The following is a 56,295-nucleotide window of genomic DNA, read 5'->3' as shown; positions in this document are numbered from 1 at the left end:
GTAGGCCTCGGCCAGCCCCTGCCCGCCGACGTGGTCGAACACCGCGGCCACCCCACCCGGCGCCAACGCCCGCACCCGCGCCGGCACGTCCTCGGTCCGGTAGTCGATCGGCTCGGCACCCAGCGCGCGCAGCGTCTCGTGCTTGCCGGCCGACGCCGTGCCGAGCACCCGCGCACCCGCCAGCACCGCCAACCGCACCAGCAGCGTGCCGACGCCGCCGGCCGCCCCGTGCACCAGCACCGTCTGCCCGGCGCGCACCTTGGCCGTCTGGTGCAGCATCTGCCACGCGGTCACCCCGTTCATCACGACCGAGGCCGCCACGTCCGAGTCCAGCTCCGCGGGCACCGGCACCACCGTCGCCGCCCGCACGACCACGTGCGTGCGCCAGGCACCGGTCCTGGTCAGCGCGGCCACTCGCTCGCCGACCCGGACCCCCGCCACCCCGTCGCCCACCTCGGTGACCGTGCCGACCAGGTCATAGCCCGGCACGAACGGGAACTTCGGCTGCATCGGGTACCGCGCCCGCAGCATCTGCACCTCGGCGAAGCTCACGCCGCTGGCCGCGACGCGCACCCGCACCTCGCCCCGCCCCGGCAGCGGCGCGTCGCCCTCGGTCACCCGCAGCATGTCCGGGCCGCCCTTGCCGGTCAGCACGATCTCCATGTCGAACACTCCCTCATTCGCGTTGTTAGAAGCTCTAACTCCAATTAGAGGGTGTTACGATCCAGTTGTCAAGGAGGCACCATGGACCGCAGGCAGCAGTACCGCGAGCAGACTCGCGAAGAGGCCAAGCGCATCGCGCTTGACCAACTGGCCGAACACGGCATCGCCGGCATCTCGGTGAACGCGATCGGTAGACGCATGGGCGTCACCGGCCCGGCGCTCTACCGCTACTTCGCCAACCGCGACGCGCTGCTCACCGAGCTGATCTCCGACGGCTACCGCGACTTCGCCGACGCCCTGGAGGACGCCGCGGCCAACCAGACCCCGACCCCGGCCGACCGCCTGCGCGCCACCGCGGCGGCCATGCGCGCCTGGGCCATCGCCGCCCCCCACCGCTACCTGCTGCTGTTCGGCACCCCGGTCCCCGGCTACCAGGCCCCCGCCCACACCCTGGACACGGCCAACCGCGCGATGACCGCCCTGCTGTCCACCGCCGCCCCCGACCACGCGCCGACCGGTCCCCAGCCGCTCTACCAGCAGGTCGCCGCCTGGGGCGACCAACTGGGCCACGGCGGGTACACCCCCCGCCAGCAGCACTGGGGCATCACCGTCTGGACCCGGCTGCACGGCCTGCTCAGCCTCGAGGTCGCCGGCCAGTTCACGCTGATGAACGTCGATCCCGCGCTGCTGTTCGACGCGGAGGTGGCCGCGCTCGTCGCCTGGTTGGACTAGCGAATCGTGACAGGATGGACGCCACAGGCCGGTCATCGGTCACAAGCCGTCCGGCGACCCGAGAACCCAGGGAGGCGAGCCACATCATGGACGCCGTTTCGTCCGTCCCCGCACCGGTCAACGAGCCGGTCCGCTCCTACGCGCCCGGCAGCCAGGAGCGCGCGTCGCTGCAACGGCGGATAGCCGAGCTCGAGGGCGAGCGGCACGAGCTGACCATGACCATCGGCGGCGAACAGCGGATGGCCGGCGGCGACCCGATCGCGGTCGTCCAGCCACACGACCACCGCCACGTGCTCGGCGACAGCGCGCAGGCCACCGCCAAGGACGTGACCGACGCGGTCGCCGCGGCCAAGCAGGCCGCCCCCGCCTGGCGCGACCTGCCCTTCGACGAGCGCGCCGCGGTCATCCTGCGCGCGGCCGACCTGCTGGCCGGCCCGTGGCGGGACACCCTCAACGCCGCCACCGTGCTCGGCCAGTCCAAGTCCGTGCAGCAGGCGGAGATCGACAGCGCCTGCGAGCTGATCGACTTCTGGCGGTTCAACGTCGACTACGCCAAGCGCATCCTCGCCGAGCAGCCGAACTCGAGCCCCGGCATCTGGAACCGGTTCGACCACCGGCCGCTGGACGGGTTCGTCACCGCGATCACCCCGTTCAACTTCACCGCCATCGCCGGCAACCTGCCGACCGCGCCCGCGCTGATGGGCAACACGGTCGTGTGGAAGCCATCGCCCACCCAGCAGTTGGCCGCACACCACACCATGCGCCTGCTGGAGGCCGCCGGCCTGCCGCCCGGCGTGATCAACCTGGTCACCGGCGACGGCACCGCGGTCGGCGAGGTCGCGCTCGCCGACCAGGACTTCGCCGGCCTGCACTTCACCGGCTCCACCAGGACCTTCCGCCACCTGTGGCGCACCATGGCCGAGCACCTGGACACCTACCGCGCCTACCCGAGGATCGTCGGCGAGACCGGCGGCAAGGACTTCGTCGTCGCCCACCGCTCCGCCGACCAGGACGCGGTCGCCGCCGGGCTGGTGCGCGGCGCGTTCGAGTACCAGGGCCAGAAGTGCTCGGCGGCCTCCCGCGCCTACGTCTCCCGCTCGCTGTGGGAGTCCGGCCTGCGGGAGCGGCTCGTCGACACCGCCGCCGCACTGTCCTTCGGCGACGTCACCGACCTGGCGCACTTCGGCGGCGCGGTGATCGACGAGCGCGCGTTCACCAAGCACAAGGGCGTGCTGGAGATGGCCGCGGCCACGCCGACCCTCGAGGTGCTCACCGGCGGCACCTGCGACGACTCGGTCGGCTACTTCGTCGCGCCGACCGTCGTGCTCGGCACCGACCCGACCCAGGAGATCTTCACCACCGAGTGGTTCGGTCCGATCCTCGCGGTGCACGTGTTCGACGACGCCGACTACGCCAAGATCCTCGAACTGGTGGACAGCTCGACCCCCTACGCGCTGACCGGCGCGGTGTTCGCCACCGACCGCTCGGCGATCGAGGAGGCCCACCGGTCACTGCGCTTCGCGGCCGGCAACTTCTACGTCAACGACAAGCCGACCGGCGCGGTGGTCGGCCAGCAGCCCTTCGGCGGCAGCCGCGGCTCCGGCACCAACGACAAGGCGGGCTCCATCTACAACCTGCAGCGCTGGGTCAGCCCGCGCTCGATCAAGGAGACCTTCGTGCCGCCGACCGGGATCGCCTACCCACACATGGGCTGACCGCGCGGTGCAACCCGCACCACCTCAACCGGAGTTGACAACTACGCGGCGGCGACAACGCGCCGCCGCGTAACTCTGGGAGAGCGCATGAGCCACCATCGAGCCCGCTTACGCGTCGCGGGCTTGACCGTCGCGGCGGTCGCGAGCACCGTCGTGTTCGCCGCCGCCCCCGCAACAGCGGAACCGGCAGCGACATCGACACCGACACCGGGACCGACACCGGACACCGTCACGCTCGTCACCGGTGACGTGGTCACCCTCGGCGGGCCGCGCGGGGTGCACTTCACCCCGGCACCCGGCCGGGAGCACATCGGGTTCCGCAGCCACACCGACGTGCACGGCGACGTGCACGTCATCCCCGACGACGCGGTCACCTCGGTGTCCGCCGGCCGCCTCGATCCCCGGCTGTTCGACATCAGCGAACTGGTGCGCACCGGCTACGGCGACGCCGACCGCGCCGACCTGCCGCTGATCGTCGACTACCCGGGCGCCACCCCGAAAGCCGCGGGCGCCAGGACGGTCCGCGAACTGGCCAGCATGGGCGCCACCGCGCTGCGCGCCGAGAAGGACACCCGGTTCTGGGCTGGTGCCGGCGCCACGGCGACCAGGATCTGGCTGGACGGCCCGGTCACGGCATCACTGGAACACAGCGTTCCGCAGATCGGCGCGCCGGCCGCGTGGGCGGCCGGGCTGACCGGATCCGGGGCCACGGTCGCGGTGCTCGACACCGGCATCGACGTCACCCACCCCGACCTGTCCGACGCGGTCGTCGCCGCTCAGGACTTCACCGGCAGCCAGACCGGCACCGACGACCACTACGGCCACGGCACCCACGTCGCGTCGATCGTCACCGGCGCCGGCGAGCGCAACCGGGGGGTCGCGCCGGACACGAAGCTGTTGAACGGCAAGGTGCTCAGCGACTTCGGCGAAGGCTACGAGTCGGGGGTCATCGCGGGCATGGAGTGGGCCGCGAGCAACGACGCCGACGTGGTCAACCTGAGCCTTGGCGGCGGACCGACCGACGGCACCGACCCGATGTCGGCCGCGGTGAACCGGCTGACCGCCGACACCGGCACGCTGTTCGTCGTGGCCGCCGGCAACCAGGGCCCGGATCCCGAGTCCATCGACACCCCCGGTGCTGCCGACGCCGCGCTCACCGTCGGCGCGGTCGACCGCGACGAGCGGCTCGCCGACTTCTCCAGCCGGGGCCCGCGCTGGCAGAACGGCGCGATCAAGCCGGACATCACCGCACCGGGTGTGGGCATCGTCGCCGCGGCGGCGGCCAACGGCAAGATCGGCCGTCCGGTGGACGGCTACGTCGCGCTGGACGGCACCTCGATGGCCACCCCGCACGTCGCCGGCGCCGCCGCGATCCTCGCCGCCGCGCACCCGGACTGGTCGGCCGAGCGACTGAAGTCGACGCTGATGGCGACCGCGGCACCCAACCCCGCGCTGTCGGTGTTCGAACAGGGCGCCGGCCGGGTCGACGTCGCCGCGGCGGTCACCAACACCGTGTCCGCCACGCCGGCCAACCTGTTCGTCGGCCTGATCGCCTGGCCGCACGATGACGACCAGCCGATCGCGAAGCCGGTGACCTACACCAACACCGGCACCGAACCGGTCACCTTCGACCTGACCACCGACCTGCGTGGCCCGGACGGCGAACCGGCACCGGCCGGCATGTTCACCCTGTCCGCCACCGAGATCACCGTGCCGGCCGGCGGTTCGGCGCAGGTCACCCTGACCACCGACACCAGCGTCGACAGCGCGGAGGGCATCTACCGTGGCGCGGTGCTGGCCACCGCGGGCGAGACCACCCTGCGCACCCTGGTGGCGGTGAACCGGGAGGCCGAGGCCTACGAGGTGAAACTCAGCTTCGTCGACCACGACGGCGCGCCCGCGACCAGCTACGGCATGCGGATGGTCGACCTCAACGCGCCCGAGGAGTACACGCACTACGACCCGTCCGGCTCGTTCGTCCTGCGGCTGCCCCGGGGTGAGTACTTCCTCGACGCCACCGTGGAAAGCCCGTACGACGAATGGTCGTGGCGACGGACCGACTTCGTCGAGCCGAAGATCGTCGTGGACGGGCCGGCGGAGTACGTGCTGGACGCTCGGGACGGGGTCTCGCCGCACTTCGTGGTGGACGAGCCCAACGCCAGGCCCACCTCGGCGTACCTGCACTACACCGCCGACACGGCCTGGGGGCAGACCAGGTTCCACGGCATCGTCTCCAAGTACCACAGCTACGGCATTCGGCCGTCGCGAACCTCCGCGCCGGGCGCGTTCGAGTACAACTTCGACGCCTACCTCGCCGAGCCGGAGGACTCCGGCGAGTGGCTCGGGTTCCACGAGAGCCCGTACCAGTACAGCCTGCGCGAGACCGTCGACGGCGTGGTGCCGGCCGACCAGGAGTTCCGGGTCACCAACGACGAACTGGCCACGGTCAACGCCACCCACGCCCAGGCCACCCCGGGCATGGCGGGCGTGCGCGACAGCTTCGTCACGATGTCGCTGCCGTTCACGATGACCGACTACTACACACCGGACACCAACTGGTTCCCGTCGTTCTACGAGGGGGAGCCGGGCAACATCCTCACCCTGAGCGGGATGATCGCCGAGACGATCGAACCGGTGTCCTACCCGCGGGGCAGCACGACCCGGACGCGGTGGAACGTCGGGGTGTTCGCGCCGGCCATGCCGCGCAAGGGACAGGACCCCACCCGACCAAGCGGTGTCCTCTGGGAGGAGTACCTCGCCCGGCAGGGCGATGAACTGTCCGTGCGACTGCCCCTGCGTGGTGACCAGAACCTCGGCCGCGACAGCGGTCAGTACCCGGGGGAGGGCACCACCGAACTGCTCCGCGACGGCGAGGTGATCGCCAGGACCGAGTACGCCGGCGAGCTGTACGCCGAGCTGCCACCGGAGACGGCCACCTACACCCTGCGGGTCAGCACACCCCAGCCCGGTCGACTGTCCACTGAGGTCACCGCGGAGTGGACGTTCGTGTCCGGACACACCGAACCCGACCGCCCGACACTGATCCCGGCCATGGCGGTGCGGTTCGCACCGGACCTCGACGACCACAACGCGGCCCCGGCCGGGCGGTTCGCCTTCCCGGTCACCGTGCAGCGCAACGGCGCCGAGTCGCCTGGCCAGGTCGGCACGCCGACCGTCGAGGTGTCCTATGACGACGGTGCCACCTGGGCGCCGGCCAGGGTGAACCGGACACGCGGCGGATGGCGCGTCGAGGTGAACCACCCACGCGACGCCGAGTTCGTGTCGCTGCGCTCCTCGGTCGCCGACCGCGACGGCAACCTCGCCAGGCAGACGATCATCCACGCCTACGCACTGCGGAAGTAGGCCAACACACGACGATGCCCCCGCCGATCGGCGGGGGCATCGTCATGTCGTCCGGGTTATCGGGTCAGCCGCCCGGCATCTCGGCGATCTGGTCGGGCGAGGGCACGGTGATCTCCACCGGCTCACCCCAGTTCGTGTAGTCGGTCTGGAAAGTGGCCTCGACGGACTGCCCGGAAGCCGGGTCGGACATCGCCATGTCCATCGTCATGCGCACCGGCAGCTGGTCCTCGTTGAGCCACAGCTCGACCGGGAACTCCTTGACCTCCATCAACTCGAGCGCCTTCTTGGCATCCGGGTTGTCCTGGTTGGCGGCCATCTTCTCGACGTCGACGAGGATCGAGTAGTGCGTTGTCTGCTCGCCGTTGAGCTCGACCTGCTCCTCGGCGGTGATCTCGCCGGCGTCCTTCATCTGCTCCAGCGACGCACGCGGGTCGGCGTTCTTGCGCATCTCGTCGAACGTGCTGCCCAGCGCCTTGGACATGGCGTCGTCGCCGTTCGGGTCGATCTTGAGCCAGGACTTGCCCGGCTCGAGCTCCTGGGGCATCTGGATGTACATGATGCCCTCGGCGAACACCATGCTGATCGAGCCCTGACCGGGCAGCGCCATGTCCATCGTCATCGCGATGTCGTCGCCGGAGAACTCGACGTCGCCCTCGGCGGTGATCTCCTCGCCGGCCGCGTTCGCGTCCAGCGTCATGTGCGCGGAGGTCTTCTCGGTCTTCTCACCGATCTGCTGGGTCAACGCGGCGAGGTTGGTCGCCGCCTCCCCGCTGCCTCCGCCGCCGGAGTTGTTGCCGTCGCCTGCCGAGCCGCTGCCGGCCACGTCGGTGGTGCCGCACGCCCCCAGCGTCACGGCCAACGCCATGGCGGACAGCGCCGCTGTCAGCTTGCGCATCCCTGAATCACCCCTAAGTATTTTGTTTTCACCAGGAACGAGCCTAACCTCCGGTGGCTCGTCACATCGACTAATCGCCGTATTCGTCCAGTCGGGCGCGTGAGGCTAGCAGGCGGCGCAACGACATCAGCCGCCCAGGCGATGCCTGCCCCGCCACGGTGACCACGTCGAGCATGCACTCCGGATCCTCCGGTGGCCCAAGGTGTCCGCAGTTGGGCGGGCACTCCTCGGCCGGCTCGACGAACTCGTCGAACGCGGACACGATGTCGTCGGGTTCGATGTGTGCCAGGCCGAAGGACCGGATACCCGGGGTGTCCACCACCCAGCCACCCGCCGGCAACGCGAGCGCCACCGCGGTGGTCGAGGTGTGCCGGCCCTTGCCGACCGCGCTCACCGCCGACACCGCGCGGTCCGCGTCCGGCACCAACTTGTTGACCAAAGTGGACTTGCCGACGCCGGAATGGCCGACCAGCGCGGAAACCTGGTTCGCCAACCGGTCGCGCACCTCGTCTGGCGCCTGGTCGCTGCGGGTCACCAGCACGGGCAGCGCGAGCTCGGCGTAGGCCGAGGTGATCTCCTCCGGCGACGCGAGGTCGGACTTGGTCAGGCACAGCACCGGTTTCAGCCCACCGGCGAAGGCCGCGACCAGACACCGGTCGATGAAACCCGTGCGGGGCGGGGGATCGGCCAGCGCGCACACGATCAGCAGTTGCTGGGCGTTGGCCACCACGACCCGTTCGTAGGGGTCGTTGTCGTCGGCGGTGCGGCGCAGCACGCTGGACCGGTCGGCCACCCGGACCACCCTGGCCAGCGTGTCCGGCCGGCCCGTGGTGTCGCCGACCAGATCGACCAGGTCACCGACGACGATCGGGGTGCGACCGAGCTCCCGCGCCCGCATCGCCACCACCTGCTGGTCGGGCCTGCCGTCCAACGCACAGGTCCAGCGGCCGCGGTCGACCCCGACGACCATCGCCGCGCGCGCGTCGGCGTGCTCGGGTCGCAGCTTGCTGCGCGGGCGGGTGCCCTTGCCGGGACGCACCCGGACATCCGACTCGTCCAGTCGCTCCCAGTCCGAGCGCCGCCCTCGGCGGCTCACGTCGAGCCGCCCGTCCCGTCCTCGAGCATCCGTGTCCACATCACCGGGAAGTCGGGCAGGGTCTTGGCCGTGGTCGCGATGTCGTCGACCTCGACGCCGGGCACCAGCAGCCCGACGATCGCGCCCGCGGTGGCCATCCGGTGGTCCTCGTAGGCCCGCCAGCGGCCGCCGTGCAGGGTGGCCGGCCGGATCTCCAGGCCGTCGGGGGTCTCGGTGGCGGCGCCGCCGAGACCGGTGATCTCGGCGACCAGCGCGGCCAGCCGGTCGGTCTCGTGTCCGCGCAGGTGCCCGATGCCCCGCAGCACCGACGGGCCGTCGGCCAGCGCGGCCATGGCGGCCACCGTCGGGGTCAGCTCGCCGACGTCGCGCAGGTCGATGTCCAGCCCGGTGAGCCGGTCGGGGCCGGTGACCGTGAGCCCGCGGGCGTCCCGGGTGACCGTGGCGCCCATCCGCTCGGCGATGTCGCCGATGGCGTCACCCGGCTGGGTGGTCTTCGCCGGCCAGCCGGTGACGGTGACCGTGCCGCCGGTGACCGCGGCCGCGGCCAGGAACGGGGTCGCGTTGGACAGGTCCGGCTCCACCACCCACTCGCGCGCGCCGATCGGGCCGGGCGCCACCCGCCAGGTGTTCGGCTCGCGGTCGTCGACCTCGACGCCCGCCTCGCGCAGCATCGCCACGGTCATGTCGATGTGCGGCATCGAGGGCACCGGCTTGCCGTCGTGGTGCAGGGTCAGGCCGTGGTCGTAGCGGGCGCCGGCGAGCAGCAGCCCGGAGACGAACTGGGAGGAGGCCGACGCGTCGATCGTCACCTGGCCGCCGGGCAGGCTTCCCTTGCCGCGCAGGGTGAACGGCAGCTCGTCGCCGTCGATGGTCGCGCCGAGCCCGCGCAGCGCGCCGAGCACCGTGCCCATGGGTCGCTGCCGGGCGCGCGGGTCGCCGTCGAAGCGGACCTCGCCGTCGGCCAGCACGGCGGCGGGCGGCACGAACCGCATCACGGTGCCCGCCAGGCCGCAGTCCACCTCCGCCGGTCCGGACAGTCCCCAGTGCGGGGCCACCCGCACGGTCGTGCCGTCGACGGTCACGGTCAGCCCGAGTGCCCGCAGCGCGCCGATCATCAGGTCGCTGTCGCGGCTGCGCAGCGCGCCGGTCAGCGTGCCGCCGCCGTCGCTGAGCGCGGCGAGCACCAGCGCCCGGTTGGTGATGGACTTGGAGCCGGGCACGGCCACGGTGGCGTGGACGGGTCCGGTCGCGGTCGGTGCGGGCCAGGGCTGGTTCATGGGCCCGATCCTCTCGCATCGCGACCCTCTCGGTGCAGACTGTCGGTAGGACGTGTCACGATCGGTTGACCGGCGATCCATGGAGGTGTGGCGAGACATGTGCGGGAGGTACGCGGCGGCGAAGGACCCGGCCAGGCTCGCCGCCGAGTTCGACGCGCTGGACGCGACCGACGGCGACGCGCCGCCGGCCGACCACAACGTCGCGCCGACCAAGAACGTGGTCGCCGTCGTACAACGCCACCCCAGGAACGACCACGGCGAGCCCGACCCGACCACCACGGTGCGCAGCCTGCGGGTGATGCGGTGGGGCCTGGTCCCACCCTGGGCCAAGGACCTCTCGATCGGCGCGCGGATGATCAACGCCCGGTCCGAGACCGCGGCCACCAGCCGCGCGTTCAAGCCGTCGCTGGCCAAGCGCCGCTGCCTGCTGCCGGCCGACGGCTGGTACGAGTGGCGCCGGGAAGGTGCCAGGAAGCAGCCCTTCTTCATGACCAGGCCGGACGGCCAGAGTCTGGCCATGGCCGGCCTGTGGACCACCTGGCGCGACCCGGCGGACAAGGACGGTCCGCCGCTGGTCACCGCGGCCGTGCTGACCACCGAGGCACTCGGCCGGCTGGCCGAGGTCCACGACCGGATGCCGCTGCTGATGACCGCCGACCACTGGGCGGCCTGGCTCGACCCGGACGCCGCCGAGCCCGGCGACCTGCTCACCGCGCCACCACTGGACCTGATCGAGTCCCTTGAGCTCCGCCCGGTCTCCACCAGGGTCAACAGCGTCCGCAACAACGGCGAGGACCTCGTCACCCGCACCGAACCCACCGTCAACCTCGACGAACCAACCCTCTTCGACTAGGTAGTAAAGCAAACTCAGGGGTTTCGCCACCGCACCTCAGGGGAACGTGACGCAACCCAGCCACCAGTACGTGGCCAACAGAGTCGTTTGTCCCCAACGCGACCAACACTATGAATTCCGGGGTGGCGGAACTGACTCAGATGGAGATCGAGACGCCGCACGGGCCCGCGAGGGCCGAGCTGCACTGTGCCGCCGAAGGGCGGGCCGGGCTGCTGCTCGGCCACGGCGCCGGTGGCGGTGTCGGCGCACCCGACCTGGTGGCCGCCACCCGCGGCGCGCAGGCCGCCGGCGTGCACGTCGCGCTGGTCGAGCAGCCCTACCGGGTGGCCGGCCGGCGGGCCCCCGCCCCGGCCAACCAGCTCGACACCGCCTGGCTGGCGGTCGCCGAGGCGTTGACCACGGAGTGGTTCCACGACCTGCCCCTGGTCTTCGGCGGCCGGTCCTCCGGCGCCAGGGTGGCCTGCCGCACCGCGGCCGGCGGGCAGGCGGTCGCCGTCCTCTGTCTGGCGTTCCCCGTCCACCCACCCGGCAAACCGGACAAAACCCGGATGCCGGAGCTGGCCGGGCTCACGGTGCCCACCCTGGTCGTCCAGGGCGAGTCCGACCCGTTCGGCATGCCCGATCGCGGCCCCCACCGGGAGATCGTGGTCTTCCCCGGCGACCACTCGCTGCGCCGCGACGCCGCCGGCATCAGCCGCACGGTCCAGGAGTGGCTCGGCCGCATCCTGCGCCCACTCGACTGAGGGAATGCGTGCCGACCGGCCGTCGTTTGCACTGGTGTGCCTTCTGACGTGCTCAGCAAACAGCGCCGCGTATCCTCGAGGGTGTCCTATGCGGTTCCGATGATGGGACGGTTCCAACTGGAAGGGAGCACGGTGCCACGCACCGATACCCACCCGGACGCCGGTGTCGACGCGGTCGAGTCCGAACAGCAGCGAGCCGAGCGGTTCGAACGCGACGCGATGCCGCTGCTGGACCAGCTCTACGCCGCCGCACTGCGGATGACGCGTAACCCGGCCGACGCCGAGGACCTGGTCCAGGAGACCTACCTCAAGGCCTATGCCGCGTTCGCGTCCTTCTCCAAGGGCACGAACCTCAAGGCCTGGCTGTACCGGATTCTCACCAACACCTACATCAACGGCTACCGGAAGAAGCAGCGCCAGCCGCTGCAGTCACCGACCGAGGAGATCACCGACTGGCAGTTGGCCCAGGCGGAGAGTCACACCTCGAGCGGGCTGCGCTCGGCCGAGATCGAGGCGATGGACCGGCTGCCGGACAACGACGTCAAGGAAGCACTGCACCAGCTGCCGGAGGACTTCCGGCTCGCCGTGTATCTCGCGGATGTCGAGGGGTTCGCATACAAGGAGATCGCGGACATAATGCACACGCCGATCGGCACGGTGATGTCCCGACTTCACCGCGGCCGCAGGCAACTGCGTGATTTGCTGGCGGGGGTCGCGCGGGACCGTGGGTTCCTGCGTTCGTCCGAGCAAGAGGTGACCGGATCATGAGCTGCGGCGAACCACATGACACGGACTGCTCCGAGGTGCTCGAGGAGGTCTGGCTGTTCCTCGACCACGAGTGCGATCAGGGCCGCCGGGCGCTGCTGGAGCAGCATCTCGACGAGTGCAGCCCGTGCCTGGAACAGTTCGGCATCGAGGAGCACCTGAAAGTCCTGCTGCGGAGCAAGTGCGGCGGCGAACACGCCCCGGACACGCTCAAGCAGCGGCTGCGGGACAAGATCAGACAGACCGTGGTCGAGCAGACCGGGGTGTCTGCCCGCGACCGCGCAGAATCACCGTGACCTGCGGAAACATTATGGAAATGCGGGCATGGGATGATCGGTCGATGACGGTCGTCCCGGTGGTCTGCTAAGTGTCCACGCTCTCCGACCTGCTCGCCGAGCACACCAAGCTGTCCGGCAGCGAGGTCGACCACCTGCAGATGGTGGTCGCGGAGTGGCAGCTGCTCTCCGACCTGTCCTTCGCCGACCTGCTCATGTGGGTGCCCATCGGCGAGGCGCCGACCCCCGCGCAGACCGAGGTCGAGTACCTGTGTGTCGCCCAGGCCCGCGCCACCACCGCGCCGACCGCGCATCCGGAGGACGTGGTCGGCAGCGTGCAGCCGGTCGCCGACCACCCGCAGTTGCGTCGCGCGATGACCGAGCGGCGGATCTGCCGCGAGGAGGATCCGCGCTGGTACCACGGGGTGCCGGTGCGCCGGGAGGTCATCCCGGTCACCTTCGACGACCGGGTGGTCGCCCTGCTGTCCCGGGAGACCGACCTCGCGGTGCCCCGGGTGCCCAGCTCGCTGGAGATCGCCTACCTCGGCATCGCCGCCGACCTGTGCCAGATGGTCGTCGACGGCACCTTCCCGACCTCCGAACCGGCCGCCGACGTGCACACCAGCCCCCGCGTCGGCGACGGGCTGATCCGGCTCGACCCGTCCGGCGCCGTGGTCTTCGCCTCCCCGAACGCCCAGTCCGCCTATCACCGGATGGGGCATCCAGCGGAGTTGGTCGGCGTCCGGCTCGCGCCGCTGACCAGGGGGTTGATCGCCGATCCGTTCGACGCGACGGAGATCGCCCAGCGCGTCCTGGCCGCGCTGGACGGCCAGCCGAGCATGCGCGCGGAGGCCGAGTCCCACCGCGGCGCCGGCGTGCTGTTCCGGGCGTTGCCGCTGCGGCCCAACGGCAAGGCGGCCGGGGCGTTGGTGCTGGTCCGGGACGTGACCGAGGTCCGTCGCCGGGACCGGGCGCTGATGTCGAAGGACGCGACGATCCGGGAGATCCACCACCGGGTCAAGAACAACCTGCAGACCGTGGCCGCGCTGCTGCGCCTGCAGTCGCGCCGGACCGCGAGCCCGGAGGCGCGGGCGGCGCTGGCCGAGTCCGTGCGCCGGGTCGCGGCCATCGCCATGGTGCACGAGGCGCTGTCCACCTCGGTGGACGAGAAGGTCGACCTGAACTCGTTGGTGGACAAGGTGATCCCGGTGGTCGGCGATGTCGCCGTCGCGGAGAACCACGTCCGGGTGCGGCGCACCGGCCAGTTCGGCGTGGTGGCCGCCGAGGTGGCCACGCCACTGGTCATGGTGCTGACCGAGCTGGTGCAGAACGCCATCGAGCACGCCTACCCGTCCGGGGTCACCGGCGATGTCGAGGTCTCGGCCGAACGCACGGCGCGCTGGCTGGACGTCGTTGTCGCCGACGACGGGCGTGGCCTGCCGAAGGGCTTCTCGCTGGAACGGTCCAACGGTCTCGGCCTGCAGATCGTGCGCACTCTGGTCGAGTCGGAACTACGTGGCTCGTTGTCGATGCGCAGAAGGCCCCGGGGCGGCACCGAAGCGGTGTTGCGAGTGCCGTTGTCGCACCGCAGGTAATGCTGTCGCACCGCCGGTAATGCGTTCCCGAGAAACACGTAGGCCCGGTTCCTGATAATCAGGAACCGGGCCTTACGACATCTTGAAAGAAATCAGGCGATGAGAATCAGGCGTTGCTGCCAGTCCGCGTACGAGCATTGCGCCGCTTGAGTGCGCGCCGCTCGTCCTCACTCATTCCGCCCCACACGCCTGCATCCTGGCCGCTTTGCAGCGCCCAGGTCAGGCAGTTGGACGCGACGGTGCAACGGTGGCAAACGGCTTTCGCCTGGGCAACCTGCAGTATGGCCGGACCGCTTGTTCCCACGGGGAAGAACAGCTCAGGGTCCTCGTCACGGCAGGCCGCGCGGTGGCGCCAGTCCATTTCTACGTGCTCCTCGCTTTGGGCGCGTTCGGAAGCGCCTCAGTCGTCATCCGGTCTCTTGGGGTGCTTGTGAATGCTTTCACGAACCAGCCGAATGTCAAGGGTTCTTCATCGGCCAGTGCCTGAACTCACCCGAAAGATCCACGTCAGAGGCCTAACGGAGTGAATCGTAACGATTAGGTCACGACTGCATCTCGCCCCTAAAGTCTCTCCCCGGCCGCATCCCGGTACCGGAACGGACTACCCGACAACGGCGAGAGCATGCCGCACGGCGGCAACTTTTACGCAGGTCCGCTCACCGATGAGGTCTCCGTCGCACTGCACGAGGACCGGGTCGGCACTGGTGATCGTCAGCTCGGGCACATCATCTCGGCGGAACAACTTCGGCCCGTGCTGTTCACCCTTCCGACTGACCGCCTGTCGGACGTGCCTGAACACGGTCGGTAGTCGAAGAGAGTGCAACGCGAACACCCCGAGGTCGGTGTCCAGGCCGCAACGGCGGTTGAGGTGGATCGGCCGGGCGCCAAGGTAGGTCCACGGGTCGGTGTTGGACACGAACACCAGCCGCAGCCCGGTCACCGGCTCCTCGCCCGGGATCGTCACGGTCAGTTGCGGTTTGCCGTGCGACGGGCGCAGGTACTGGGTCACCGCGACCCTGGTGTACAGCGCCGGGCTCGCCTTCTTGCCCCGCTTGCGGTCGACCTCGGCGACCACGTCCGCGTCCAGGCCGACGCCGGCCGAGAAGGTGAACCAGCGCGCCGGGGCGCCGGTGTCGCCCGCGGTCATCCGGCCGAGCCCCACCTGTCGCGACCGCCGGTCGGCCAGCGCGTGCAGCAGCTGGTGGGTCGCTTCGACCGGGTCGCGCGGCAGCCCGAGCGAGCGGGCGAAGACGTTGGCCGAGCCGCCGGGCACGATGCCCAGCATCGGCACCCGGGGACCGACGCCGTCCGCCAGCAGGCCGTTGACCACCTCGTTCACCGTGCCGTCCCCGCCGTGCGCGACGACCAGGTCCACGCCGTCGGTCGCGGCCTGCGCGGCCGCGGCCAGCGCGTGCCCCCGGTAGTCGGTCTCCAGGATCTCGAGCTTGGTGAGCTGGCTGGCCAGCGCGTGCGCCAGCACGTCCCGCCCGGCCGCCGTGGTCGCGGTCGCCTTCGGGTTAACCACCAGCACAGCACGCATGACGGCAGGGTAGGCGAGTGCCGGGCGACTGAGCGCTACCATCCAGGCGAACCTCACACTCCGGATTGCCCCGGACGAATCACGAAGGACGAAGCGTGCGCATCGCAGCCGACGCCCCGGTCACTGTCCGTGGTGCCGGAGTCATCGTCGGGCTACAGGGACTCGTCGGCATTGGGTTCGCGGTGGCGCTGCTGATCCGGGCGATGGGCGGCGCGTCGACCGAGGGCAACAACATCTACGGCCAGGTCGGCTACTTCGCGGTGATCGGCGCGGCGGTGGTGGCCGTCGGGGTCGCGCTGGTGCTCGGCAACCACTGGGCACGCAGCCCGGCCATGGTCATCGAGCTGCTGCTGCTCGGCGTCGCCTGGTACGCGTTTGGTCCGTCCGGGCGACCCGAGATCGGGTTACCCGTCGGGGTGTTGTGCGTGGTCGTGCTGTACCTGCTGTTCTCCGCCCGCTCCCGGGAATGGGTGATGGGCGTTGAGGAGGACGACAGCTCCGACGGTGGCTCAGGCACCGGCAAGGCCCGTTAAGTCGAATATCCGACTAACGGCGGGTAGTGGATCTACCTCGAACGAGTGACCCTGAATGGGTTCCTTGTCCCTGCTTCGCGGTTTTCTGCCGCGGCCACGAGGAGATTCGCATGCGCTTGGCACGTGTCGGGGCGGCCTTCCTGGGCGCGGCTGCTGCCGTGCTCGGCCTGGTGTCGACGGCGGCTTCGGCCGACGAGCCACCAACGGTCGGGCCGACGATCATCGACGGCGGTTTCGCCGACAACGCGCCGTGGGCGGCGCGCCTTTTCGTGAACGGCCAGGAGAACTGCTCGGCGACGATCATCGCGCCGACCTGGATCCTGACCGCGGAGCACTGTGTGGCCGGCGGCGGCACGGTGTCGTTCAACATCGGCAGCCTCGACCAGACCCAGGGCGAGTCGGCCACCGCGATCAACATCCACACCCACGACTCCGCCGACCTCGCGCTCGCCGAGCTGGACCACGCGGTGACCGCGACCTACGCGCCGCTGGGCACCGCGGACGCGGTGGCCACCGGGCAGACCGTGCAGGTCTACGGCTGGGGCGCGACCTGCACCGACCAGCCGGAGATCAACTGCCAGTCGCAGCTGCTCAAGGTGGCCGACGTCGGGGTCACCTCGACGAGCTGTTCGGACTACCGCGGCGGGGTCGCGGTGTGCGCCAACCGGATCGACGGCATCACCGCCGGCGGCGACTCCGGTGGCCCGATGTTCGCCACCAGCCCGGTCGACGGTGGCTCCTACCAGGTCGGCGTGGCCTCCACGAGTGACCGGCAGACCTTCACCGCCTACGGCAACATCACGCAGTACCGCGACTGGATCGCCGGCATCGCCGGCGTGTAGTCGTTCACAGGCGAAGCGGGGACGGTCGCGACCGTCCCCGCTTCGCCTATGAAAAGCAGTGGAAATTACCGTCTCGCCAGCCGCTGTCGGTCATTTAGGCTGCCGGTCATGGACGGGACAATCCTCGATCCGGACGGTGCGCGCGCGCACCTGGCCGCGTGGCAGGGCCGGATCGACAAAATGGCCCAGGACACCGAGGCGATGCGCCAGCAGTTGCAACAACTGCGGGTGACCGCGAGTGATCCGCATGGGCTGAGTGAGGTGTCGATCGACTCGACCGGCGCGCTGGTGGGCCTGCGGCTGACCGAGCGGATCGCCCAGGTGGCGCCGGACGTCGTCGCGCAGACGATCATGACCACCCTCGGCGAGGCCCGCACCAAGCTGGCCGACCAGTCCAGGGAGATCATCGCGGACACCGTCGGCACCGAGTCGGCCGCGGCCAAGGCGATCGCGCAGAGCGTCGACCGCCACCTCCGCCGCGACCCCACCGAGGACGACACCGGCGACACCACCGAGCAACCACCACCCCGCCGCCGCGGCCGCGCGGACGACGCCGATGCCAACGTCGATGCCGATGGCACCTACGACATCAGCGCCGACATCCGCAACGAATCGCGGTGGTGAGGCATGGCTGACGCGTTCAAGGTCGACATCCAGCAGCTGCGGACCCACGCGCAGCACGTGCAGGCGGTCCAGCAGCGGTTCGCCGCCGTGCAGAGCGCCAGCTCGCAGATCGCGCAGAACGACCAGGCGTACGGGTTGCTGTGCGGGTGGATCTCCGGGGTGCTGGAGGGCCGCCACCAGAAGCAGGACGAGCTGCTCGCCTATGTCGCGGAGAACCTCGACCTGGTCAGCCAGGAGCTGGCGCTGACCGCCGACGCCTACGACACGGTGGACAACGACAGCGCCGATCGGATCGAGCAGATCGGGGTGGTGGAGCAGTTATGACCGACGGTTCACTGGTCGCCCCCGTCGAGTCGACCCGCGAGGCGTGGACCGGGTCCAGCCTGGCGGACGGGGTCGAGGACCTGGTCGACGCGATCAAGAGCGAGAACTGGATCACCGGCGCGCTCGCCGGCACCGGGCTGCTGCTGGAGGGCGCGGCGACGGTGATGGACCCGTTCAGCGCCCTGCTGGCCAACGGCCTCGGCTGGGCGATGGAGTACTTCGAGCCGCTGCGCGAGGCGCTCGACCAGCTGACCGGCATGCCGGACGTGGTCCGGGCGCACGCCGCGACCTGGAACAACATGGCGACCGAGCTGTATGCCATGTCCGAGGAGCTCGGCCGGCACCTCACCAGCGACCTGTCGGCATGGACCGGCGGCGCGGCCGAGTCCTACCAGGCGCTGATGGCCAACAACGTGAACGCCATCGGTGGGCTGGCGGCGATCTCGGCCGGCATGGCCGCGGCGACCGAGGGCGCCGGCGGTCTGGTCGAGATGACCCGCGAGATCGTGCGCGACCTGATCGCCGACCTGGTGGCCAGGGTGGTCGTGTGGGCGGTGGAGGCGCTGTTCGTGGTGACCATCCCGGTGATCGCCGCGCAGATCGTCGCCGCGGTGGTCAAGTGGGCGGGGCGCATTCTCAACTACACCTCGTCGCTGATCGACAGCATCACCAATCTCTCCAAGCTGCTGGACGGATAAGGGCGACATGACTCCACGAACAAGGCGCCCGGACGGCGGCAACGGCAGCGGCGACGGCACGCCCAACCGGCCGTCCCAACGCTCCGGCGATGTCGACGCGTCCTCCAGCATCTCCACCGCACAGCAGTCGGCGACCGACATCGCCACCAGGGGCCGCCCGTCGACCGCGGCGGGCAACGGCCAGTCCGGCCAGCCCAACCAGCCCGGCTCCGGCGAGTCGAGCCGGCCGGAGTGGTTGCGCGAGCGGATCGAGCAGGGCAACGAGTTCAACCGGCGGCGCGAGCCCTACTACGAGGAGCAGGGCGGCGCGAACGAGGTGCACGTCGAGCCGAGGTCGGACAAGGGCCAGTACCCTCGGGTCGACTCCTATGTTCCCGGCGAGGAAATCGTCAGCCGGAAGCACACGCAGCTGGCGGACGTGCAGGAAAGCACGGCGGTGGGTTATCTGCGTGAACTTGCCAATACCTACGGTCCGGGTACCGTGGTCGCGGATACGCCGACCAACCGCCGTGATCTCGGGGACGACGCGATCGGTCAACCGATGGACGGGGACATGGTGCTCGAAGTTCCCGCGCAGACAAATGGTGTGCCACCGGCCGTGCTTGCCGAGGCGAGACGCTTGGGTATTATTATCCGGGACGAGAACGGTCATACTTATTAGTGTGGAGCTATGGTCGACTACTGCTTCAAATGGAATTACGCGGACGGCGCCCCCGGGGTGCCGTTGACCGAGGACGAGGCACGGGTCAAGGACGACGCCGGCGAGGAGTACACGGCCATCATGCCGGCGCGAGTCGGCACGCGGTCGCCGGTGCTGGTCACACCGGTGCGCAAGACCGGCGTGGTCGCGGTGACCTTCCTCGACGATCCCGGCCGCAAGGCGACCGAGTACACGTTCATGAAGAAGACCGACGAGAGCCTTTTCCTGACCCGCGTGCACATGTGGAATTACCCGAATGACGAACCCGGGCTCCGGCTGGCCGATTCCTCGTCCCACGAGACGGTCTATTACCGCGAGGACGGCTATGTGAAACGGGTCGTCAAGAACAAGGTCGAACATTTCCAGGAAACCGTCGAGTACACCGACGTGCCGGTAGACACCAACTGGGAACAGATTCCCACCTTCGGCGACTACCGGTCGATCGCCCGGTTCGAGCGCGGCGAGCAGATCACCAACCGCATCCCCTGAGCCCCGGCGCCAGACTTGACCACATGCTGACCCCAGCACGGATCCGTCGCCGACTGAGCGAGAGCGCCGCGGCGGTGTTCCAGGGTGCCCCGGCGGGCATGGCGGAGACCTCGTCGTGGCTTGCCTCGGTGACCGCACGTGAGCTGTTGCGGATCGACCACTACGCCCGCCAGTTCCGCTACGAGGGACCGACGCTGGGCACGGCGCAGAAGTGGACGCGCACCGTGCTGGCGAATCCGCTGCCCGTCGTCCCGGCGCTGGCGAGCCTGCACCCCGACGGCTACGTGCGTGAGCGCGCCGTGCGGTCGTTGGTCACCTCCCACGGCGTGGTGAGCGATCGCGCACTGGCCGTCCGCGTGGCCGACCACGTCGGCGTGATCCGCGCGCAGGCCGCACGGGAAGTGTTGCGGCGCCTGACATTGACGAATGCCGATCACCTGGTTCCGTTGCTACGTCGGCTGACGCAGCGCGGCCGAGGCGCCGAGGTGCTGTCGCGGTACCTGCACGCGCTGGTCACCGAACACGGCGAGGCGGCGACCTGGGCCCGGCTGCGCGGTTCCGCGGACCACGAACTTCGGCGAGCCGCCTTCCAGCACAGCCTCGACACCGGTCTGCTCGGCCTGCCGGACGCGATCACGTTGGTTCCCAAGGAAAGGGACCAGGTCGTCCGCCGGCAGTTCATCCGGGTCATCGCCGACTCGGCGCCACCGGAGGTCATCGCCAGGGTGCTGCTGCGTGGTCGTAGCGCCGAGAGCCGCGTCCTGGCCCTGGTGAAACTGACCGCCGAGCAGTTGGCGGTCGCCGACGTGGAACGCCTGCTCGTCGACTCGTCCGTGCTGGTGCGCCTGTGGGCGCGCCGACGCCTGCGGGAGCGGGGAGGCGACCCGATCACCGTCTGCGCCGCGGTCGCCCGGTCGTCCGCCACACCGGCCCTGCGTGCCAGGGCCTACACCGGGCTGGTCGAGGCCGGAGTCACGCTCGACCGCCAGGAGATCCTCGACCTCGCACACAGTGCCGCTGTCCCACTACGAAAAGTCGGACTGTCACTGCTCCGCGGCGCCGCCACCGCCGAGGACGTCCCGTTCCTGCTCGGTCTGGTGGCCGGCGACCAGTCCCGAGTGGCGCGGCTGGCGAGCGAGATCCTCATCGACTGCCCACAACTGTGGTCCCTGACCGACCTCGGCCCACTCAAGACCGCCGAAGCCCCGGAACTTCGCAGCCGAGCGTGGTGGATCCACCGCCGCCACAGCGGCTGGGAGGCACTCATCGCGGACCTGGAAATCCTCCACGACCCGGACCCCGGAGTGGCCGCCCTCGGCCAACAACTCGTGTCGCCGATGTACTTCCCACCGACCGGCGCACAACGACAGCGCATCACCGAACTGCTCGCCACCGCACCGCTGCGGGACAGTCAACGTCGCGCCATCACCTTCGCCGTGGGACTTCCCGAGTCCGAACCGAGCGCTTGAGGGGACCTCAACCGTCAGCGGCCAACTGGCTGAGCGCGGTGCCGCTGACCCGGTAGACGGTCCAGTCGTCCATGGGGGTGGCGCCGAGCGACTCGTAGAAGCCGATGGCCGGTTTGTTCCAGTCGAGTACCCACCACTGGAGTCGGGTGTAGCCCTGCCGTACGCATTCGTCGGCCAGCGCGGTGAGCAGCGCCTTGCCAAGCCCGCTGCCGCGGGCGGTGGGGCGGACGTACAGGTCCTCCAGGTAGATGCCGTGCTCGCCGTCCCAAGTGGAGTAGTTCAGGAACCACAGCGCGCAGCCGACGACCTCGCCGTCCAACTCGGCCACGTGCGCGAACAACGCCGGACTGGGCCCGAACAGCGCCCGCTGGAGTTGCTCCGGCACGATATGACATTCGTCCGGTGCGCGCTCGTACTCCGCCAGCTCGTAGATGAGCGCCACCACAGCGTCCACATCGGACTCAGTGGCCCGGCGAATCCGTTGGTCAGCCAATGTTCCTCTTCTACTCCAGCGCCGGCGGCACGTTCAGCCGTTTGACCGCCGGCACCCCACGCTCCTCGCCGAGGACCGCGATCGCGGCCGCGTCGAGCGCGAAGTGCACGCCGGCCGCCGGTCCGAGGCCGAGCCAGGTGGCCACCAGGACCCGGCTGAAGTGTCCATGTCCCACCAGGATGACATCCCCGTCCGACAGGGCGGCCCGCACCCGCTCGATCACCCTGGCCGCGCGCGCCCCGACCTCGTCGGCGGTCTCGCCGCCAGGACTGGGGTGCGACCAGACCGTCCACTCGGGAACGGTCTCCCGGATTGTCGGCGTGGACAGGCCCTCGTACTCACCGTAGTTCCACTCGGCGAGCTCCTCGGTGACCAGATCGATCGACAGACCGGCCAGCTCCGCGGTGCGCAGCGCGCGCATCCTCGGGCTGGACGCGACCATCGCCGGCCGGTCCGCGCCCCGCAGGACACCGAGCAGCCGGCCAGCGTCTCCCGCCCGGCGCTCACCGGTGGGCGTCAGCGGCAGGTCGGTGAAGCTGGTGTGCCGCCCGGTGCGTGACCACTCGGTCTCGCCGTGCCGCAACAGGTACAGCGCGGTCATCGTGGCCATCACCCCTCCTGGTTACCGCCAAGTAGGCTAACCCGGCAGGCGTGATCCCGCCCATGATCGTTCCGTCTGGCGGGTGACAAGAGAAAACGGCGCCGACCGCACCAGAGCGGGTCGGCGCCGTTACCAGGCCGCGGGCACTCAGCCCTGCTTGGTCTCCCAGAAGATCTTGTCGATCTCGGCGATGTAGTCCAGGACCTGCTGGCCGGAGGCCGGGTCCATGGAGCCCTTGGTGCCAGCGGCACCAGCGGCCTTGGTCGCCTTGTTGACCAGCTCGTGCAGCTGGGGGTACTTCTCGAAGTGCGGCGGCTTGAAGTAGTCGGTCCACAGAACCCACAGGTGGTGCTTGACGAGCTCGCTACGCTGCTCGGCGATCAGGATCGCGCGCGTGCGGAACTCCGGGTCCTCGTTGTCCTGGTACTTCTGCTGAATGGCCTTCACCGACTCGGCCTCGATGCGGGCCTGTGCCGGGTCGTACACGCCGCAGGGGAGGTCGCAGTGTGCGGTGGCCTCCAGGCGTGGGCCGAGAATACGCGACAGGAGTCGCATCTTTCCTCCTGAAAATCCTGAACAGATTGACGCTCCGACCATTCGGACACTACTCCCGGCATGCTGGGGCTTCATGACGGAGGTGATCGTTGGCACGTCAGCCCAACCCGCTCGGCCGGTTGCCGGTGCGCCGCATCCGGGTACGGGGACCGTCCATGGCGCCGACACTGCGTGACGGTGACGTGGTGATCGCCCGCCGGGGTGTCGCCAGGGTGGGTGACGTCGTGCTGGTCACCTGGCCGTCGCGGCCGGGGCAGCTCTCGGTCAAGCGGGCGGTGCGGACAGCCGGCGACGGGTGGTTCGTGGTCGGCGACAACGACCTCGCCTCGACCGACTCCCGAGTGCTCGGCCCGGCCGTGGTGCACGCCGTCGTGCGGTGGCGGATGTGGCCGCGACCAACGCGGTTAGCCGTTGCCCGCGCGTAGCCGCTGGTAGTGCGCCTGGCACTGCTCGTAGGACGGCAGCAGGCCCGCCTCGCGCGCCGCGGTCAGGCCGGGCGCCGCGCGGTCCTTGTCCGACAGCAGCGGCTCGATGTCGGCCGGCCACGGCGCGCCCAGCTCCGGGTCGAGCGGGTTGAGCCCGTGCTCGGCCCCGGGGTTGTACCCGGTCGAACACAGGTACGAGATCACCGTGTCGTCCTCGAGCGCCATGATCCCGTGTCCGATGCCCTCCGACACGTACACCGCCCGGAACTCGATCGGGTCGAGTCGCACCACGTCCACGGCGCCGAAGGTGGGCGAGCCGACCCGGATGTCGACCACGACGTCGATCAGCGAACCCTGCGGGCAGTACACGTACTTCCCCTGGCCAGGAGGCACGTCGGCGAAGTGGATGCCGCGGATCGTGCCGCGCCGGGACTTGCTGTGGTTGGTCTGCGCCAGCGTGAGCGGGTGGCCGACGGCCTTGACGAAGGCCTCCTCCTGAAACGGGCTCACGAATAGGCCCCGGTCATCCGGGAACACCCTCGGGGTGAACTCGAACGCGCCAGGTACCGCCAGTTCCCGAACATCCATGTGACGCACAGTACTGGCCCCACCCGAGCGCCTCGGGAGCCGGACCTGCCACACTGTGAGATACCGCAGCGTCCGCGGTCGCCCGCCAACAATCCGCGCGCGGCCGATCGGCCGGCACCACCGAAATGCGTCGATGTCACCCCGATTGACGCTCGATCGTGCCGAGATCCGGCGGGGCTACCTTTTCGCGATCCCCGCTTCGGCCCGTTGGAGGGACGCAATGACCACCGTGAACGATCCGCAGCTCGGGCAATCCGATCTGAACACTCCGGTCACCGATGAGGAGATCTTCCTCGCCCACGAGGGCGGCAAACTCGACATCGCGGTGACCCGACCCATCACCGACCCGCGCACGCTCTCGATCGTCTACACCCCGGGCGTGGCCAAGGTCAGCCTGGCGATCGCCGAGGACCCCGAGGCGGCCAAGCAGTACACCTGGACCGACCGCCTGGTCGTCGTGGTCAGCGACGGCACCGCGGTGCTCGGCCTCGGCGACATCGGCCCCCGGGCCGCGTTGCCGGTGATGGAGGGCAAGTCCGCGCTGTTCAAGACCTTCGGCGGGCTCAACTCCATCCCGCTGGTGCTGGACACCACCGACGTGGACGAGATCGTCGAGACCCTGGTCCGGCTGCGCCCGTCCTACGGCGCGGTGAACCTCGAGGACGTGGCCGCGCCGCGCTGCTTCGAGCTCGAGCGCCGGCTGATCGACGCGCTCGACTGCCCGGTCATGCACGACGACCAGCACGGCACCGCGATCATCCTGCTCGCCGCCCTGCGCGGGGCGAACGCCGTGCTCGACCGGCCGATCGAGAACGAGCGGATCGTCATCGCGGGCGCCGGCGCCTCGGGCATCGCGTGCGCGAACTTCCTGCTCTCCGCGGGGGCGGGCGACGTGACCGTGCTCGACTCGCGCGGCATCATCCACGCCGGCCGGGACGGGCTGAACCCGGTCAAGGCCGAGCTCGCGACCAGGACCAACATCGCGGACCTGCGTGGCGGCATCGCCGAGGCGCTCGCGGGCGCGGACGTGTTCGTCGGGCTGTCCGGCTCCACCGTGCCGGAGGAGCTGATCGCCACGATGGCGCCGCAGTCGATCGTGTTCGCGCTGTCGAACCCGCACCCGGAGATTCACCCGGACGCGGCGAGCAAGCATGCCTCGATCGTGGCTACCGGACGCAGCGACTTCCCCAACCAGATCAACAACTCGCTCGCCTTCCCCGGCGTGTTCCGGGGCGCGCTCGACGCGGGCGCGCGCCGGATCACCGAGCGGATGAAGCTGGCCGCCGCCGAGGCGATCTTCCAGGTCGCCGCCGAGGACCTCGCGGCCGACTACATCGTGCCCTCCGGCGTCGATCCGAGGGTCGCGCCGGAGGTCGCCGCGGCGGTCGCGAAGGCGGCGTTGGAGGACGGTGTTACCGGATAACGGACTGTTAACAGCCCCTTTTCGCGCCGAATTAGCACAACGGGGACGGTTCCGTCGCTGGTCACGGGCCAGTGGTTGATTCCAGACTGGCGACGGAACCACTCACCTGCGGATTTCGCATAATCCTCGGGGTAACCTATGCACCGGCGGGAAGGTCGGCGGCTGCGCCCGACCCCGCCGGCTGCGGGTGAGAGGAAGGCGCGGTGGCCGAGAACGTCCTGCGCGCCGGCTTACCTCCTGGAGGTGTGCGGGCCGGCGAGTTAGCCATACCCGCGGCGGCGTTCGCCTCCCAGCCGCCCCGGGTGGAAACCATGGTTTCCGACGGCCCCCGGTCCCTGCTGTTGTCCGACGCCGAGGACATCGCCCAGCTCGGCGTGTGGAGCGTCGATGTCGTCGCCCGCCAGCTGCACATCTCCGACGGCATGCGCCGGTTGTGCGGTATGCCGGCCGGCATGACCATCGCCGAGGCGGTCGCCCTGGTCCATCCCGACGACCAGGCCGTGCTCGACCTGTTCCGCACCAGCATCTACGTGCCGTCCGAGAGCGGGCGCGGCGAGATCGAGGTGCGCACCCTGACCGGCGACCGCACCTTCCAGATCCGCGCCCGCACCGAGTTCGACGCCGACGGCGCGGCCGTGCGCATCGACGGCACCATCCAGGACATCTCCAGCTCCCGGGAGCTGGAGCGACGCGCGCTCAACGACCGGCGGCTGTTCGTCGACGCCCAGCGGGTCGCCCGGCTCGGCACCTGGGAGTGGGACACCCAGACGGGTGAGTGCGTCTGGTCGACGATGTTGTACGAGCTGTTCGGCGTCGAGCCGGGCGCCCCGATGACCTACACCGAGTACCTGAGCCTGGTACACCCCGACGACCGGGGTTGGCTGGACACCCGCTGGCGGGAGCTGGCCAGCGACGGCCGCCCGGTCGAGGCCGAGCACCGGATCGTGTGGCCGGACGGCACCCGCCGGGTACTCCGCTGCCGGGGCGTGGTGCGCGACGCCCACCACCCGCACGTGATGATCGGCACCGCGCAGGACATCACCGAGCAGCGCTCGACCGAGACCAGGATGATGCGCTCCAGCCAGCGCTTCACCGACCTGGTGACGATCGCGCCGGTCGGCATCGCCCTGTTCGACGAGACCGAGCACCTGGTCGACGCCAACGACGCGCTGTGCCGGCTGCTGGAGATGGACCTGGAGCGGCTGCGCGGCACCTCGGCCGGCGCGCTGGCCCACCCCACCGACCGGGCGGGCTCGCTGCTGTCGACCCTGGAGCACCGCCACCCCAGGGGCGGTGACCTGCGCGCCGGGCAGCGGATGCTGGTCACCGCGTCGGGCAAGGCGGTGTACTGCGAGCTGAGCGTGACCACCTCGGTGGCCGACGACGGGCAGCGGTTCTGGCTGGTGGTGTTCTCCGACGTCACCGACCGTCGCCGGGCCGCCGAACGACTGCGCTATCAGGCGACCCACGACGAGCTGACCGGCCTGCCGGGGCGGATGGCGGTCAACGAGCTGCTCGGCCAGCTGCTCGGCGGGCCGGAGGCGGCCAGCGTCGCGGTGCTGTTCTGCGACGTGGACAACTTCAAGCGGGTGAACGACTCCCTTGGCCACGACGTCGGCGACGAGCTGATCATCGCGCTGGCCAGGCGGCTGGAACGCGGGTTGCCGCCGTCCTGCACGCCGGCGCGGATGTCCGGCGACGAGTACGTGGTGATCTGCTCGGACGTCGAGGAGGTCGGTGGCGTCGAGGCGCTGGCCAACCGGGTGGCCCGGCTGCTGCGCACGGCGGTGCCGGTGCGCGGGCAGCTGCTGCGGGTCTCGGCCACGATCGGCGCCGCGGTGCCAAGCGGGCCGGACACCTCGGCCGCGGACCTGCTGCGGTTCGCCGACGCGGCGATGTTCCACGCCAAGCGCCAGGGCACCGGCCGGGTGTCGCTGGCCAGCGCGGAGCTGATCCACACCGCCAACAGCCAGATGCTGCTGGAGGGCCAGCTGCGGGACGCGATCGGCGGCGACGGGCTGGTGCTGCACTACCAGCCGGTGGTCGCCCCGGACGGGTCGATCCTGTCGGCCGAGGCGCTGGTCCGCTGGCCGCACCCGGAGCGCGGGCTGCTCGGCCCCGGCGAGTTCCTGCCGGTCGCCGAGCAGGGTGACCTGCTGCGCGAGCTGGACCGGTGGGTGCTGCGCACCGCGCTGCGCGAGGCGGCGACCTGGTCGATGCTGGCCGGCGGCGTGCTCGGCGGCGGCCCAGGGGTGGCGGTGAACCTGTCCGGCCTGGTGCCCGGCGACCCGGAGTTCGTCGACATCGTCGCGGCCGCGGTGGCCGAGGCGGGCATCGAGTGGGACCGGGTCGTGCTCGAGCTGGTGGAGACCAGCCTGATCGACCTGCCGTCGCGGTCGCGGGCGGCGATGGCCGAGCTGGCCGACCGGGGTGTGCGGTTCGCCGTGGACGACTTCGGCACCGGGTACTCGTCGCTGTCGCGGCTCAAGGAGCTGCCGGCGCAGATCATCAAGATCGACCGCGCGTTCGTCTCCGGGGTGGCCACCGAGGCGGCCGACGTCGCCGTGGCCCGCGCGCTGGTCGACATGGCGCGGGCGATGGGCCGGGCGTGCGTCGCGGAGGGCGTCGAGCTCGAGTCCCAGTTCCACGTGTTGCGCGGTTTCGGCGTGGAGGCCTATCAGGGTTGGTTGTTGTCCCGGCCGCTGCCGGCCGAGGACTTCCGGGAGCTGTTGAAACGTGGTCCGGTCGACATCCCGAGTGACTCCTGAGTAGCTAGATCGTCTCGACTTGGCAACGAATGCGCCGAATGGTCTAATCTGAGCGGCTGAACGGCTGCCTCCACATAATGGAATTGGCTGCCGTCGTCGGTGCCACGGGCTAAGGTCGTCGACTTACGGCCGGCAGGAGGCCGTTCCGACCCGTAGGAGTCTCGAGGGTGATCGAGTTCCAGGCCGTGACCAAGCAGTACCCCGACGGCACCGTCGCGGTGGACAGCCTGGACCTCACGGTGGAAGACGGCAGAATAACGGTGTTCGTCGGCCCGTCCGGGTGCGGCAAGACCACGTCGCTGCGCATGATCAACCGCATGATCGATCCGACCGGCGGCACGATCCTGTTGGACGGCAAGGACATCCGGGAGTCCGACCCGCCGTTGTTGCGGCGCGGCATCGGCTACGTGATCCAGCACGCCGGCCTGTTCCCACACCGCACGGTGCTGGACAACGTGGCCACCGTGCCCCTGCTCAGCGGCGTCGACAAGCGCACCGCGCGGCGGCGGGCGGGTGAGCTGATGGAGCTGGTCGGCCTGCCGTCCACAATGGCCAAGCGCTACCCGGCGCAGCTGTCCGGCGGCCAGCAGCAGCGGGTGGGGGTTGCCCGCGCGCTGGCCGCGGACCCGCCGGTGCTGCTGATGGACGAGCCGTTCAGCGCCGTCGACCCGATCGTCCGCGACGACCTGCAGCAGCAACTGCTGCGCCTGCAGTCCGAACTGGACAAGACGATCGTGTTCGTCACCCACGACATCGACGAGGCGATCAAGCTCGGCGACCGGGTCGCGGTGTTCCGCGTCGGCGGCAAGCTCGCGCAGTACGACTCCCCGGCGGCGCTGCTCGCCAAGCCGGCCGACGACTTCGTGTCCTCGTTCGTCGGCCGCGACCGCGGCTACCGCGCGCTCGGCTTCCTCACCGCCACCGGCGTGCCGGTCGGCCAGGTCGCCACCGTCACAGTGGGCACCCCGGTCGGCCAGGCCCGCGACACCCTCGCCGACGGTTGGGCGGTTGTGGTCGACGAGCAGAACAAGCCGCTCGGCTGGGCATCGGCCGACCTGCTGTCCACTGTGGAGGTTGTCGGCAGGGACGGCCTGGTCTCCGGCGGCTCGCTGTTCGAAGTGGACTCCTCGGCCGGCGGCACCGCCGGCTCACTGCGCAACGCCCTGGACGCCGCGCTCAGCTCGCCGGCCGCGATCGGCATCGCGACCGACGCCACCGGCGCGGTGGTCGGCGGCGTCACCGCGGACACCGTGCTGGCCGCGCTCGCCGAGGCTCGGCGGGCCGGTGAGGTGCCCGGATGAACATCGACTGGCCATGGCCGTGGCTCGAGCGCAACCTCGACGACATCGCGGAGGCCACCGGTGAGCACCTGTTCCTCGCGTTGCTACCGGTGCTCGTCGGGCTGCTGATCTCCATCCCGCTCGGCTGGGCGGCGAGCCGGTGGCGGCTGGCGCGCGGCATCCTGGTGCCGCTGGCCGGCGTGCTGTACACGGTCCCGTCGCTCGCGCTGATCACCCTGGTGCCGCTGGTGCTCGGCACCCGGATCATCGACCCGCTCAACGTGCAGGTGCCGCTGGCGATCTACACGATCGCGCTGCTGGTCCGCTCGGTCGCCGACGCGCTGCGGGCGGTGCCGGGTGACGTCATCGCGGCGGCCACCGCCATCGGCTACCGCCCGGTCCGCCAGTTCCTGGCCGTTGAGCTGCCGCTCGCGGTGCCGGTGATCATCGCCGGGCTGCGGGTCGCGGTGGTGTCCGCGATGAGCCTCACCGCGGTCGGCGCGCTGGTGGGCATCGGTGGGCTCGGCCAGCTGATCACCGAGGGCTTCCTGCGCAACAACGGGGTGGAGTTGGTGGTCGCCATCGTGCTGATCGTGGTGATCGCGCTGCTCATCGACGCGTTGCTGCTGTTGGTGGGCCGGGTGGTCACGCCGTGGGCGCGGGCCGTGCGGGGGACGGGGGCCAAGGCGTGAATTCCGCGTTCGAGTGGTTGTTCGACCCGGAGCACTGGAGCGGTCCGACCGGCTTCCCGGCCAGGATCCTCGAGCACCTCGGCTACACCGGACTGGCCGTGCTGTTCGCGGCGGTGATCGCGGTGCCGGTCGGTGCGGTCATCGGGCACACCGGGCGGGGCACGTTCCTGGTCGCCGGCCTGTCCAACGGCCTGCGCGCGCTGCCCGAGCTCGGCCTGCTGACCCTGTTGGTGCTGCTCACCTACGTCGGCCTGTTCCCGGTGGTGGTCTCGCTGGTCGTGCTGGCGCTGCCGCCGATCCTGGCCGGCACCTACGCCGGCATCCGCAACGTGGACTCCTCGGTGGTGGACGCGGCGCGCGGGATGGGCATGCGTGGGCCGGGGGTGCTGTGGCAGGTGGAGCTGCCAAACGCGCTGCCGCTGATCATCGGCGGCATCCGCTCGGCGACCCTGCAGGTGATCGCCACCGCGACGATCGCGGCCTACGTCTCGCTCGGCGGTCTCGGCCGGTTCGTGATCGACGGCAACAACGCGGGCGCCGGCTCGCCGGACGGCTATCCGCAGATGGCGGCCGGTGCGGTCGCGGTCGCGGTGCTCGCGCTGGCCGTCGAGGGCGTGCTGGCGTTGGCCCAGCGGTTGGTGGTCTCGCCCGGCCTGCGACGGTCGAATTTGGTAGGGAAGAGCACGTGAGACACCTGAGGAGATCTGGAATGAAGCGCGTACTCGTTGGTCTGGCGACTGCCGCGATGGCGTTCTCGTTGGCCGCCTGTGGCAGTTCCGACCCGCTCGCCGAGGACTCCGGCAACGAGGGCGGCTCCAACGAGTCGATCTCGATCGGCTCGGCCGACTTCCCGGAGAGCCAGCTGCTGGCCGAGATCTACGCCCAGGCGCTGGAGGCCAAGGACGTCACGGTCAGCCGGGAGTTCAACCTCGGCAGCCGGGAGAAGTACTTCGACGGGCTCAAGGACGACTCGATCGACCTGATCCCGGAGTACACCGGCGTGCTGCTCCAGTTCGTGAACAAGGAGGCGCCCGAGGTCGAGTCCGAGGAGGTGTACACGGCGCTGCAGGGCGCGCTGCCGGAGAACCTCACCGTGCTGGACAAGGCCGAGGCCGAGGACAAGGACGCGATCGTGGTCACCAAGGAGACCGCGGACAAGTGGAGCCTGACCACGATCGAGGACCTGGTGCCGCACTGCGGTGAGGTCGTGTTCGGCGGGCCGACGGAGATCCAGCAGCGGCCGGACGGCATCCCCGGCATCCAGGAGACCTACAACTGCACGTTCAAGAGCTTCAAGGCCCTCCAGCCGGGGGCGATCACCACCAAGGCGCTGGTGGACGGCACCGTGCAGGCCGCCGACATCTTCACCACGGACTCCTCGATCGAGGCCAACGACCTGGTCGTGCTCGAGGACCCGAAGAACAACTTCGCCGCGCAGAACGTCGTCCCGCTGATCAACAAGGACGCGGCGAGCGACACCGTGACCGAGGCCCTCAACGCCGTCTCCGCCAAGCTCGACACCGAGGCGCTGCTGGACCTCAACGCCCGCCTCAACGCCCCCGACAAGCCCGACTACGCCGACGTGGCCGAGGAATGGCTGGCCGAGATCGGCATCTGACACCCACAGGGCCCTGAATGCCCCATTCGGGACGTTGAGCGCCCTCATGCCTCATTCAGGGCATCGCAGGCTTGCGACGTCAGGCGCCTAGCCTGGTGGTGAGGGTGGTGGCGGCCTGGCGGGTTTCGGCGGCGAGGGTTGGCCAGGACTCGGTGCATTCCGGGTCGCACTCGTGGCGGAACGTGGTGCTGATGGCGGCTATCGGGTGGCCGGCGTGGTCGACGACCGCGGCGGCCACCGAGGCGAAGCCGGGGGTGACGTAGCCGTCCTCGACGGCCCAGCCTCGGCGGCGGCCGTCGGTGAGCAGGCGGCGTAGGGCGGGCAGGTGGGCGGGGCCGCGGCCGGTGCGGTCGACGAAACTGTCCCGGTTCGGGAACAGGGCGCGGACCTGGGCGGCGGGCAGCAACGCCAGCATCGCGCGGCCGGAGGCCGGTAGGTGTGCCGGTAGGCGTACGCCGACGTCGGTCACCACCGTGGGGTGCGGGTGGGGCGGTTGTTCGCGTAGCAAGTAGAGCGTTTCCCGGCCGTGCAGTACGCCGAGTTGGGCGACCTGGCCGGTTCGGGTGATCAGTGCCCGCAGCACGGGCCGGGCGAGCCGTTCGAGCGGGTCGTGGCGCAGATAGGCCGAGCCGAGCTCGAAGGCGGCCAGCCCGAGTCCGTACCGCCGGTCCTCCGGTAGATGGGTGACGAATCCGGCCGCGACCAGCTCCGTCAGCAGGTGGTAGGTCGTCGACCGGGGTAACCCCAGCTCACGGGTGATGTAGCCGGCCGTGACCGGGCCCGCGCGACCGGCCAGCAGGCGCAGCACGGCCAGGCCGCGGCGCAGGGCGGGGATGTCGGTCATACATCTGGGATACCAGACATCTTCGCGAGGTCGTCGTCCGCCAGTTCGATGGCGGACTGGAAGGCGTCGAGGAACTCGGCGATGTGCGACCCGGTCAGTTCGATGACCGTGTCGTCGGCGGTGATGATCTCGATGTTGCCGTTGCTGACGCAGATGGCGAACATCGAGAGCTCGTGGTCGTTGTCGGTGCAGCGGAGCAGCCACTCGCGCTTGGGCAGTCGGGGCTTGATGTGGGTTGTTCGAAGCTCAATCATGATCCCAAAGTACGATACTTAATGAAGCAGCAACAGTCACCTAAGGAGTGAATGACAACGCTACTCCCTGTCGATATATGATCGACGCTCCGTTGAGAGGATTCTTCCATGGCACCAACTTCACCTGTCGTCGCGGGCTGGGATCTCGGTCTGCGACTCCGGGCGAAACGCGAACTGCTCGGCCTGCGCGGCAAGGACGTCAACGCCGCCATCGACCTGGCGCCGACCTACCTGTCCTCGGTGGAGAAGGGCAAACAGCAACTCTCCGAGGACAAGCTCCGTTCGCTGGCGGAGTTGCTGGAGTTCGACGAGAACGCGATCACCGAGATGATCCGCCTGCGCGGCGAGGCCCTCAGCCGCAGTTGGTGGTCGAAGTACACCGCGCTGTTCTCCGAGGACCTGCTGCGGATGTTCGGCTTTGAGTACGGCGCGGAAAGCATCCGCACGTACTGCTCCGGACTCGTGTACGGGATGCTGCAGACCGAGCGCTACGCCCGTGCCGTCATCGAAACGGGTGCGCACAATATCCGGCTCGCCGAGGTGGACCGCCGGGTGCAGGCGCGGATGCTGCGCCAGCAACGGCTGGCTGGACCGGACCCTGTGCGCCTGCACTGCGTCTTGAGTGAGGCGGCGCTACACCAGCAGATCGGCGGCCCCGAGGTGCTGGCCGAGCAGCTCCGGCACCTGTCGCAGCTGATCAACGAGCATTCGACGACGTTGGATCTTCGGATCGTGCCCTTCACCGCGTCCGGTAACGACGCCATGGGTGGCTCGAACTTTTATCTGCTGGCGTTTCCCGAGGGCAACCTGCCTACACTGGCTTGGCAGGAAACCGTTACCAGCACACAAGTCATCGATGACTTTCAGATGGTCCGGGAGTACGCCCTGACCCACGCGTCGGCCACCAACAGCGCGCTGGACCAGGAGTCCTCGCTGGCCATGATCGACCGGTTGGTCAAGGAGCTGACATGAACTCTGGTTGGCGCAAAGCCACCGCGAGTGGCGACAACGCGTACTGCGTCAAGGTGCGGTTCGATGGCCGGGATGTTCTGCTTGGTGACACGAAGAACCATGACCTAGGCGAGGCCGAGCCGGTCCTTCGGCTGCCGGCGTCCGGCTGGCCGACGATGTTAACCGCGTTATCCACGCTGCATCGGTGACCATAGGAGTTCCCGCTGGTCAAGATGTGCTGCTTGGTGACACGAAGAGCCAGGACCTCGGTGAGGCCGAACCGGTCCTGCGGCTGCCGGCGTCTGGTTGGCCGACGATGTTGACCGCGGTCTCCATGCTGCGCCCGTGAGTCTGGGATACCAGACCTAGATCGTGGATCTCGGGTCGTGCGAGTGCGGTGCGCACGCTGAGATGGACCCATGGTCATGATCGATGGCGGGCCGCTCACCCGCGAACAGGTGGTCGCCGTCGTGCGGCGGTACGCGCCGGTCGAGGTCGCCGCCGCCGCGCTCGCCGAGGTGACCAAGACCCGGGAGCACGTCGAACGCCTCGCCGAGGCCGCCACCCCCACCTACGGCGTGTCCACCGGGTTCGGTGCGCTCGCCACCCGGCACATCCCGCCCGACCGGCGGGCCGCGCTGCAACGCTCCCTGATCCGCTCGCACGCCGCCGGCGCCGGCGATCCCGTCGAGCCCGAGGTGGTGCGCGGCCTGATGCTGTTGCGCCTGCGCACCCTGGCCACCGGCCGCACCGGCGTCCGCCCGGAGGTCGTCGAGACGCTGACCGCGCTGCTCAACGCCGGCATCACGCCGGTCGTGCACGAGTACGGCTCGCTCGGCTGCTCCGGTGATCTCGCGCCGTTGTCCTCGGTCGCGCTCACGTTGATCGGCGAGGGCGAGGTGCTCACTGTGGACGGACCACGGTCGGCGGCACAGGCCTTGCGGGACAACGGGATCACTCCCGTCACGCTGGCCGAGAAGGAGGGCCTGGCGCTGATCAACGGCACGGACGGCATGCTCGGCATGCTCGTGCTCGCGCTGCACGACCTGCACCGGCTCCTGGACATCGCCGACCTCACCGCCGCCATGAGCGTCGAGGCGCTGCTGGGCACCGACCGCGTGTTCGCGCCCGAACTGCAGGCGCTGCGGCCCCATCCCGGGCAGGCGGTCAGCGCGCGGCGGATGACCGAGCTGCTCGCCGGGTCGGCCATCGTCGCCAGCCACCGGGGGCCGGACTGCAACCGCGTGCAGGACGCCTACTCGCTGCGCTGCGCCCCGCAGGTGCACGGCGCGGCCCGCGACACGGTGTCCTATGTGGAGACCGTGGCCGACCGGGAGCTGGCCTCGGCCATCGACAACCCGGTGGTGCTCGCCGACGGCCGGGTCGAGTCCAACGGGAACTTCCACGGCGCGCCGATCGCCTACCCGCTGGACTTCCTCGCCATCCCGGTCGCCGACGTCGCGAGCATGGCCGAGCGGCGCACCGACCGCATGCTCGACGCCACCCGCAGCCACGGCCTGCCGCCCTTCCTCGCCGACGACCCCGGGGTTGACTCCGGCCACATGATCGCCCAGTACACCCAGGCCGCGATCGTCGCCGAGCTCAAACGCCTCGCGGTCCCGGCGAGCGTCGACTCCATCCCGAGCTCGGCCATGCAGGAGGACCACGTCTCCCTTGGCTGGTCGGCCGCCCGCAAGCTGCGCACCGCCATCGACGGGCTGACCACCGTGCTGGCCATCGAACTGCTCACCGCCGCCCGCGCGCTGGACCTGCGCGCCCCGCTGACCCCGGCGCCGGCCACCGCCAGGGTCGTCGCCGCGCTGCGGGAGCGGGTTGCCGGGCCGGGACCCGACCGCCATCTGGCCCCCGAGATCAGGGCCGCCGAGGAACTCATCCGAGAGGGGAACCTGCCGTGACCACCCCAGGACCACGACCCGTGCGCGCCGCCAGAGGCAACGCCATCACCGCGAGGAACTGGCAGACCGAGGCCGCGCTGCGGATGTTCCACAACAACCTCGACCCCGAGGTGGCCGAGCGCCCGGACGACCTGGTCGTCTACGGCGGCACCGGCCGGGCCGCGCGCGACTGGGCCAGCTTCGAGGCCATCACCCGCGAGCTGACCACGCTGCGCGAGGACGAGACGCTGCTGGTCCAGTCCGGCAAGCCGGTCGGCGTGATGCGCACCCACGAGTGGGCGCCCAGGGTGCTGATCGCCAACTCCAACCTGGTCGGCGACTGGGCGACCTGGCCGGAGTTCCGGCGGCTGGAGTCGTTGGGGCTCACCATGTACGGCCAGATGACCGCCGGCTCGTGGATCTACATCGGCACCCAGGGCATCCTGCAGGGCACCTACGAGACCTTCGCCGCGGTGGCCGCCAAGCGCTTCGGTGGCAGTCTCAAAGGGACACTCACGCTGACCGCCGGCCTCGGCGGCATGGGCGGCGCGCAACCGCTTGCCATCACGATGAACGAGGGCGTCGCGCTGTGCGTGGAGGCCGATCCCGCGCGGGCGCACCGCCGGGTCGAGACCCGCTACCTCGACGAGGTGGCCGACGACCTCGACGACGCCGTGCGCCGGGTCGAGGCGGCCAGGCGGGCGGGGCGACCGCTGTCGGTCGGGGTCATCGGGAACGCCGCCGAGGTGCTGCCGGAGCTGCTGCGCCGCGGCGTCGAGGTCGACGTGGTGACCGACCAGACCTCGGCGCACGACCCGTTGGCGTACCTGCCCAAGGGCGTCGACCTGGACGACTGGCCGGACTACGCGGCGCGCAAGCCAGACGAGTTCACCGACCGGGCGCGGGACTCGATGGCCGAGCACGTCGACGCGATGATCGGCTTCCTGGACGCGGGCGCGGAGGTCTTCGACTACGGCAACTCGATCCGCGGCGAGGCCAAGCTGGGCGGCTGCGAGCGGGCGTTCGACTTCCCCGGGTTCGTGCCCGCCTACATCCGGCCGATGTTCTGCGAGGGCCGGGGACCGTTCCGCTGGGCGGCGCTGTCCGGCGACCCGGCCGACATCGCGGCGACCGACAGGGCGATGCTGGAGTTGTTCCCGGACAACGACTCCCTCGCCAGGTGGATCCGGCTGGCCAGCGAACGCGTTGCCTTCCAGGGATTGCCGGCCCGCATCTGCTGGCTCGGCTACGGCGAGCGGCACCTGGCCGGGTTGCGGTTCAACGAGATGGTGGCCAGCGGTGAGCTGTCCGCGCCGGTGGCCATCGGCCGCGACCACCTCGACTGCGGCTCGGTGGCCTCGCCCTACCGGGAGACCGAGGCGATGGCCGACGGCTCCGACGCGATCGCCGACTGGCCGCTGCTCAACGCGATGGTGAACACCGCCTCCGGGGCGAGTTGGGTGTCCATCCACCACGGCGGCGGCGTCGGCATCGGCCGCTCGATCCACGCCGGCCAGGTCACCGTCGCCGACGGCACCCCGTTGGCCGCACAGAAGATCGAGCGCGTGCTCACCAACGACCCCGGCATGGGCGTCATCCGGCACGTCGACGCCGGCTACGACCGCGCGGTCGAGGTCGCCACCGCCCGCGACGTCCCGGTCCCCATGCGATGAAGGACGCCTTCAGCGCACTGGACGCGATGAACGACGCCTTCATCGCACTGGCGGGGGTCGGGGCCGATCGGCGGCGGGGTGGGTACTCGCGGCATGGGTTCGATCGGGCGGAGCTGGAGTTGCGGGAGTGGTTCGTCGAGGAGGCGGGGCGGCGACGGCTGGACGTGCGGACCGACCGCAACGGGAACCTGTGGGCGTGGTGGGGGGTGCCGGGGGCGGACGCGGTGGTGACCGGTAGCCATCTGGACTCGGTGCCCGGCGGTGGCGCGTTTGACGGGCCGTTGGGGGTGATCAGCGCGCTCGTGGCGGTGGATGTGTTGCGCGCCAGGGGGTTTGTGCCGGCGCGGCCGGTGGCGGTGGTGGTGTTCGCCGAGGAGGAGGGCGGGCGGTTCGGGGTGCCGTGTCTTGGTTCGCGGCTGTTGGCCGGGGCCATCGACCCGGACACCGCGCGGGGGCTGACCGACGCGGCGGGGGTGACGCTGGCCGAGGCGGTGGCCGCCGCCGGGCTCGATCCGGCGCGGCTCGGGCGGGATGACGAGGCGCTCGGGCACCTTGGCCGGTTCGTCGAGTTGCACGTCGAGCAGGGGCGGGGGCTGGTCGATCTCGACGCGCCGGTCGGGGTGGCCAGTTCGATCCTCGCGCACGGGCGGTGGCGGTTTCGGTTCGCCGGTGAGGGAAACCATGCCGGGGCAACGCCGATCGGTGACCGGCGGGATCCGCTGTTGCCGGCGGCCGAGCTGGTGTTGGCCGCGCGGCGGGCCGCGCGGGCGGTGCCGGACGCACGGGCCACGGTCGGTCGCCTGCTGCCGAACCCGGGCGGTACCAACGTCATCGCGTCCACTGTGGACGTCTGGCTGGACGCGCGGGCGGCGGACACCGCGCGCACCATGGCGGTGGTGGACGCGGTCACCGAGGCGGCGCGGGTGGCGGCCGCCGAGGAAGGGTGCGCGGTGACCGTGACCGAGGAGTCCTACGGTGACACCGTGCACTTCGACCCCGGGCTGCGGGACACGCTCGCGGCCGCGCTCGGCGGGGTGCCGGCGTTGCCGACCGGCGCCGGGCACGACGCCGGCATCCTCGCCGCGCGGGTGCCGACCGCGATGGTGTTCGTCCGCAACCCGACCGGCGTGAGCCACGCCCCCGCCGAGTTCGCCGAACCAGCCGACTGCGCCGCCGGCGCCGAAGCCCTGGCCACCACCCTCGCCGAGCTGGCCGGATGACCCCGCCCCAGTCGCCACGCAGCGAAGGGTCCCTTCACCGCGTCCAGTGCAGCGAAGGGACCCTTCGCTGCGGTCGGGAGGGGGCCGGGTGAGGCGGTACTGGTGTGTGCGGGCCTGGGTGGGGGCTGGGGTGCGGGCGGGGGTGGTGGTCGACTGTGATGACGGTGGGCTGATTTCCGCTGTGTCCACGTCGGACTCGCCGCCGGTTGGGGCGCGGGTGTTGGCCGGGCTGGTGTTCCCGGGGTTCGCCAACGTGCACTCGCACGTGTTCCACCGGGCGCTGCGTGGGCGTACGCATGCCGGCGGCGGCACGTTCTGGACCTGGCGCGAAGCCATGTACGCGCTCGCCGGCCGGCTCGACCCCGACAGCTACCTGCGCCTGGCGACCGCCGGCTACGCGGAGATGGCGGTCGCCGGCGTGAGCGTCGTCGGCGAGTTCCACTACCTGCACCACCCACCCGGCGGCGGTCGCTACGCCGACCCCAACGCCATGGGCGAGGCCCTGCGCGAGGCCGCGTTCGCCGCCGGCATCCGGCTCACCCTGCTGGACACCTGCTACCTCGCCGGCGGCATCGACACCCCGCTGGCCCCCGAACAGGAACGGTTCTCCGACGGCGACGTCCAGGCCTGGGCCGAACGCGCCCGGCCCGGCGAGGACCGGGCGGGCGCCCGGGTCGGCGCCGCCATCCACTCCGTGCGCGCGGTCCCGCGCGCGGCCCTGGCGACCGTCGCCGAAGCCGCCGCCGGCCGGCCGCTGCACGTGCACGTCTCCGAACAGCCGGCGGAGAACGCGGCCTGCCTCGCCGCCTACGGCGCCACCCCGGTCGAACTGCTCGCCGAGGCGGGCGCGCTCGGCCAGCACACCACCGCCGTGCACGCCACCCATCTGTCCACACAGGACATAGCACTGCTCGGCGGCTCGCGGACCGGGGTGTGCCTGTGCCCGACCACCGAGGCCGACCTCGCCGACGGCCTCGGCCCGGCCGGTGACCTCCGCGCCGCCGGCTCTCCACTCTCGCTTGGCAGCGACCAGCACGCGGTCGTCGACCCGCTGGCCGAGGCCAGAGCCATGGAGTACGGCGAACGACTGCGCACCGGCCGCCGCGGCCACTTCGCCCCTGCCGACCTGGTCGACGCGCTCACCAGCACCGGCAACGCCGCGCTCGGCTGGCCGGGCGCCGGCCGGATCGAGCCGGGCGCGGTGGCCGACCTGGTCGCCGTGCGCACCGACAGCGTGCGCACCGCCGGCTGCCGGCTCGACCAACTCGTCCTGGCGGCCACCGCCGCCGACGTGCACACGGTGGTCACCGGCGGCCGGGTCATCGCCGTCGACGGCCGCCACGAGCGCCTCGGCGACGTCGGCGCGCTACTCCGCGACGCGATCGGAGCCCTCTGGTGAGACCCTTCTACCAACCTCAGAATCGAAGTCATCCCAAGTACTCCCCAACCGCACCTCAGGGGAACGCACCCAACCAGCACCCGTCATCCCCAACGCAACCAACACATTTAATCCCGGGGAGGCGGAACAGTGAGCACGCTGATCACGGGTATCGGTGAGCTGACGACCAACGACGAACCGCCGGCCACCGGCGCCGCGCTGGTCATCGACGGCGACCGGGTGGCCTGGATCGGCGCGGCCGGTGCCGCGCCGGCCGCCGACGACCGGGTCGACCTCGACGGCCGGGCGGTGCTGCCCGGCTGGGTGGACAGCCACACCCACCTGGTCTTCGCCGGCGACCGGACCGCGGAGTTCGCCGCCCGTATGGCCGGAAAGCCCTACACCGCAGGCGGAATCGCGGTCACCGTGGACGCGACCAGAGCCGCCTCGGACGCCCAGCTGGCACGGAACCTGCGCCGGCACGTCGCCGAGGCGGTCGCGCAGGGCACCACCTACCTGGAGACCAAGACCGGCTACGGCCTCACCGTCGCCGACGAGCTGCGCTGCGCCGAGGTCGCCGCCAAGGCCGCCGACGAGGTCACCTTCCTCGGCGCGCACCTGGTGCCGACCGGAATGTCCACAGCGGACTACGTCGCCCTGGTGTGCGGCCAGATGCTCGACGCGGTCGCGCCGCATGTCGGCTGGGCGGACGTGTTCTGCGAGACCGGCGCGTTCGACGAGGACGCCGCCCGCGCGGTGCTCACCGCGGCCGCCGCACGCGGCCTTGGCCTACGGGTGCACGGCAACCAGCTCGGCTACGGCCCCGGCGTGCGGCTGGCGGTCGAGCTCGGCGCGGCCAGCGTCGACCACTGCACCTACCTCACCCGGTCCGATGTGGACGCGCTGGCGCAGTCGGACACGGTCGCCACCCTGCTGCCGGCCTGCGACCTGTCCACCCGCCAGCCGCTGGCCAACGCGCGCGAGCTGCTGGACGCCGGGGCCACGGTCGCGCTGGCGTCCAACTGCAACCCCGGCTCGTCCTACACCTCGTCGATGGTCTACTGCGTGGCCACGGCCGTGCTCCAGATGCGGATGACGGTCGAGGAGGCCGTGCGCGCGGCCACCTGGGGCGGCGCGCGGGCACTGCGCCGCGAACACGAGGTCGGGGTGCTCCGGGTCGGCGCGCGCGCGGACGTGCACGTGCTCGACGCGCCGTCGGCGACCCACCTGGCCTATCGGCCGGGCGTGCCGCTGACCCACGCGGTCTGGCGGGCCGGTCAGCGGGTCGGCCCCAAGCCCTGAATGCCTCATTCGGGACGCTGAACGTCGCCAATGCCTCATTCAGGGCATCGCGGCTAGAAGATCCAGACGCCCATCGCGGCGACCATCATCGTCACCACGATGACGATCAGGGCCACCACCGGCCAGCGGGGGCGGGGAGCGTAAGTCGGTTCGTCGTCGTCCCAGTCCGGTTCCGGTTGCCCGGCGAACGGGTCGGTCCCGAACAGCACGGGATCGGGGGTGTCGGAGTGCTGGTGCCCGGTCAGTTCACTCTTGGCCATCGCGCACCTCCTCTACCCCCTCCAACGTGCGAATCGTCACCTTTGTTCCGTCAGAGCAGCGCCACCACGACCACCAGGATCACCGCCAGCACGCCCACACCGAGCGCGACCTGGATCAGCCGACGGAAGGGCAGCCCCTCGCCAGTCGGGTCGAGCACGTCACGCTTGTCGTCGGCGTGCGGGTTCGCGTCCAGCGGAAGCCACTCGTCGGTCGGATCGGTGTCGGCCACGGAGGCATTGTGACGCAGTTCAGGCGTCGATCTCTACCTCTGCCTCGGTGCGCACGCTCGCCCGGCCGTCCCGGTCCACCTCGACGCTCAGTGCGTGCCCGGCCACCGACAGGCCATCGACCCGCAGCGGGAACCAGTCGGCGAACGCGGCCGCCGGGGCCACCCGCAGCCGCCCGGCGGGCACGTCGGCGGCCAGCCCGAGCGCCACCCGCACCAGCACGAACGCCGAGGCCGCCGCCCACGCCTGCGGGCGACAGGCCGACGGGAAGGGCAACGGCCGCCCGTGCGCGGCCGGCCAGCCACCGTAGAGCTCGGGTAGCCGGTGGTCGAACCGGGTGCCGGCCGCGACCAGGCCGCCGGCCAGTGCCGCGGCCAGCGCGTGCTGGCCCGCGCCGGCCAGGCCGGCGATCGCGATCGCGGTGTCGTGCGGCCACACCGAGCCGGTGTGGTAACCGATCGGGTTGAACGAGGGATGTCGAGGACTCATCGTGTGCAGGCCGAAACCGCTGTCCAACACCGGAAGCTGTGCGGCCACAGTGGACTCCTCGGCCGCGGTCAGCAGCCCGGTGCCGAGCAGGTGACCGAGGTTGGAGGCGATCGTGTCCACCGGCCGGCCGGCACCGTCCAGCGCGATCGCGGGGAAACCGTTGACCCAGAAGGACTTCCGGAACCGGGCCCGCAACCCGGCGGCGAACGCGGTCGCCTCGGCGGCACCCCGCTGGTTGAACGCGGTCAGCACCGCGGCCGCGTCCAGCACGGCGCGGTGCGCGTAGGCCTGCGCCTCGGACAGCACGATCGGCGCGCTGGCAATGGTTCCCGCACTGTCCTGAATGGCGTCCGGGGAGTCCTTCCAGCCCTGGTTGGCCAACCCACGCCCGGACTCGTCACGGTAGGCGAGGAAACCGTCGCCGTGCGCGAGAATCCAGTCCAGCGCGCGGCGCAGCGCCGGCAGCAGCGGCTCGATGTCGGCGGCCGGCAGGCCCCACCGCCACGCGTCGTGCAGCAGGCTGATCCACAGCGGGGTGGCGTCGACGGTGCCGTAGTAGCAGGGCGGCAGGCCGGGGCGGCGCGCCAGACCGGTGGCCAGCTGGCGGATCTCGTGCAGGATCTTGCCCGGCTCCTCGGCGGTCTCCCGGTCGTGCCGGGTGCCCTGGCGGCGGGCCAGCGTGCGCAACGTGCCGAGCGCGAGGTCGGTGCCAAGCGGCAGCGCGAACCGGGCGGTCCACAGCGAGTCCCGGCCGAACAGCGTGAAATACCAGGGCGCGCCGGCACCGGCGAACCGGTCGGCCGGCGCGGCCGGGTCGGCGAGCAGCAGCGCGCGGAGATCGTCAAGGCCGGTGGCGACCAGCCGGTCAAGCTCCGGTTCCCGGCTGGTGACCCGCAGCGGCCCGAGGTCCCGGCTGGCCGGCGCGGTGACCACGGCGTCCTCGGTGCCGCCGGTGGCGTGCAGGGTGATGGTGACCCCGCCGCGCCCGCGCGCGGGCACCAGCAGGTCCCACTCGAGGGCGAGGCGGTCGGCGGTGACCTCGACCCGGTCGGCGGGGCGGTCGGTGCTGGCCGTGGTCGCGCACGAGCCGGCGGTCCAGGCCACGCCCTTCCCGTCGTGGACGGGTGGGACCGGCGGCGTCGGGTGGTCGTGGCGGACGGCGAGGATGGGGGCGAGGTCGGCGGCGAGTCGGACCCGCATGGTCGCGGTGACCTCCGTGCGGGCGTCGTTGACCAGGTCGATCGTCTCGTGGAGGTGGGTCGGGGTCACGGTGCGGCGGCGTTCCAGGCGCACGGTCTGGTCGCCGGTCGTCACCCCGAGGGTCGGGACGGCGCCGACGAAGTGCTGGGACGCGGCGGAGGTCTGCCAGTGGCCGATCGGCCGCGGCGGCGCCCCGTCGACCAGGACCGTCAGCTCATGGAGATGGCGCACGTCGGCCACCAGCCAGCCCGCGGCGCCGGGCGGTCGCAGCTGACCATCCGGCGCGGACAGTACCGCGGCCGGGGCACAGACCACGGTGACGAGATCGGTGAGGAACAGGCTCACGTAGTCGACCTCCATGCTGGAGTTGCTCCGGGGTTACGTTGGCATCATGGAGTACACCCAACTCGGCCGTAGCGGCCTGTCCGTGTCCCGGCTCGTGCTCGGCACCATGAACTTCGGGCCGGAGACCTCCGAAGTGGACAGTCACGCGATCATGGACCGGGCGCACGAGCGTGGCATCAACTTCTTCGACACCGCCAACATGTACGGCCGGCGTCGTGGCGAGGGAGTGACCGAGCAGATCATCGGTCGCTGGTTCGACCTCGGCGGCGGGCGCCGCGAGCGGACCGTGCTGGCCACCAAGCTCTACGGTCAGATGGGCGACTGGCCCAACGACGGCCGGCTCTCCGCGCTGAACATCCGGCGCGCCGCCGACGCGTCGCTGCGGCGGCTGCGCACGGACTACCTCGACCTCTACCAGATGCACCACATCGACCGGCACACGCCGTGGGAGGAGATCTGGGAGGCCTTCACCGTGCTGCGCCAGCAGGGAAAGGTGCTCTACTTCGGGTCGTCGAACTTCGCCGGCTGGCACCTCGCGCAGGCGCAGGAGGCCGCGCGGGAGCGGCAGCTGCTCGGTCTGGTCAGCGAGCAGTCGATCTACAACCTGCTCAACCGCTGGGTGGAGCTGGAGGTGCTGCCGGCCGCGCTGCACTACGGCGTCGGCGTCCTCCCGTGGTCCCCGCTCGGCGGCGGACTGCTCGGCGGGGTGCTGCGCAAGCAGCGGGAGGGCGGCGCGTCCCGAGGAGTCAGTGAGCAGACGGCCGACGCGTTCGCGAAGCATCGCGACGCCATCGAGGTCTACGAGAACCTCGCGGCCGACCTCGGGGTCGACCCGGCCGACCTCGGCGTGGCCTGGCTGCTGAACCAGGAGGGCGTGACCGCGCCGATCGTCGGCCCGCGCACGATCGAGCAGCTGGACGGCTCGTTGCGGGCGCTGGACATCGAACTGGACGCCGAGACGCTGGCCAAGCTGGACGAGCTGTTCCCGCCGCCGGGGCCGAACGGCGCCAAGCCCGCCCCGGAGGCCTACGCCTGGTGAGGCACCGGTCTCAGTCGTCGTCCTCGTCGTCCCTGGCCAGATAGGTCGCCAGGCGTTCCACGGCGGTCTCGAACTCCGGGTTGGCGTCGACGAAGTCACGCAGCTTGGCCGCCAGCCAAGCCAGCGTGACCTCCTCGTCGCCTCTGCGGTCCGCGAGCTCCTCGAGACCTCGGTCGGTGAAGTACATGAGATCTACGAGAAGGCCTTCTCGATGATCTCCCGCTGCTCCACCTCGTGCACCTTGCCCGAGCCGGCCGACGGCGCGGACATCACCCGGCGCGAGACCCTGGTGAGCCGCGGAACCTCGGCGAACAGCTCCGGCAGGTGCAGGCCGTAGAACGGCCAGCCGCCCTGGTTGGCCGGCTCCTCCTGCACCCAGCGCAGGTCGGTGATGTTCGGGTAGCGCTCGAAGATCGCGCCCAGCCGCTTGAGCGGCACCGGGTACAGCTGCTCGATGCGCACCAGCGCGACATCGGTCAGCCCGCGCTTGGCCTGCTCGGCGGCCAGCTCGTAGTAGAGCTTGCCGGACACCAGCAGCAGCTTGCGCACGGCGGCCGGGTCGGTCACCGTCGGGTCGTCGATGATCGAGTTGAACCGCGACTCCTCGGTGAAGTCGGACACCGGGCTGGTCGCCGCCTTGTTGCGCAGCATCGACTTCGGCGTGAACACCACCAGCGGCCGGGCCACCCCGTCGAGGGCGTGCCGGCGCAGCAGGTGGAAGTAGTTCGCCGGCGTGGAGGGCACCGCGACGGTCATCGACCCCTCGGCGCACAGCTGCAGCCACCGCTCGATCCGGCCGGACGTGTGGTCCGGGCCCTGGCCCTCGTGGCCGTGCGGCAGCAGCATCACCACGTCCGAGCGCTGGCCCCACTTGGCCTCGCTGGAGGAGATGTACTCGTCGATCACCGACTGCGCGCCGTTGACGAAGTCGCCGAACTGCGCCTCCCACAACACCAGCGCGTCCGGGTTGGCCACCGAGTAGCCGTACTCGAAGCCCAGCGCCGCGTACTCGCTCAGCGCCGAGTCGTAGACCATGAACCGGCCCTGGTCGTCGGACAGGTTCTGCAGCGGCGTGTACTCCCGGCCGGTGCGCCGGTCCATCAGCACCGCGTGCCGCTGGGTGAACGTGCCGCGCCGCGAGTCCTGCCCGGCGAGGCGGACCAGGTGGCCCTCGATGGTGAGCGAGCCGAACGCCAGCAGCTCGGCGAAGGCCCAGTCGATGTCGCCATCGCGGGCCATCTTGGCGCGCCGCTCGAGCACCGGCTTCACCCTCGGGTGTGGCTGGAAGCCCTGCGGCAGGTCGACGTGCGCGTCGGCGATCCGTTCGAGCACCTGCTTGCTGATCCCGGTCGGCAGCTTGGCCGGCACCTGCTGCTCGGACTCGACCGACGGGCTCGGCGCCACCGGGTGCTTCTCCAGCTCGCGCACCTCGTTGAAGACGTGCTCGAGCTGGCTGGAGAAGTCCCGCAGCGCCTTCTCGGCCTCCTCGACGGAGATGTCGCCCCGGCCGATGAGCGCCTCGGTGTAGGTCTTCCGGACGCTGCGCTTGGCGTCGATGATGTCGTACATCGCCGGCTGGGTCATCGAGGGGTCGTCGCCCTCGTTGTGCCCGCGCCGCCGGTAGCAGACCATGTCGATCACGACGTCCTTGTTGAACGTCTGGCGGTAGTCCATGGCCAGCTGGGCGACCCAGTAGCAGGCCTCCGGGTCGTCGCCGTTCACGTGGAACACCGGCGCCTGGATCATCTTCGCCACGTCGGTGGCGTACTGCGACGAGCGCGAGTGCTCCGGCGCGGTGGTGAAGCCGACCTGGTTGTTGATGATCACGTGCACCGTGCCGCCGGTGCGGTAGCCGCGCAGCAGTGCCAGGTTCAGCGTCTCGGCGACCACGCCCTGGCCGGCGAACGCGGCGTCGCCGTGCAGCGCGACCGGGAGCACGGTGAAGCCCGCGCCGCCCTTGTCGAGCAGGTCCTGCTTGGCGCGGACGATGCCCTCCAGGACCGGGTCGACGGTCTCCAGGTGCGACGGGTTGGCGGTCAGCGTCACCTTGGTCTCGCCGTCGCCGAACATGCGGAAGTACTTGCCCTCCGCGCCGAGGTGGTACTTGACGTCGCCGGAGCCGTGGGCCTGGCCGGGGTCGAGGTTGCCCTCGAACTCCTGGAAGATCTGCGAGATCGGCTTGCCGACGATGTTGGCCAGCACGTTCAGCCTGCCGCGGTGGGGCATGCCGATGACGACCTCGTCGAGCTCGTACTCGGCCGCCTTGTCCAGCACGGTGTCCAGCAGCGCGATCACCGACTCGCCGCCCTCGAGCGAGAACCGCTTCTGGCCGACGTACTTGGTCTGCAGGAAGGTCTCGAACGCCTCGGCCGCGTTCAGCTTGGACAGGATGTACTTCTGCACGGCCTGCGGCGGCTTCTCGTGCCGGACCTCGACGCGCTCCTGGATCCAGCGGCGCTCGGTCGGGTCGAGGATGTAGGTGTACTCGACGCCGACCGTGCGGCAGTAGGAGTCGCGCAGCACGCCGAGCACGTCGCGCAGCTTCATCCGCTCCTTGCCGGCGAAGCCGCCGACCGGGAACTCGCGGTCGAGGTCCCAGAGGGTGAGCCCGTGGGACAGGATGTCGAGGTCCTCGTGCTTGCGCTGGCGGTAGTTCAGCGGGTCGACGTCGGACATCAGGTGGCCGCGGGTGCGGTAGGTGTCGACCAGCCCGATCACCCGGGTGGTCTTGTCGATCGCGCCCTCGGGGATGTCCTCCACCCAGCGCACCGGCTCGTAGGGCAGGCGCAGCGAGGTGAAGATGTCGTCGTAGAAGTTGTCCTCGCCGAGCAGCAGCTGGTGGATGCGGCGCAGGAACTCGCCCGACTCCGCGCCCTGGATGATCCGGTGGTCGTAGGTCGAGGTCAGCGTGATGATCTTGCTGACGCCGAGGTCGACCAGCGCGCGCTCACTGGTGCCCTGGTACTGCGCGGGGTACTCCATCGCGCCGACGCCGACGATCGCGCCCTGCCCAGGGGGGAAGCGCGGCACCGAGTGGTTGGTGCCGATGGTGCCCGGGTTGGTCAGGGAGATCGTGGTGCCGGTGAAGTCGTCGGTGGTCAGCGCGTTGTTGCGGGCCTTGCGGATGATCTCCTCGTAGGCCTGCCAGAACCGGGTGAAGCTCATCCCGTCGCACTGCTTGATCGACGCGACCACGAGGTTGCGCATGCCGTCGCGGCCGGGCAGGTCGATCGCCAGGCCGAGGTTGACGTGCTCGGGGGTCATCACGGCCGGCTTGCCGTTCAGGTCGCCGTAGTGGCGGTTCATGTTCGGGAAGTCGGCCAGCGCGCGGATCACCGCGTAGCCGATCAGGTGGGTGAAGCTGACCTTGCCACCCCGGGTACGGCGGAGGTGGTTGTTGATCACGATGCGGTTGTCGAACAACAGCTTCGCCGGCACCGCCCGCACGCTGGTCGCGGTCGGGATGGTGAGCGAGAGATCCATGTTCTTGGCGATGATGGCCGACGCGCCGCGCAGCGGCTTGCCGTCCTCGCCCGCGGCGGCGGCCTTGGCCGGCGCCTTGGCGGCCGCCTTCGCCGGCTGCGCCTTGGCCGGTTGCTTGTCGGCGGCGCCCGACTTGGTTGGCGCCTTGGCCGCCGGCGGCTTGCTGTCGGTCTTGGCCGGCGTCGTCTTGGCCGGCGTGGCCTTGGCGGGTGTCGTCTTGACCGTCTTGGTGGCCGCGCTGCCGGACGACGCGCCAGCCTGACCGTTGCCGGAACCGGGCGGAGCCGCGCCGGTTGTGGGCTTGGTCACGGTGGCGTCGGTTGTCGGCTTGCTCGGGGCCGGTGTCGCGACTCGCTGGGTCGGCTTGTAGTCGGCGAAGAAGTCGTGCCACGCGTCGTCAACTGACGACGGGTCGGCGAGGAACTGTTCGTACATCTCCTCGACGAGCCACTCATTGGGGCCGAACTGCGACGCAGGGCTGCTGCTGGACACGGCAGGCACTCGCCTCTATCTATCTCGATCTGTTACTGAAACGCTACTTGTTCAGGCTAGTCCTCATGGGTGATCGATGACGTCCCCCATCGAACTGTCGCCAGATACTCGCACCTCTGTCGAACGTACCCGCACTCGGTCCTGACCAAGTGCTCCGCCACGGGCTAAATCGGCCGAATCGGACGTCGAGTCGGTTCGGTCGCGATTCGCACTGTCGACAGCTACCGCCGGTAACTCGGCGGTGCCGTGGCGCCACAGTTCGGCGTAGTGCCCGCCTGAGACGAGCAGGTCGGCGTGGGTGCCCTGCTCGACGATCCGCCCGCCTGCCAGCACCACGATGCGGTCGGCGCGGGCCGCGGTGGCCAACCGGTGCGCGACGACGAAGGTCGTCCTCGGCCGGCTGAGGCGCTCGCTCGCGGCCAGCACCACCGACTCGGTGGCCGGATCGAGCGCGGCGGTCGCCTCGTCGAGCAGCAGGATGTCCGGGGCGACCAACTCCGCGCGGGCGAGGGCGACCAACTGACGCTGCCCGGCCGACAGGCCCTGACCGCGCTCGCCGACCTGTTGCCGGAAGCCGGCCGGCAGTCCGGCCACCATCGGCAGCGCGCCGACCGCCCGCACCGCCCGCTCGATCACGACCGGGTCGGTCTCCGTCTCGGTCTCCGTCTCGATGTCGGTGTCGGTGTCACTCGTGGAGCCGTCGCGGTGGCCGTAGCCGACGTTGCTCGCCACGTCGCCGGTGAACAGGTGGGGCTCCTGCGGCACGACGCCGAGATGTTGGCGATAGGCGGACGGGTCGAAGTCGCGGATGTCGACGCCGTCGACCACCACCGCGCCCTCGGTCGGGTCGTAGAACCGGGCGATCAGCTTGACCACCGTCGACTTGCCGGCGCCGGTCGGGCCGACCAGCGCGACCGTCTCGCCGGGGCGGACCGACAGCCGCAGGTCGGTGACCGCGTCGCGGTCGGCGCCGGCGTAGCGGAAGGACACGCCGGCCAACTCGACCGCGCCGTCCAGCGTCGCCGGCACCGGGGTCGGGTCGGCCGGCGGCGCGACCGACGTCGGGGTGGCCAGCAGGTCGGCGATCCGCCGCAGGCCCACGCGCGCCTGCTGGTAGCCGTCGAACACCCCGGACAGTTGCTGGACCGGGGCGAAGAACAGGTTCAGGTACAGCATGAACGCGAGCAGCACGCCCGGGCTCAGCGTGCCGGCGGCCACCCGGTTGGCGCCGACGGCGAGCACCGCGGCCTGGGAGACCCCGGCCAGCAGCGCGACGAACGGGAAGTAGGTGGCCACGTACCGCTGGGCGCGCAGGCGGGTGCGCCGGTAGGTGTCGCTGCGCTGGGCGAACTCCCTGGCGGAGTGCTCCTCGCGGGTGAACGCCTGCGCCACCCGCAGCCCGGAGACGTTCTCCTGCATGTCCGCGTTGACCGCGCTGACCTGCTCACGCGCCTGCGTATAGGCCACTGTGGACAGTCGCTGGAAGATCACCGTGGCGATGACGAGCACCGGCAGCACGGCCAGCGCGACCAGCGCGAGGCCGAAGTCGGTGAGCAGCAGGGCGACGGTGATCGCCACGACGGTCAGCATGCTGGCCAGCGCGCTGCTCAGCCCGGTCTGCAGGAACGTGGACAGCGCGTCGACGTCGGTGGTCATCCTGGTCATGATCCGGCCGGCCAGCTCGCGTTCGAAGTAGTCGAGCCCCAGCCGCTGCAGGTGGGCATAGCTGCGCACGCGCAGCAGGTAGAGCAGCCGCTCGCCGAGCCGGGCGGTGAGCACGGTGGTGGCCGAGGTGTTCCAGAAGCTGATCACCACCAGCACGGCCGCGACCGCGGTGACCGCCCACAGCGCGGTGCCGTCGCCGGTGAGCACCCCGTTGTCCACGCCCGTGCGGACCAGCGTCGGCAGCGCCATCGTCACCAGCGCGTCCAGGATGACCAGCGAGGCGACCACGGCCATCGGCACCCGCACCAGCGCCAGCAGCTTGCGCAGCCGGAACCCGGGGTCCGGCGCGGTCGGGTCCTCGCCGTCGAGCCGGGGTCGCTCGGTGGCCGGGGGCAGCGCGCGGACCCGGTCGAGCAGCTCCGGGGTCGGCGGCGTGCCCGACAGCGCGCCGCTCATCCCGCCGCTGCTCACCCCGCCCGGTCTGCCGGCACGGCCGATGCCGGCCGGGACCGGGCGGTTGACCTGGCCCGCCGGCGCGTCGTCCTGGTTGGGCCACAGCGCCGGGGTCCAGCCGTCCTGGCCGGGCGCGAGGTCCGCGGCCGCGCGCCGGGTCGGGTCCTCGATGGCCTCGCCGGGGCCGGCCAGCAGCGCGCGGTAGAGCTCGCAGCGGTCGGTCAGCTCGGCGTGCGTGCCGGTGTCGACGACCTTTCCCTTGTCCAGTACCGCGATCCGGTCGGCGAGCGCGAGTGTGGAGCGGCGGTGGGCGATCAGCAGCGTGGTCCGGTCGCGAGTGACCGCGCGCAGCGTGTCGTGGATGGCGGCCTCGGTGGCGGTGTCCACCGCGGAGGTCGCGTCGTCGAGCACCAGCACCCTCGGGTCCGACAGCAACGCCCTGGCCAGCGCCACCCGCTGCCGCTGCCCGCCGGACAGCGTCAGCCCGCGCTCGCCGACCACCGTGTCGTAGCCGTCGGGCAGCGCCGAGATGAACGCGTCGGCCTGCGCGGCGCGGGCGGCGGCGCGGACCTCCTCGTCACTGGACCCCGGTCTGCCGTAGGCGATGTTGGCGTGCACGCTGTCGGAGAACAGGAACGCCTCCTCGAACACCACGCCGACGGTGCCGCGCAGGGAGGCCATCCGCAGGTCGCGCACGTCGACCCCGGCCACGGTGATCGATCCGGCGTGCACGTCGTAGAACCGGGGTAGCAGCAGCGACACCGTCGACTTGCCAGAGCCCGCGGTGCCGACCAGCGCGAGCGTCTCGCCCGGCCGCACCCGCAGGGTGACCCGGTCGAGCACGGGCTCGCTGCGGGTGTAGCCGAAACGCACGTCGTCGAACCGGACCTCGACCGGGCCCGCCGGCACGTCCACCGCGTCCGGCGCGTCGGTGACCGTCGGGTTCGAGTCGATCAGCTCGTACACCCGCTCCACGCCCGCCCTGGCCAGCTGCACGTTGATCAGCAGGCTGGACAGCATCCTGGTCGGGCCGACGAGGTTGGCCACATAGCTCGCGAACGCCAGGAACGTGCCCAGCGTGACCTGCCCGTTCATCGCGAGGAACCCGCCGAACGCGAGCACCGCCACCTGCCCGGCCGCCGGCATGGCCACCATCGTGGCCGCCGGTTTGGAGGTGAGTGCCGCGGTGCGCATCCGCTCGCCGAACAGCGTGCGCGCGGTGCGTTCCAGGCGGCGGATCTCGCGCGCCTCCTGGCCGAACCCCTTGACCACCCGCACGCCGGTGACGGTCTCCTCGACGTGCTGGGCGAGGTCGGCGGCGCGCTGCTGTGCCGACCAGGACGCCGGGAACAGCGTCCGCCTGCTGCGCACCGCGACCATCGCGACCACCGGCGTGATCACCAGCGCGATCAGGGTGAGCAGCGGCGAGAGCCACAGCATCGCCGCCAGCGCGCACAGCGCGAACACCACGGTGCCGATCGACAGCGGCACCATCATCAGCATGCCCTGCACCAGCTGCAGGTCGGTGATCGAGCGGGACACCACCTGGCCGGTGCGCAGCGTGTCCTGCTTCGCGCCGTCGAGCCGCTGGACCGCGGCGAACACCTGCTGGCGCAGGTCGTGTTGGACGTCGAGCGCCAGCCGGCCGCCGAGGTAGCGGCGGACGAACGCGGTGACGAACGTGGACAGCTCCATCACCAGCAGCGCGGCGACCAGCCAGCCGAGCCGGGCCGTGCTGCCGGCCACCGCGTCGTCGACGACGAACTTGACCAGCAGCGGCCCGGCCGCCTGGAAGCCGACGCCGATGACCGAGGAGAGCAGGGACAACAGGACCAGCCTGCGGTGCCGCCAGCAGGTGGCGGACAGCCGGCGGATCCAGCCGGGCGGGGCTTCGACGGTCGGTGCTGACACGAGATCCAGACTAAATCGAAGCCCCGACAGGACTGGTCAAGGCTGGTCAGGTGATGTCGCGGCTCTTGTTGCGCAGGATGCCGAAGACGAAGAAGATCGCCGTCCAGCCGAGGAAGATCAGCCCGCTGATCCACATGGAGAACGCGCCCGGCGCACCGGCGGCCGCCCTGGCCACCATGTCGAAGTTCTCCTTCTGCTCCTCGGTCGGGTTGCCGCCTGCCAGGTCCTGGATCTGGTTGAACAGCAGCTCGGCCGCGGTCGAGCCGGTCAGCCCGTTGGCCGCACCGTTGGGCATCAGGCCGGCGATGTTCGAGCCCTCGCTGGACAACCAGATGATCAGCTCCGCGACCGGGCCGATCAGCGCGGCGTACAGCAGCAGGATGACCAGGGTGGCGACCGGGGAGCCGAGCAACGCGCCGACGCCCATGCCGAGCAGCGTCCACAACATGCAGGCGATGATCCCGACGAGCAGGATGAGGATCCAGTCGCCGCCGTCGGGCAGCAGGTCGCCCCCGCTGCCGATCAACACGCCAAGGCTCGCCGCGCCCGCGACGACCGCGCCGTAGATCAGGCCCCACAGGGTGTAGACGATCGCCTTGGCGCCGAGCACCGACGAGCGGCTGCCCGCGGTCAGGAAGCTGGTGGTGATCGTCTTGCGGTTGATCTCGCTGGCCAGCGCCAGCGCGCCGAAGACCATCGGGAACAGCGTGGCGAAGTTCATCGCCCTGGTCAGCGCCACCGAGTTCACCGCGATGTCGGTCTCGTTGACGTCGACGTCGAGGGCGTCACCGATGGAGTTCGCGATGTCGGTGAAGGCGATGGCCGACAGCCAGCCCCAGCCCAGCGCCAGCGCGACGGCGGGGATGAGCAGCGCCCACCACAGCTTGGTGGTGAAGATCTTGAGGAACTCGGCCCTGATCAGGTTGCCCATCAGGCGTTACCTCCGGTTCCACCCTGACCGGGCTGCTGGTCCTGCGGTGGTGGTGGCTGCTGCGGCTGCTGTTCTGGCGGCGGCTGCTGCTGCGGCTGTTGTGGTGGCTGTTGTGGTGGCAGCGGTGCCTGCTGGTCCGGTGCCTGCTGTAGTGGCGGCTGCTGTTGTGGCGGCTGCTGTTGTGGCGGCTGCTGTTGCTGCTGGGGTGGTCCCCACGCGTTGGGTGGGGTGCCGGGCGCCTGGCCCCAACCGGCCGGCGGAGTGCTCTGCTGGTCCCAGCCCGCTGGCGGGGTGGCCTGCGGTGGTTGCTGCTGGAAGCCGGGCGGCGGCGTGTGGTAGCCGGACTGCTGGCCAGGCTGCTGGAAGCCGGGCGGGGGTGTGTTGTACCCCGACTGCTGACCCGGCTGTTGGTAGCCGGGCGGGGGCGTGCCGTAGCCGGGCTGCTGCTGGTAGGGCTGCTGTGGGAACCCCTGCTGCGGCACCGGCTGGGCGTACCCACCCCCCGGCGGCGGGCCGTAGCCAGGCGGCGGCGCCTGGACGCCGGGCGCGGAGTACTGACCGCTGGTGAGGCTGAAGAACAGCTGCTCGAGGTCGGCCCGCTCCTCCTGCACGCCGTAGAGCGCGACGCCCGCCTTGGCCGCGATGTCGCCGATCTGCTGGACGGTGGCGCCGACCACGGCGACCCGGTTGTCCGGCAGCGGCGTCACGTTGGTGATCTGCTCCTCCTGCAGCGCGGCGACCAGCTTGGCCGGGTCGTTGGGCTGCACGATCACCCGGCTCTGCTGGGACTTGCGCAGCTCGTCGAGGTGGCCGTAGTACATCGTCTGGCCGTGGCTGATGATCACCACCTGGTCGATGGTCTGCTCGACCTCGGCCAGCAGGTGGCTGGAGATCAGCACGGTGCGCCCGCTGGCCGCGTAGGCCTTGAGGAAGGTCCGCAGCCAGGCGATGCCCTCCGGGTCCAGGCCGTTGGCCGGCTCGTCGAGCACCAGGACCTGCGGGTCGCCGATCAGGGCGGTGGCCAGCGCGAGCCGCTGCTTCATGCCGAGGGAGAACCCGCCGGCCGAGCGGGTGGCCGCGGTGCCGAGACCGACCAGGTTCAGCACCTCGTCGGCCCGCTGTTCGGGCACGCCCATCGCCGCGCAGTACACCCGCAGGTGGTCGCGCGCGGTGCGGGTCGGGTGGAACCCCTGCGCCTCCAGCACGGCACCGACCACCCGGCCGGGATTGCCGAGCTGGTGGAATGGCTGGCCGTTGATCGTCGACCACCCGGCGGTCGGCGCGACCAGGCCGAGCACCATTCGCAACGTGGTGGTCTTGCCGGCGCCGTTCGGTCCGAGGAACCCGGTCACCGAGCCGGGCTCGACCTGGAAACTCAGGTTCTGCACCGCGGCGACCTGACCGAAGTTCTTGGTCAGGTTCTGTACCACGATGCGGCCGCTTCCGTCGTGCACTGGCCCCTCCTGCCTGCCGAGTCGTGCGGGTCATCTTGCCCCATGGGAATCCGCCGGTGGGGTGAACCGCACCGGTTGGTCACGACCACAGCATTCACCAGGAGGAAGGAGCGACCCGCGGGCCCGTCAGCTCTGGCGGAAGGGATTGCGCAGTTGGCGGGTGCGCGGACGGCGGGGGAGGCCGTCACCGATCAGTTGTTCGTGGGCCGAGCGCCACACCGGGCACGGCCAGCGGCGGGCGCGCAGCCCCGGCCGGCAGGCCACGCACCGGCCGGTCTCGTCGCCGCGGTGGGAGCGCAGCAGTACCCGCCAGCCGTCGGCGAGGCGGTTGAGCTCGGCGCGGGCCAGGGGAAGCAGGGTGGACGGGTCGGCGTGGCCGGCCGCGCGGTCGAGCATGTCGAGCTGGTGCAGTACGGCCTGGCGCACCACGTCGGTTCCTGGCCACATCGGTCAGCTCGCCTGCCTGGCCTGCCCGGTGTGCACGGCGACCTGGTCCAGCGCGAGGCTCAGCCCGCGCGCCTGACTGGTGGAGAGCACGGCGGCGGCCCCCGGTGGCGGCACGAGCACCACCAGCTCGTCCTCGACCAGCAGCATCAGCGCGCGATCCCGACCGAACGGGTCATGGCAACGAACGGACCAGCGGGGTTCAGTCACTCAACTCACATCGGCGCGCCGCGTGATCGACCGAAGTGGTAACGGCGGGCTTCACTCCAATGCTCGTATTCTCACTCGATCGAGCGGCGGTGTCTCCGTCCTAGTAGCAAGTTGCTGATCGGGTGGTCGTGAACGATCCTCGGGATCCGAGCGTCATTCGGTCCAAACAAACCAAACTCGCCGACCCCCGGTATGTGTCGACAGGCCCGCAATCGCATATCCTTGACGTGGCGGCCCGCTCCCAGTGACCCCCAGGCTGGTTGAGCGGGCCGCCCCGACTCCCCGTGTTCAGTGGCCGTTCGGCCCCTTCCCGGGTTCTTTCCAGACCTGGGGGGCGACCCCCCAGACCCCCACGGTGCTTGCTCCTTGGGGTGGCTGCGTGGGGGCGTTGGGGCTTGGACCAGCGGGTTTGTTGGTGCTTTCTGGGTGTTGGGTGCGATCTTGACGGTTTTTTTTCTCGTTGGGTGCTGATCTGGTGTGGGGTGGGCGTGGGCTGGGTTTTGGAGCGTGGGTGAGCTGGGGGCCTTTGGGTTGGGTGGG

54 protein-coding genes (1 of these 54 only partly in view) are annotated in these 56,295 nt (G+C 70.7%); 32 read left to right on the top strand and 22 right to left on the bottom strand.

Annotation, left to right across the window (positions count from 1 at the left end; genetic code table 11):
- Positions 1-663: the 5' portion of a medium chain dehydrogenase/reductase family protein gene (locus ACYVIP_RS32850; RefSeq protein ID WP_460403481.1), read on the bottom strand. It extends 339 nt beyond the left edge of the window; 663 of the gene's 1,002 nt are visible here — the first part of the coding sequence; it begins with the start codon at positions 661-663; its stop codon lies off the left edge, out of view.
- 81 nt (positions 664-744) lie between these two features.
- Between ACYVIP_RS32850 and ACYVIP_RS32845 the strand changes: the two genes are divergently transcribed.
- The 3 genes from ACYVIP_RS32845 to ACYVIP_RS32835 all read left to right on the top strand — a co-directional run bounded on the left by ACYVIP_RS32845 (position 745) and on the right by ACYVIP_RS32835 (position 6,473).
- Positions 745-1,395, top strand: coding sequence for a TetR/AcrR family transcriptional regulator (locus tag ACYVIP_RS32845; protein WP_460403479.1), 651 nt, complete (start codon positions 745-747; stop codon positions 1,393-1,395).
- An 86-nt stretch (positions 1,396-1,481) separates the two neighbouring features.
- On the top strand, positions 1,482-3,110 hold the full coding sequence (gene pruA, locus ACYVIP_RS32840; RefSeq protein ID WP_460403477.1) for an L-glutamate gamma-semialdehyde dehydrogenase: 1,629 nt from the start codon (positions 1,482-1,484) through the stop codon (positions 3,108-3,110).
- 87 nt (positions 3,111-3,197) lie between these two features.
- Complete coding sequence (locus ACYVIP_RS32835) at positions 3,198-6,473, top strand: S8 family peptidase (protein ID WP_460403475.1); 3,276 nt, start codon at positions 3,198-3,200, stop codon at positions 6,471-6,473.
- 64 nt (positions 6,474-6,537) lie between these two features.
- Here ACYVIP_RS32835 and ACYVIP_RS32830 read toward each other — a convergent pair whose 3' ends face one another.
- The 3 genes from ACYVIP_RS32830 to aroA all read right to left on the bottom strand — a co-directional run bounded on the left by ACYVIP_RS32830 (position 6,538) and on the right by aroA (position 9,741).
- Positions 6,538-7,368, bottom strand: coding sequence for a DUF6612 family protein (locus ACYVIP_RS32830; RefSeq protein ID WP_460403473.1), 831 nt, complete (start codon positions 7,366-7,368; stop codon positions 6,538-6,540).
- Between the two features lie 70 nt (positions 7,369-7,438).
- A complete protein-coding gene (gene rsgA / locus ACYVIP_RS32825; RefSeq protein ID WP_460403471.1) occupies positions 7,439-8,464 on the bottom strand; it encodes a ribosome small subunit-dependent GTPase A in 1,026 nt (341 codons plus the stop codon).
- Positions 8,461-9,741, bottom strand: coding sequence for a 3-phosphoshikimate 1-carboxyvinyltransferase (gene aroA / locus ACYVIP_RS32820; protein ID WP_460403469.1), 1,281 nt, complete (start codon positions 9,739-9,741; stop codon positions 8,461-8,463). Before aroA ends, rsgA begins: the two co-directional genes overlap by 4 nt.
- 97 nt (positions 9,742-9,838) lie before the next feature.
- Here aroA and ACYVIP_RS32815 point away from each other — a divergent pair, with 97 nt between their 5' ends.
- The 5 genes from ACYVIP_RS32815 (at position 9,839) to ACYVIP_RS32795 (ending at position 13,972) form a co-directional block, all read left to right on the top strand.
- Positions 9,839-10,594, top strand: a complete 756-nt coding sequence (locus ACYVIP_RS32815) for an SOS response-associated peptidase (RefSeq protein ID WP_460403467.1) — start codon at positions 9,839-9,841, stop codon at positions 10,592-10,594.
- Positions 10,595-10,725: 131 nt separating this feature from the next.
- Positions 10,726-11,337, top strand: a complete 612-nt coding sequence (locus tag ACYVIP_RS32810) for an alpha/beta hydrolase family protein (protein WP_460403527.1) — start codon at positions 10,726-10,728, stop codon at positions 11,335-11,337.
- 102 nt (positions 11,338-11,439) lie between these two features.
- Positions 11,440-12,105: a sigma-70 family RNA polymerase sigma factor gene (locus tag ACYVIP_RS32805; protein ID WP_460403525.1), complete on the top strand. Its 666-nt coding sequence runs from the start codon at positions 11,440-11,442 to the stop codon at positions 12,103-12,105.
- The gene (rsrA, locus tag ACYVIP_RS32800) at positions 12,102-12,398 is read left to right on the top strand and encodes a mycothiol system anti-sigma-R factor (RefSeq protein WP_460403465.1); all 297 of its coding nucleotides are present in this window, start codon (positions 12,102-12,104) and stop codon (positions 12,396-12,398) included. Before ACYVIP_RS32805 ends, rsrA begins: the two co-directional genes overlap by 4 nt.
- Positions 12,399-12,469: 71 nt before the next feature.
- Positions 12,470-13,972, top strand: coding sequence for a sensor histidine kinase (locus tag ACYVIP_RS32795; protein ID WP_460403463.1), 1,503 nt, complete (start codon positions 12,470-12,472; stop codon positions 13,970-13,972).
- A 106-nt stretch (positions 13,973-14,078) separates the two neighbouring features.
- Here the strand turns inward: ACYVIP_RS32795 and ACYVIP_RS32790 are convergent, their stop codons facing one another.
- Together ACYVIP_RS32790 and ACYVIP_RS32785 are read right to left on the bottom strand one after the other, a co-directional pair.
- A complete protein-coding gene (locus tag ACYVIP_RS32790) occupies positions 14,079-14,333 on the bottom strand; it encodes a WhiB family transcriptional regulator (RefSeq protein ID WP_075136731.1) in 255 nt (84 codons plus the stop codon).
- 240 nt (positions 14,334-14,573) lie between these two features.
- Positions 14,574-15,512 (bottom strand): diacylglycerol/lipid kinase family protein, encoded by a 939-nt coding sequence (locus tag ACYVIP_RS32785; protein ID WP_460403461.1) that lies wholly within the window; start codon positions 15,510-15,512, stop codon positions 14,574-14,576.
- A gap of 95 nt (positions 15,513-15,607) precedes the next feature.
- On the opposite strand from ACYVIP_RS32785, the gene ACYVIP_RS32780 reads away from it, so the two are divergent.
- The 8 genes from ACYVIP_RS32780 to ACYVIP_RS32745 all read left to right on the top strand — a co-directional run bounded on the left by ACYVIP_RS32780 (position 15,608) and on the right by ACYVIP_RS32745 (position 21,191).
- Positions 15,608-16,045, top strand: coding sequence for a hypothetical protein (locus ACYVIP_RS32780; protein WP_460403459.1), 438 nt, complete (start codon positions 15,608-15,610; stop codon positions 16,043-16,045).
- 110 nt (positions 16,046-16,155) lie between these two features.
- On the top strand, positions 16,156-16,887 hold the full coding sequence (locus ACYVIP_RS32775) for a S1 family peptidase (protein ID WP_460403457.1): 732 nt from the start codon (positions 16,156-16,158) through the stop codon (positions 16,885-16,887).
- A 108-nt stretch (positions 16,888-16,995) separates the two neighbouring features.
- Positions 16,996-17,511 carry a YbaB/EbfC family nucleoid-associated protein gene (locus ACYVIP_RS32770; RefSeq protein WP_460403455.1) on the top strand — a complete coding sequence of 172 codons (516 nt, stop codon included), beginning with the start codon at positions 16,996-16,998 and terminating at the stop codon, positions 17,509-17,511.
- Positions 17,512-17,514: 3 nt separating this feature from the next.
- On the top strand, positions 17,515-17,835 hold the full coding sequence (locus ACYVIP_RS32765; protein WP_460403453.1) for a type VII secretion target: 321 nt from the start codon (positions 17,515-17,517) through the stop codon (positions 17,833-17,835).
- The gene (locus ACYVIP_RS32760) at positions 17,832-18,533 is read left to right on the top strand and encodes a WXG100 family type VII secretion target (RefSeq protein ID WP_460403451.1); all 702 of its coding nucleotides are present in this window, start codon (positions 17,832-17,834) and stop codon (positions 18,531-18,533) included. The genes ACYVIP_RS32765 and ACYVIP_RS32760 overlap by 4 nt, the downstream gene beginning before the upstream one ends.
- A 7-nt stretch (positions 18,534-18,540) precedes the next feature.
- Entirely contained in the window at positions 18,541-19,194 is a 654-nt protein-coding gene (locus ACYVIP_RS32755; protein WP_460403449.1) for a hypothetical protein, read from the top strand.
- A gap of 9 nt (positions 19,195-19,203) precedes the next feature.
- Positions 19,204-19,722, top strand: a complete 519-nt coding sequence (locus tag ACYVIP_RS32750) for a hypothetical protein (protein WP_460403447.1) — start codon at positions 19,204-19,206, stop codon at positions 19,720-19,722.
- A 23-nt stretch (positions 19,723-19,745) separates the two neighbouring features.
- The gene (locus ACYVIP_RS32745; protein ID WP_460403445.1) at positions 19,746-21,191 is read left to right on the top strand and encodes a hypothetical protein; all 1,446 of its coding nucleotides are present in this window, start codon (positions 19,746-19,748) and stop codon (positions 21,189-21,191) included.
- A 7-nt stretch (positions 21,192-21,198) separates the two neighbouring features.
- On the opposite strand, the gene ACYVIP_RS32740 is transcribed toward ACYVIP_RS32745, so the two are convergent.
- The 3 genes from ACYVIP_RS32740 to sodN form a co-directional block, all read right to left on the bottom strand.
- Positions 21,199-21,684, bottom strand: a complete 486-nt coding sequence (locus ACYVIP_RS32740; RefSeq protein ID WP_460403443.1) for a GNAT family N-acetyltransferase — start codon at positions 21,682-21,684, stop codon at positions 21,199-21,201.
- Positions 21,685-21,694: 10 nt separating this feature from the next.
- Positions 21,695-22,294 (bottom strand): histidine phosphatase family protein, encoded by a 600-nt coding sequence (locus tag ACYVIP_RS32735; RefSeq protein WP_460403441.1) that lies wholly within the window; start codon positions 22,292-22,294, stop codon positions 21,695-21,697.
- Positions 22,295-22,432: 138 nt separating this feature from the next.
- Positions 22,433-22,840, bottom strand: coding sequence for a superoxide dismutase, Ni (gene sodN / locus ACYVIP_RS32730; protein WP_460403439.1), 408 nt, complete (start codon positions 22,838-22,840; stop codon positions 22,433-22,435).
- Positions 22,841-22,929: 89 nt separating this feature from the next.
- Between sodN and ACYVIP_RS32725 the strand changes: the two genes are divergently transcribed.
- A complete protein-coding gene (locus ACYVIP_RS32725; protein WP_460403437.1) occupies positions 22,930-23,265 on the top strand; it encodes a S24/S26 family peptidase in 336 nt (111 codons plus the stop codon).
- Here the strand turns inward: ACYVIP_RS32725 and ACYVIP_RS32720 are convergent.
- Entirely contained in the window at positions 23,245-23,853 is a 609-nt protein-coding gene (locus ACYVIP_RS32720; protein ID WP_460403435.1) for a dTDP-4-dehydrorhamnose 3,5-epimerase family protein, read from the bottom strand. The two genes, ACYVIP_RS32725 and ACYVIP_RS32720, sit on opposite strands and share 21 nt — an antisense overlap.
- 220 nt (positions 23,854-24,073) lie before the next feature.
- Here ACYVIP_RS32720 and ACYVIP_RS32715 point away from each other — a divergent pair, with 220 nt between their 5' ends.
- The 6 genes from ACYVIP_RS32715 to ACYVIP_RS32690 all read left to right on the top strand — a co-directional run bounded on the left by ACYVIP_RS32715 (position 24,074) and on the right by ACYVIP_RS32690 (position 31,634).
- Entirely contained in the window at positions 24,074-25,276 is a 1,203-nt protein-coding gene (locus ACYVIP_RS32715) for an NAD(P)-dependent malic enzyme (RefSeq protein WP_460403433.1), read from the top strand.
- Between the two features lie 203 nt (positions 25,277-25,479).
- Positions 25,480-28,044 (top strand): sensor domain-containing protein, encoded by a 2,565-nt coding sequence (locus ACYVIP_RS32710; RefSeq protein ID WP_460403431.1) that lies wholly within the window; start codon positions 25,480-25,482, stop codon positions 28,042-28,044.
- 167 nt (positions 28,045-28,211) lie between these two features.
- Entirely contained in the window at positions 28,212-29,345 is a 1,134-nt protein-coding gene (locus ACYVIP_RS32705; protein WP_460403429.1) for an ABC transporter ATP-binding protein, read from the top strand.
- Positions 29,342-30,016 (top strand): ABC transporter permease, encoded by a 675-nt coding sequence (locus ACYVIP_RS32700; RefSeq protein WP_460403427.1) that lies wholly within the window; start codon positions 29,342-29,344, stop codon positions 30,014-30,016. The genes ACYVIP_RS32705 and ACYVIP_RS32700 overlap by 4 nt, the downstream gene beginning before the upstream one ends.
- Positions 30,013-30,705, top strand: coding sequence for an ABC transporter permease (locus ACYVIP_RS32695; protein ID WP_460403425.1), 693 nt, complete (start codon positions 30,013-30,015; stop codon positions 30,703-30,705). The genes ACYVIP_RS32700 and ACYVIP_RS32695 overlap by 4 nt, the downstream gene beginning before the upstream one ends.
- A 20-nt stretch (positions 30,706-30,725) precedes the next feature.
- Positions 30,726-31,634, top strand: coding sequence for an ABC transporter substrate-binding protein (locus tag ACYVIP_RS32690; protein ID WP_460403423.1), 909 nt, complete (start codon positions 30,726-30,728; stop codon positions 31,632-31,634).
- A gap of 79 nt (positions 31,635-31,713) precedes the next feature.
- Here ACYVIP_RS32690 and ACYVIP_RS32685 read toward each other — a convergent pair whose 3' ends face one another.
- The gene (locus ACYVIP_RS32685; RefSeq protein WP_460403421.1) at positions 31,714-32,478 is read right to left on the bottom strand and encodes an IclR family transcriptional regulator; all 765 of its coding nucleotides are present in this window, start codon (positions 32,476-32,478) and stop codon (positions 31,714-31,716) included.
- Positions 32,475-32,732 (bottom strand): hypothetical protein, encoded by a 258-nt coding sequence (locus ACYVIP_RS32680; protein ID WP_460403419.1) that lies wholly within the window; start codon positions 32,730-32,732, stop codon positions 32,475-32,477. The genes ACYVIP_RS32685 and ACYVIP_RS32680 overlap by 4 nt, the downstream gene beginning before the upstream one ends.
- Positions 32,733-32,840: 108 nt before the next feature.
- On the opposite strand from ACYVIP_RS32680, the gene ACYVIP_RS32675 reads away from it, so the two are divergent.
- From ACYVIP_RS32675 to hutI, 8 genes are all read left to right on the top strand, one after another.
- Positions 32,841-33,704: a helix-turn-helix domain-containing protein gene (locus ACYVIP_RS32675; protein WP_460403417.1), complete on the top strand. Its 864-nt coding sequence runs from the start codon at positions 32,841-32,843 to the stop codon at positions 33,702-33,704.
- Positions 33,701-33,892 (top strand): DUF397 domain-containing protein, encoded by a 192-nt coding sequence (locus ACYVIP_RS32670; RefSeq protein ID WP_460403415.1) that lies wholly within the window; start codon positions 33,701-33,703, stop codon positions 33,890-33,892. The genes ACYVIP_RS32675 and ACYVIP_RS32670 overlap by 4 nt, the downstream gene beginning before the upstream one ends.
- Positions 33,889-34,032, top strand: a complete 144-nt coding sequence (locus ACYVIP_RS32665) for a hypothetical protein (protein ID WP_460403413.1) — start codon at positions 33,889-33,891, stop codon at positions 34,030-34,032. The genes ACYVIP_RS32670 and ACYVIP_RS32665 overlap by 4 nt, the downstream gene beginning before the upstream one ends.
- 70 nt (positions 34,033-34,102) lie before the next feature.
- Positions 34,103-35,599 carry a histidine ammonia-lyase gene (gene hutH, locus ACYVIP_RS32660; RefSeq protein ID WP_460403411.1) on the top strand — a complete coding sequence of 499 codons (1,497 nt, stop codon included), beginning with the start codon at positions 34,103-34,105 and terminating at the stop codon, positions 35,597-35,599.
- Between the two features lie 20 nt (positions 35,600-35,619).
- Positions 35,620-37,251: a urocanate hydratase gene (gene hutU, locus ACYVIP_RS32655; RefSeq protein WP_460403409.1), complete on the top strand. Its 1,632-nt coding sequence runs from the start codon at positions 35,620-35,622 to the stop codon at positions 37,249-37,251.
- Positions 37,248-38,471, top strand: a complete 1,224-nt coding sequence (locus ACYVIP_RS32650; protein WP_460403407.1) for an allantoate amidohydrolase — start codon at positions 37,248-37,250, stop codon at positions 38,469-38,471. Before hutU ends, ACYVIP_RS32650 begins: the two co-directional genes overlap by 4 nt.
- 88 nt (positions 38,472-38,559) lie before the next feature.
- Complete coding sequence (locus ACYVIP_RS32645) at positions 38,560-39,870, top strand: formimidoylglutamate deiminase (protein ID WP_460403405.1); 1,311 nt, start codon at positions 38,560-38,562, stop codon at positions 39,868-39,870.
- Positions 39,871-39,999: 129 nt separating this feature from the next.
- A complete protein-coding gene (hutI, locus tag ACYVIP_RS32640) occupies positions 40,000-41,151 on the top strand; it encodes an imidazolonepropionase (RefSeq protein ID WP_460403403.1) in 1,152 nt (383 codons plus the stop codon).
- Between the two features lie 53 nt (positions 41,152-41,204).
- Here hutI and ACYVIP_RS32635 read toward each other — a convergent pair whose 3' ends face one another.
- From ACYVIP_RS32635 to ACYVIP_RS32625, 3 genes are read right to left on the bottom strand one after another with little or no spacing between them, the layout of a single operon-like run.
- A complete protein-coding gene (locus ACYVIP_RS32635) occupies positions 41,205-41,411 on the bottom strand; it encodes a hypothetical protein (RefSeq protein WP_460403401.1) in 207 nt (68 codons plus the stop codon).
- 50 nt (positions 41,412-41,461) lie between these two features.
- Positions 41,462-41,641, bottom strand: a complete 180-nt coding sequence (locus tag ACYVIP_RS32630) for a hypothetical protein (protein WP_460403399.1) — start codon at positions 41,639-41,641, stop codon at positions 41,462-41,464.
- Between the two features lie 19 nt (positions 41,642-41,660).
- Positions 41,661-43,688 carry a glycogen debranching N-terminal domain-containing protein gene (locus ACYVIP_RS32625; protein ID WP_460403397.1) on the bottom strand — a complete coding sequence of 676 codons (2,028 nt, stop codon included), beginning with the start codon at positions 43,686-43,688 and terminating at the stop codon, positions 41,661-41,663.
- Positions 43,689-43,719: 31 nt separating this feature from the next.
- Here ACYVIP_RS32625 and ACYVIP_RS32620 point away from each other — a divergent pair, with 31 nt between their 5' ends.
- Complete coding sequence (locus ACYVIP_RS32620; RefSeq protein ID WP_460403395.1) at positions 43,720-44,712, top strand: aldo/keto reductase; 993 nt, start codon at positions 43,720-43,722, stop codon at positions 44,710-44,712.
- A 10-nt stretch (positions 44,713-44,722) separates the two neighbouring features.
- Here the strand turns inward: ACYVIP_RS32620 and ACYVIP_RS32615 are convergent, their stop codons facing one another.
- The 7 genes from ACYVIP_RS32615 to ACYVIP_RS32585 all read right to left on the bottom strand — a co-directional run bounded on the left by ACYVIP_RS32615 (position 44,723) and on the right by ACYVIP_RS32585 (position 55,755).
- Positions 44,723-44,899 (bottom strand): DUF6104 family protein, encoded by a 177-nt coding sequence (locus tag ACYVIP_RS32615; RefSeq protein WP_460403393.1) that lies wholly within the window; start codon positions 44,897-44,899, stop codon positions 44,723-44,725.
- A gap of 5 nt (positions 44,900-44,904) precedes the next feature.
- Complete coding sequence (locus ACYVIP_RS32610; protein ID WP_460403391.1) at positions 44,905-48,687, bottom strand: multifunctional oxoglutarate decarboxylase/oxoglutarate dehydrogenase thiamine pyrophosphate-binding subunit/dihydrolipoyllysine-residue succinyltransferase subunit; 3,783 nt, start codon at positions 48,685-48,687, stop codon at positions 44,905-44,907.
- Positions 48,688-48,750: 63 nt separating this feature from the next.
- On the bottom strand, positions 48,751-52,716 hold the full coding sequence (locus ACYVIP_RS32605) for an ABC transporter ATP-binding protein (RefSeq protein ID WP_460403389.1): 3,966 nt from the start codon (positions 52,714-52,716) through the stop codon (positions 48,751-48,753).
- Between the two features lie 46 nt (positions 52,717-52,762).
- On the bottom strand, positions 52,763-53,647 hold the full coding sequence (locus ACYVIP_RS32600; RefSeq protein WP_460403387.1) for an ABC transporter permease subunit: 885 nt from the start codon (positions 53,645-53,647) through the stop codon (positions 52,763-52,765).
- On the bottom strand, positions 53,647-55,101 hold the full coding sequence (locus ACYVIP_RS32595; protein ID WP_460403385.1) for an ABC transporter ATP-binding protein: 1,455 nt from the start codon (positions 55,099-55,101) through the stop codon (positions 53,647-53,649). Before ACYVIP_RS32595 ends, ACYVIP_RS32600 begins: the two co-directional genes overlap by 1 nt.
- A 126-nt stretch (positions 55,102-55,227) precedes the next feature.
- Positions 55,228-55,548 (bottom strand): hypothetical protein, encoded by a 321-nt coding sequence (locus ACYVIP_RS32590; protein ID WP_460403383.1) that lies wholly within the window; start codon positions 55,546-55,548, stop codon positions 55,228-55,230.
- Between the two features lie 3 nt (positions 55,549-55,551).
- Entirely contained in the window at positions 55,552-55,755 is a 204-nt protein-coding gene (locus tag ACYVIP_RS32585; protein WP_460403381.1) for a hypothetical protein, read from the bottom strand.
- Between the last annotated feature and the right edge of the window lie 540 nt (positions 55,756-56,295).

It is taken from the genome of Actinophytocola sediminis (genome assembly GCF_054779715.1).
Note: the sequence above shows the minus strand (reverse complement) of the source record. Positions and strands in the feature narration are given on the sequence as shown.

Coding starts and splice junctions, on each gene's coding strand:
- ACYVIP_RS32845 (WP_460403479.1), top strand. CDS start 745: ATGGACCGCAGGCAGCAGTACCGCGAGCAGACTCGCGAAGAGGCCAAG.
- pruA (WP_460403477.1), top strand. CDS start 1,482: ATGGACGCCGTTTCGTCCGTCCCCGCACCGGTCAACGAGCCGGTCCGC.
- ACYVIP_RS32835 (WP_460403475.1), top strand. CDS start 3,198: ATGAGCCACCATCGAGCCCGCTTACGCGTCGCGGGCTTGACCGTCGCG.
- ACYVIP_RS32830 (WP_460403473.1), bottom strand. CDS start 7,368: ATGCGCAAGCTGACAGCGGCGCTGTCCGCCATGGCGTTGGCCGTGACG.
- aroA (WP_460403469.1), bottom strand. CDS start 9,741: ATGAACCAGCCCTGGCCCGCACCGACCGCGACCGGACCCGTCCACGCC.
- ACYVIP_RS32815 (WP_460403467.1), top strand. CDS start 9,839: ATGTGCGGGAGGTACGCGGCGGCGAAGGACCCGGCCAGGCTCGCCGCC.
- ACYVIP_RS32805 (WP_460403525.1), top strand. CDS start 11,440: ATGGGACGGTTCCAACTGGAAGGGAGCACGGTGCCACGCACCGATACC.
- rsrA (WP_460403465.1), top strand. CDS start 12,102: ATGAGCTGCGGCGAACCACATGACACGGACTGCTCCGAGGTGCTCGAG.
- ACYVIP_RS32790 (WP_075136731.1), bottom strand. CDS start 14,333: ATGGACTGGCGCCACCGCGCGGCCTGCCGTGACGAGGACCCTGAGCTG.
- ACYVIP_RS32785 (WP_460403461.1), bottom strand. CDS start 15,512: ATGCGTGCTGTGCTGGTGGTTAACCCGAAGGCGACCGCGACCACGGCG.
- ACYVIP_RS32775 (WP_460403457.1), top strand. CDS start 16,156: ATGCGCTTGGCACGTGTCGGGGCGGCCTTCCTGGGCGCGGCTGCTGCC.
- ACYVIP_RS32770 (WP_460403455.1), top strand. CDS start 16,996: ATGGACGGGACAATCCTCGATCCGGACGGTGCGCGCGCGCACCTGGCC.
- ACYVIP_RS32765 (WP_460403453.1), top strand. CDS start 17,515: ATGGCTGACGCGTTCAAGGTCGACATCCAGCAGCTGCGGACCCACGCG.
- ACYVIP_RS32760 (WP_460403451.1), top strand. CDS start 17,832: ATGACCGACGGTTCACTGGTCGCCCCCGTCGAGTCGACCCGCGAGGCG.
- ACYVIP_RS32755 (WP_460403449.1), top strand. CDS start 18,541: ATGACTCCACGAACAAGGCGCCCGGACGGCGGCAACGGCAGCGGCGAC.
- ACYVIP_RS32750 (WP_460403447.1), top strand. CDS start 19,204: ATGGTCGACTACTGCTTCAAATGGAATTACGCGGACGGCGCCCCCGGG.
- ACYVIP_RS32745 (WP_460403445.1), top strand. CDS start 19,746: ATGCTGACCCCAGCACGGATCCGTCGCCGACTGAGCGAGAGCGCCGCG.
- ACYVIP_RS32735 (WP_460403441.1), bottom strand. CDS start 22,294: ATGGCCACGATGACCGCGCTGTACCTGTTGCGGCACGGCGAGACCGAG.
- sodN (WP_460403439.1), bottom strand. CDS start 22,840: ATGCGACTCCTGTCGCGTATTCTCGGCCCACGCCTGGAGGCCACCGCA.
- ACYVIP_RS32720 (WP_460403435.1), bottom strand. CDS start 23,853: ATGGATGTTCGGGAACTGGCGGTACCTGGCGCGTTCGAGTTCACCCCG.
- ACYVIP_RS32715 (WP_460403433.1), top strand. CDS start 24,074: ATGACCACCGTGAACGATCCGCAGCTCGGGCAATCCGATCTGAACACT.
- ACYVIP_RS32700 (WP_460403427.1), top strand. CDS start 29,342: ATGAACATCGACTGGCCATGGCCGTGGCTCGAGCGCAACCTCGACGAC.
- ACYVIP_RS32690 (WP_460403423.1), top strand. CDS start 30,726: ATGAAGCGCGTACTCGTTGGTCTGGCGACTGCCGCGATGGCGTTCTCG.
- ACYVIP_RS32685 (WP_460403421.1), bottom strand. CDS start 32,478: ATGACCGACATCCCCGCCCTGCGCCGCGGCCTGGCCGTGCTGCGCCTG.
- ACYVIP_RS32680 (WP_460403419.1), bottom strand. CDS start 32,732: ATGATTGAGCTTCGAACAACCCACATCAAGCCCCGACTGCCCAAGCGC.
- ACYVIP_RS32675 (WP_460403417.1), top strand. CDS start 32,841: ATGGCACCAACTTCACCTGTCGTCGCGGGCTGGGATCTCGGTCTGCGA.
- ACYVIP_RS32670 (WP_460403415.1), top strand. CDS start 33,701: ATGAACTCTGGTTGGCGCAAAGCCACCGCGAGTGGCGACAACGCGTAC.
- hutH (WP_460403411.1), top strand. CDS start 34,103: ATGGTCATGATCGATGGCGGGCCGCTCACCCGCGAACAGGTGGTCGCC.
- ACYVIP_RS32650 (WP_460403407.1), top strand. CDS start 37,248: ATGAAGGACGCCTTCAGCGCACTGGACGCGATGAACGACGCCTTCATC.
- ACYVIP_RS32635 (WP_460403401.1), bottom strand. CDS start 41,411: ATGGCCAAGAGTGAACTGACCGGGCACCAGCACTCCGACACCCCCGAT.
- ACYVIP_RS32625 (WP_460403397.1), bottom strand. CDS start 43,688: ATGGAGGTCGACTACGTGAGCCTGTTCCTCACCGATCTCGTCACCGTG.
- ACYVIP_RS32620 (WP_460403395.1), top strand. CDS start 43,720: ATGGAGTACACCCAACTCGGCCGTAGCGGCCTGTCCGTGTCCCGGCTC.
- ACYVIP_RS32615 (WP_460403393.1), bottom strand. CDS start 44,899: ATGTACTTCACCGACCGAGGTCTCGAGGAGCTCGCGGACCGCAGAGGC.
- ACYVIP_RS32600 (WP_460403387.1), bottom strand. CDS start 53,647: ATGGGCAACCTGATCAGGGCCGAGTTCCTCAAGATCTTCACCACCAAG.
- ACYVIP_RS32590 (WP_460403383.1), bottom strand. CDS start 55,548: ATGTGGCCAGGAACCGACGTGGTGCGCCAGGCCGTACTGCACCAGCTC.